The sequence below is a fragment of the Pseudomonas sp. Lz4W genome (genome assembly GCF_000346225.2).
Classification (GTDB): domain Bacteria; phylum Pseudomonadota; class Gammaproteobacteria; order Pseudomonadales; family Pseudomonadaceae; genus Aquipseudomonas; species Aquipseudomonas paraversuta.
Map to the genome: position 1 here is coordinate 3680686 of NZ_CP017432.1, position 57671 is coordinate 3738356.

Consider the following 57671-nt stretch of genomic DNA (forward strand, 5'->3'; position numbering starts at 1 on the left):
CATTCGCCGCGTACGCATTGCCCGTGAAGTGCTGGGCCCGGATCGCCAGTTGATGATCGACGCCAACCAGGTCTGGGAAGTCGATACCGCGATCGACTGGGTGCGTGAACTGTCGTTCGCCAACCCCTGGTTTATCGAGGAGCCCACCAGCCCGGACGACGTCGAAGGCCACCGCAAGATCCGCCTCGGTGTGGCCCCGGTCAAAGTGGCCACCGGCGAGATGTGCCAGAACCGCATCGTGTTCAAGCAACTGATCATGCGTGAAGCGATTGATGTGGTGCAGATCGATGCCTGCCGCCTGGGCGGGGTCAACGAAGTGCTGGCCGTGATGCTGATGGCCGCCAAGTACAACTTGCCGGTGTGCCCGCACGCCGGCGGGGTTGGCCTGTGCGAGTACGTGCAGCACCTGTCGATGATCGATTACCTGTGTCTGGCCGGCACCCATGAAGGTCGGGTGGTGGAGTTTGTCGATCACTTGCACGAGCACTTTGAAGACCCGTGCGTGATTCGCAACGCGGCCTATATGCCGCCACAGGCGCCGGGGTTCTCGATCCAGATGAAAGCCGCGTCCCGCGAACAGTACCGCTATCGGGGCTAAACCAACGGACGGAGCACAATAACAATGTCGTCCTCACCCTCACTACGGCTCGATGCACACCAGCACTTCTGGCGCTATGACGCCGCGGCCTATCCCTGGATCGGCCGTGACATGAGCGCTTTGCGCCGGGATTTCCAGCCCGCTGATCTGCGCCCGTTGCTGGACGCAGCCGGGTTCGACGGCTGCATTGCCGTGCAAGCCCGGGCCTGCGAAACAGAGACCGATCAGTTACTGGCACTGGCTGAACGCTACCCGTGGATTCACGCCGTGGTGGGCTGGGTCGACCTGTGCGCCGCCGACCTTGAACAGTCGCTGGAACGCTGGGCGCAAGCGCCGGCCTTGCGAGGCTTTCGTCATCAGTTGCAAGACGAACCCGCGCCGGCCGACTTCATGCAAAACCCGGCGTTTAACCGGGGGTTGAACACCTTGCAACGCCGGGGGCTGGTCTATGAAGTGCTGATCAAGGCTGCGGATTTACCCGCTGCAACCGCTTTGTGCCAACAGCACGACCAGCACGCCATGGTGCTCGATCACTTGGGCAAACCCGATGTACAGGCCAACGATTTACCAACCTGGGCCCGGCAACTCGCCCCCTTGGCCGCCCTGCCCCATGTCAGTTGCAAACTGTCGGGGTTGATCACCGAAGCCCATTGGCAACACTGGAACAGCGCACAACTGACGCCTTATCTGGACACCGCACTGCAGCTGTTCGGCCCCGAGCGCCTGATGTTTGGCTCGGACTGGCCGGTGTGCCTGCTGGCCAGCCAATACGCCGATACCTGCAGCCTGGTCGACAGCGCGCTGCAGGGTTTGAGTGCGCCGCAGCAAGCAGCGGTTTGGGGTGGCAATGCCTGCGCCATTTACGGGATTGAAGGAGTGAAGCAATGAATCTTTATCTGCAGGACAAGGTTTTTATCGTTACCGGCGGTGGCTCGGGCATTGGTGCAGCCATCTCTTTGGGCCTGGCTGACGAAGGTGCGATCCCGGTGATTTTCGGCCACAGCCCGCTGTCCGATGAACTGGCGCGGCAACTGGATCAGCGTGGCGCGCAAAGTCTGTTCATCCAGGTCGAATTGCGCGATGAAGACGCCTGCCGCGCCGCCGTCGCCAGCGTGTTGCAGCGTTTCGGGCGCATCGACGGGCTGGTCAATAACGCCGGGGTCAACGATAGCGTGGGGCTTGAAGCCGGGCGTTCGGCGTTCGTCGAATCCCTGGAAAAAAACCTGATCCACTACTACCTGATGACCCACCTGTGCGTTGACGCGCTGCGGGCCACCCGCGGTTCCATCGTCAATATCAGTTCCAAGACCGCCCTCACCGGGCAAGGCGGCACCAGCGGCTACACCGCGGCCAAAGGTGCGCAACTGTCGCTGACCCGGGAATGGGCCACCTCTTTACTGGCTGATGGCATACGGGTCAACGCCGTGATCCCGGCCGAAGTCATGACCCCGCTCTACGAGCGCTGGATCAGCAGCTTTGCCGACTCCGAGGCCAAGCTGGCGAGCATCGTCGAAAAGATCCCCTTCGGCCAACGCATGACCACCAGCGAAGAAATCGCCGACAGCGTGCTGTTTCTGTTGTCGCCACGCGCCTCCCACACCACTGGCCAATGGCTGGTGGTGGATGGCGGCTACACCCACCTCGACCGGGCGCTGACATGAACCGCCAATGCCTGGCCCTGGACCTGATCGACGACCCGGCGCTGATTGCCGAATACGAGCGCTTGCATCAACGGATCTGGCCACAGATCAGCGCCCACCTGCACCGCCATGGCGTACTGGACATGCAGATCTGGCGCCTGGGTACACGGCTGTTCATGGTCATGGACACCGGCCCGCAGTTCAGTAGCGACGCGTTTGCACAGGCCGCTGCCAGCGACCCCAACGTGCAGCAATGGGAAGCACTGATGTGGCGCTTTCAGCAACCTACGCCCTGGACACCACCGACAGAGAAATGGGCACCAATGACCCGAATCTTCAGCCTCACATAACCCTGTAGGAGCGAGCTTTCAAGATCAAAAGATCGCGAGGCAAGCTCGCTCCTACAGGTGATTCGGTGATTCATGCCGGCAGATACAACGCTCTAAAAACAACAGACAGAGAAGTAAGCACCAATGACCCGGATTTTCAGCCTCACATAACCCTGTAGGAGCGAGATTGCCTCGCGAGCTTTCAAGATCAAAAGATCGCGAGACAAGCTCGCTCCTACAGGTGATTCGGTGATTCATGCCGGCAGATACAACGCTCTAACAACAATAACAAGGAGATGCGCCATGTCATTCAAGCACTCGAACGTCGCAGCACCGCCCATTGTCCGTGGGGTTACGTCCTATCGCTGGGCACTGATTCTGGTGACCTGCCTGTTCTTTCTATGGGGCCTGTCCTATGGCCTGCTGGACGTGCTGAACAAGCACTTTCAGGAAACCCTGCACGTCAGCAAGGCGCAATCGGGCTTGCTGCAAAGCGCGTACTTCGGGGCGTATTTTCTGATCGCCCTGCCCGCCGGTTTGCTGATGGACAAGTACGGCTACAAGGCGGGTATCCTCCTCGGTCTGTGTCTCTACGCCACAGGCGCCCTGCTGTTCATGCCGGCCGCCGCCGCGCAGAGCTTTCAGTTCTTTTTGTTCGCCCTGTTTGTGATTGCCTGCGGCCTGGGCTGCCTGGAAACCGCCGCCAACCCCTATGCCACGGTATTGGGTTCACCTGCGGGCGCTGAGCGACGTTTGAATCTGGCGCAATCGTTCAATGGCCTGGGGCAGTTTTTCGGTCCATTGATTGGCGGTGCACTGTTCTTCAGCGGCGCCAACAGCGCCGACACCACGCAATCGCTGCAAATGACCTATCTGGTCATTGCCGCGATGGTGCTGCTGGTCGCTGTGCTGATTGCCCGTACCCCGCTGCCCGACTTGCGCGAGCAGGAAGCCGAGGTTCAGCAGCACAACCCCAAAACCCTGTGGCAGCACCGCGAGTTCGTCACCGGGGTCATCACCCAGTTCTTCTATGTCGGCGCGCAGGTCGGCGTCGGCGCGTTCTTCATCAACTACGTGACCGAACACTGGGCGCAGATGAGCAGCCAGCAAGCCGCGTATTTGCTGTCGGTGGCCATGCTCAGTTTTATGTTCGGCCGCTTCTTCAGCACCTGGCTGATGGGCCGGGTCAATGCCCAGCTTATGCTGCTGATTTACGCGCTGATCAACGTCGCACTCTGCATGGTTGTGGTGCTGGGGTTTGAAGGCGTCTCGGTGGTGGCACTGGTGGCGATGTTCTTCTTTATGTCGATCATGTTTCCGACCCTGTTCGCCATGGGCGTGAAGAATCTGGGCGCGCATACCAAGCGCGGCAGCTCGTTCATGATCATGGCCATTGTCGGCGGTGCGTTGCTGCCCTACGTGATGGGGCTGGTGGCCGACCACTCGTCCACCGCCGTGGCTTATCTGTTGCCGATGGGCTGTTTTGTGATCGTCGCAGCTTATGCCCGTGCGGCCCTGAAAAAAATCTGATTGCTGTACTCCATAAAAAAAACAAACGGAGCACTTCATGTCCAACCCCGTATTGCAACAAGCACTCAGCAAAATCCGCTGGCGCATCCTGCCCTTTGTCGCACTGATGTTTGCCATGGCAATCATCGACCGCTCCAACATCGGCTTTGCCAAACACGCCTTGCAGGCAGACACCGGCCTGAGCAACGCCGCGTTTGCGCTGGGCGCGGGTATTTTCTTCATCGGCTATGCGGTGTTTGAAGTACCCAGCAACCTGATGCTGCACAAGGTCGGCGCGCGTATCTGGCTGAGCCGGATCATGGTCACCTGGGGCCTGGTGTCGGCGGCGATGATGTTTGCCCACGACGAAACCAGCTTCTACATTCTGCGCTTTCTGCTGGGGGTGGCCGAAGCCGGCCTGTCGCCGGGGGTGGTGCTGTACCTGACCTACTGGTTCCCGCAGAACCAGCGCGGTTCGGCCTATGGCATTTACTACTTCGGGGTGCCGGTGTCGCTGATGGTGGGCGGCCCGGTGTCGGGCTGGCTGCTGGAGTCTGCGCAGTTCGGCCTCACCGGCTGGCAATGGATGTTTCTCACCGAAGGCCTCGCGGCCTCGGTCATCGGCGTGTTTGCGTTCTTTTACCTGACCGACAAACCCCGGGACGCCAAGTGGTTGAGCAACGATGAAAAGGCTGCCATCGAACACGAGCTGGACAAAGAGCAACAGCTCAAAGCCAACAAAGGCCCGTCTTCGTGGCGCGCCGCGCTGATCAACCCCAAGGTGCTGTACTTCACCCTGATCTACTTCACGATTCAGGTCAGCGTGTATGGCGTGCTGTTTTATCTACCGACCCGGATCGCCGAGCTGCTGGGCACCGGCATTGGCCTGAAGGTAGGCCTGCTGACGTCGATCCCGTGGATCGCCACAGTGATCATGCTGTATGCCGTGACCCGGCATGCCGACCGCAAAGGCCAGCAAACCCGCTTCGCGGCAATCATGCTGGCACTGGCAGCGGTGGGCATGGTCGGCTCGACCTTGAGCGGCAGCTTGCCACTGGTAATTCTGGCGTTCTGTGTCGCGGCAGCCGGATTCATCACGGTGCAACCGCTGTTCTGGACCTTGCCAACCCGTTTTCTGGGGGGTGCGGCAGCGGCCAGCGGGATTGCGGTGATCGGCGCCCTGGGCAACCTCGGCGGCTTCCTCGCGCCAACGGTCAAGACCTGGGCTGAGCAACACTTCAACAACCCCCATGCGGGCATGTACTTCCTGGCCGCTATGGCGTTGCTGGGAGCCTTGATGTTGATGCGCTCGGCAAGGGCGGGCAAGCAGGCCGACGGCGCGCAGACGGTGCAGTCACCGGGTTAAAAACCCACCCCCCCCTGCCCCCCCTGTAGGAGCGAGCTTGCTCGCGAGCCCTTGAAGAGCTCGCGAGCAAGCTCGCTCCTACAAGAAGCTCGTTCCGACAAGAAACTCGCGCCTGCAGAAGTTCGCTTTCAGGCCGCTGCCGGTGCGCCATCCGGCTTGAGTCGCGGTTCTACGGGTACACCCGGCTCTTTGAGCAGCGCGAAGTAGGCAAACGCTGAACACACCGCCACCACCGCGCTGATCACGAACGCCGTGGAAAAAGAGCCGCTCTGCTGCACGCTGAAGCCGGTCAGGATCGGCGCCACGGAGCCCGCCAGATAACCACCGAAATTCTGGATCGAGCCGAACGACGCCACCCGCTCCGAGGGCACGATGGTGTTGACGATCATCCACGCCGTGGCGCTGGAGATGTTAATGAAGAACATGGTCAGGCACAGCAGCACCACACAGGCCACAACGTTGGTGGTGAAGGCGACGATCAGGGTGAACAGCGCCCCGCCGAGCAAGCCAAGGATGACCATCAATTTGCGGCTGGCCAGCACCCGCATGCCGCGCGCCACCAGACGGTCGCAGCACTTGCCGGCCACGATGGTGCCCAGCGCGCCGAACAGATAGGCCAGGGATACCACCCACGCCGTGCGATACAGGTCCAGGCCGTGTTCGCGCTCAAAGTAACCGGGCAACCAGGTGAGGTTGAGCCAGATCATGTAGATCACGCCCATGAATCCGAGAAACGCACCCCAGGTGTTGCGGTCTCTGAACAGTGAGGTCCAGGCCACCTTCGGCGCCTTTTTCTGTTGCACCGCCACCGGCTCGGCGCGGCCCGTCTCAGCCATGTACTGGGCTTTGCTTTTGTAGAATTTGAACCAGCACACCGCCAGCAACAGCCCCATGACGCCGGTGAGGATGAACATCCCGCGCCAGCCCAGATGAACCATGAATACAGTCAGCAATGGTGGCGCCAGGCATGGCCCGATGCAGGTCGATGACCAGACCCAGCCGGTGGCCGTGCCACGTTCCTGGGTGTCGAACCATTCGGACAAGGCCTTGGCCGCCGAAGGAAACACCGGGGCTTCGCCAATCCCCAGTAATACCCTTAGCCCCACCAGATGCCCGTAGCTGCTGAACAGGCCGAATGCCGCCTGCGCCACCGACCACACCACCAGGGATCCACCCAGCGCCAGTTTGCTGCCGAGTTTGTCGATCAAGGCGCCAAGGGGTAACTGCGAGAAGGCGTAGGCCACGGAAAAGGCCGAGAGCATTACCCCCATCTGCATGGGGCTGATGGCCAGGTCGTGCTGGATGGTGGTGTTGGCAATGGACAAGGCGCTGCGGTCCAGGTAGTTGACCACGCCAATCAGGAACAGGAAAAAGATCGTCAGGTTTTTGTAGGTTTTTATTGTTTTCATGCACGCCTCTCGTGAGCGGTTGCGCTCCTGCCCGACAGGTGGAGCGTTGCTCACTGTAGTTGGCGTCCCGGTTACTGCCCAATCACATGATTCGATCGACTAATAACCTCGAGTTATCAAGGCGTCTGGGGGGGACCACGCAGAGCATCCGGGCCACTCAAAAGTGCATCGATAAAGGCTTTCGCGGACCATTGCGCTACTTCGTTGCGCCGGGTAATGACCCCGTAATCGGCCAGCACCAGCGGAAACGGCAGCGCCAGGCGGGTCAAGCGCCCGGCGCGGATTTCCGGCTCCACCATCGACTCTGCCAGCATCGCCACCGTCGGGGTGGTTTGCAGCAGTTGCATGGTCGTTTGCAGCGATACAGTTTCTACCGTGTTTTCCGGGGTCTGCATGCCCGCTTCGACAAAGGCCTGCTCCACCCGCATGCGCATCGGCGTGCCCGTGGGGTAAATCACCCACGGCCAACTGCCCAGATCAGCCAGCGGTACTTCGCTGGCCCCGGCCAGCGGGTGCTGGCTGCCCGTGACCAGGCACAGCGGCTCCGGCGCCAGGGCCTGAAAATCAAACAGTTCACGATGACGGTCGAGGGTAAAGCGGGCCACCACCACGTCCAGCTCCTTGTGTTCGAGCATGGCCAGCATGTTGGCGCTGGTGCCCTCGAGCACCTGCAAGGTGAGCAGCGGCCAGTCTTGTTTGACCCGCACAATGGCCGCCGGAACGGCCAAAGCCGTGGCGGCGTAGATGGTGCCGACTTTCAGCAGGCCATGGCCGCCCTGGCGCAAATGATTGATCTGACCGACAAACTGCCCGGTGTCATTCAATGCGATCTGGGCAAACCGGGCCACATGACTGCCCAGATCGGTCAGCGACATGCTGCGTGGCAAGCGCGCAAACACTTCAAAGTCCAGCTGGTGCTCGATCTCCCGCAACATCTTGCTCACCGCGGGCTGGCTGATGTTCATTTCATGGGCGGTGGCATGCATGTTTTGCGTGCGCGCCAGGGTGTCTATAAGCACCAAATGGCGATAGCGCAGCCAGTTGCACAGTTGATTAAATCCGACATCAGCCATCCGATAACCTCCGGTTATTGAGACTTAAGAATATCTCATTGGCGATTATCGAGAAGCAATATTAGGGTGAACCGGTCGCGCTAAATAAAAACAATGGAAACCGCCCATGAACCTTGCCAATAAACGCGTAGTGATCACCGCTGCGGCTCAGGGAATCGGACTGGCATCGGTGCTCGCATTCCGCGATGCAGGCGCCGAGGTCATTGCCACCGACCTGCACATTCAGGCACTGCAGGACATTCCCGGGATCCGCGTGCTGCAACTGGACGTGACGCAACCTGCGGCCATCGCTGCCGTCTGCCAGCAGGTCGGAGCGGTGGACGTGCTGTTCAACTGCGCCGGTTACGTTCATAGCGGCGCACTGCTGGACTGCGACGAACAGGCCTGGCAGTTCTCCTTCGATCTCAATGTCACGGCCATGTACCGCATGATCAGCGCCTTCCTGCCCGGCATGCTGGCCGCGGGCGGTGGCAGCATTATCAACATGGCCTCGGTGGCTTCCAGCGTAAAAGGCGTACCCAACCGCTTTGCTTACACCGCAAGCAAGGCCGCAGTTATCGGCCTGACCAAATCGGTGGCCGCGGACTACGTGCGCCAGGGTATCCGTTGCAATGCCATTTGCCCCGGCACGGTGGACTCGCCGTCCTTGCGCCAGCGCATTGCCCAACAGGCGCTGGAACAGGGCCGTACGCAAGCCGAGGTGTATCAGGCATTCGTCGACCGCCAACCCATGGGCCGCATCGGCACCGCCGAAGAAGTCGCCCGCCTGGCCTTGTATCTGGCCAGCGACGCCAGCGCCTACACCACCGGCACCACCCAGGTGATTGATGGCGGGATGAGTAACTGAAATGCATAAATCCTCTGCAGGAGCGAGCTTGCTCGCGAGCTCTGGCTTGAAAACGCTCGCGAACAAGCCCGCTCCTGCAGGCACCGTTTTTCTTATTGGATGAAGGAGTTTTTATGAAACTGCTGCGCTACGGCGAGAAAGGTCAGGAAAAACCGGGGCTGCTGGATGCCCAGGGCAAGATTCGAGATTTGTCGGCACACATCGCCGATGTAGCCGGCCAGGCACTGGATGCCGCAAGCCTGGCCGCCCTGGGCAAAATAGACCCTTGCAGCCTGCCGCTGGTCAGCGGTTCGCCACGCATTGGCGCCTGCGTCGGACAGGTCGGCAAGTTCATCTGCATCGGCCTCAACTATGCCGATCATGCCGCCGAGTCGGGCCTGGATGTGCCATCGGAACCGGTGGTGTTCAGTAAATGGACCAGCGCCATCTGCGGCCCCAACGACAACGTCGAGATCCCCCGCGACTCGACCAAGACCGACTGGGAAGTGGAGCTTGGCGTGGTGATCGGCAAAGGCGGACGCAATATCGATGAACACAATGCCATGGACCACGTGGCCGGGTTTTGTGTGATCAACGATGTCTCCGAACGCGAGTGGCAACTGGAACGTGGCGGCACCTGGGACAAGGGCAAGGGCTTTGACACTTTCGGCCCCCTCGGCCCGTGGCTGGTCACCCGCGACGAAATCAGCGACCCGCACCAGCTTGACCTGTGGCTTGAGGTCGACGGACAGCGCTACCAGAACGGCAATACCCGCACCATGGTGTTCCAGATCCCGGCCCTGATTGCTTACCTGAGCCGCTGCATGTCGCTGCAACCGGGGGATGTCATCTCCACCGGCACTCCGCCGGGCGTGGGCCTGGGAGTAAAACCGGCACCGGTGTATCTGCGTCCCGGGCAGGAAATACGCCTGGGCATCAGCGGTCTCGGCGAGCAACGCCAGCGCACGGTACAGGCTGACTGACCCACAGCAGGCCTTGAAAATAATCATAAGAAACAGGAGCAACACATGCGGATTCTGATCACTGGCGGTACCGGCTTCATCGGCAAACAACTGGCCCAACGCCTGCTCGAACTCAACAGCCTGACGCTTGAAGGCCAGGCCCCCCGTGCGATCGAGCGCATCGTGCTGTTCGACACCTTTGCCGGTGAAGACCTCCCCGTCGACCCGCGTATCGAACTGGTGACCGGCGATGTAGCCGACCCCGAAGTGATTGCCCGGGTCACCGACGGCGTGGACCTGGTGTGGCATTTGGCAGCGGTGGTCAGTTCGGCTGCCGAGGCCGACTTCGACCTGGGTATGCAGGTCAACCTGCACGGCCTGATGCTGTTACTCGAAACCCTGCGCAAACAGGGCAACGCCCCGCGTTTTGTGTATGCCAGCGGCTTCGCCGTTTTCGGTGGCGAGCTGCCGGAGGTGGTCGACGACAACACGGTACTCACCCCGCAATCGTCCTACGGCATGCAAAAAGCCGTGGGCGAACTGCTGGTGGCCGACTATGCCCGCAAGGGCTTTGTCGATGGCCGCGTGCTGCGCCTGCCGACGGTGGCAGTACGCCCCGGCAAACCGAACAAGGCGGCATCGACGTTCTTCAGTTCGATTATCCGCGAGCCGCTGGTGGGCCTGCCTGCGGTCTGCCCGGTACGCCCGGACACCCAGGTCTACCTGACCTCGCCACGGCGGATTATCGAGTCAATGCTGCTGGGCATGACCCTGTCGCCAGAGACCCTGGGCAATCAACGGATCATCCCGCTGCCGGGTGTGACCACCACCGTTCACGACATGGTCTCGGCGCTGCAACGGGTCGCGGGTGAGCAAGTGACCAAACTGATTCGCTGGGAACCGGACGCGACCATCCAGCGCATCGTCGAGAGCTGGCCGAGCAAGGTCGAGGCGCCCCGCGCCCGCGCCCTGGGCTTCACTGCCGACGCCGATTTCGACGCCATCGTGCGCGCGCATATTGAAGACACTGCCGTTTGAGACCTCGCCTATAACCTGTAGGAGCGAGCTTGCTCGCGATCTTTAGATCTTGAAGAGCTCGCGAGCAAGCTCGCTCCTACAGAACACTGCACAACAGGTTCACGTTACTCACAACAATAAAAAACTGAGGCCGTGCGATATGACCACTCCACTCACCGATGTCTCGGACATCGAACAACAGACGATCAAACGCGTTACGAAACGCATGATCCCCTTTCTGATCCTGCTGTTTGTGGTCGCCTTTCTGGACCGCAACAACGTCGGTTTCGCCGCCCTGCGGATGAACGAAGACATCGGTATCAGCCAGACCATTTATGGCCTGGGCGCCGGGATTTTCTTCCTCGGTTACTTCATGTTCGAAGTGCCGAGCAACATTCTGCTGCACCGCTACGGCGCCCGGGTCTGGATCGCCAGGATCATGGTGACCTGGGGCATCATCGCCGGGGCCATGGGCTTCCTGCAGACGCCGGTGCACTTCATCTCCCTGCGCGTATTGCTGGGTATTGCTGAAGCCGGGTTCTTCCCGGGGGTAATTTATCTGCTGTCGCTGTGGTTCCCGAGCCGTTACCGCGCCCGCATGATCGCCACTTTTTACCTGGGCGTACCCATCGCGCAAATCATTGGCGCCCCGTTGTCGGTGGGCCTGATGGAGCTGGGCGATGCCTGGGGCTTCGTCGGCTGGCGCCTGATGTACATCGTCGAGGCCGTACCCGCGGTGATTCTCGGTGTGGTCTGCTATTTCTACCTCACTGACCACCCGGCCGATGCCCACTGGCTGACCGACAAGCAGCGCAACTGGCTGATCAGCACCCTGGAACAGGAAGAACGCAACAAACCGCTGGTGGTGGGCCTGCAACCAACCAAAGGCCAGATGATCCTCAAGGCACTGAGCAGCCGTCAGGTCTGGCTGCTGGCGCTGGTGTATTTCGGCATCACCTCGGGCTCCAACGCGATGAACTTCTTTATGCCCACGGTGCTGGCATCGTTCCGCGGCTCGTTCGGGCTGGAGATCGGCCTGATGCAGAACGGTCTGATCACCGCCATTCCTTACGCCGTCGCCGCCGTCGCGATGATCTGGTGGAGCCGTCGTTCGGACCGTCTGCAAGAACGCCACTGGCATGCCGGCGGTGCCGCCATGCTGGCCGCCGTGTCCATCGCGGTCGCGCTGTGGCTCAACCAGCCGTGGATCATCGTCATCGGCTTCATCCTGTTGGCCATGGGTGTGTACAGCGCCATCAACGTGTTCTGGGCAGTGCCGGGGCAAGTGCTGACCGGGGTCGGAGCCGCCGCAGGGATTGGCCTGATCAACTCCATCGGTAACCTCAGCGGTTTTGTCGGCCCATATCTGACCGGCTACCTGTTCACCGTAACCGGCAGCTATACCCCGGGTTTCCTGGTGATCGCCGCACTGGTGGGCGCCGGTGGTCTGGGCATGGTGCTGATGCCGCGCAACAAGGTGTCGCAGATTGGCAGCGCCATCCCCGCAGCCGCAGGAGGTAAAGCATGAGTCTGGCGACCGTAGGGTTTATCGGCACCGGGATCATGGGCAAACCCATGGCCCGCAACCTGTTACAGGCCGGATATCCGGTACGGGCCTGGAACCGCTCGCCGGCCAAGGCCCAGGAACTGGCTGCCCATGGCGCCGAGGTACTGCCGACCCCGGCTCTGGCGGCCAAAGGCGCCCAGGTGCTGGTTTGCATGCTCAGCGATGGCCCGACCTGTGATGAGGTGCTGTTCGGCGAAGGCGGCGCTGCACGGGTTCTGGCCCCCGGGGCGCTGGTCATTGTGATGAGTTCAATTGCGGTGGACAGCGCCGTGGAGCAGGCCCGCCAGTGTGCTGCCCTGGGGCTGCACTACCTCGACGCGCCGGTGTCGGGCGGTGAGCGCGGGGCGCGTGAAGCCAGCCTGGCGATCATGGTCGGCGGTGAAGTGGCGGCCTTTGAACAGGGGCGCCAGGTGCTGGCGGCCATGGGCCGTCCGGTCCACGTAGGCCCGGCCGGAACCGGCGAATTGTCAAAACTGGTCAATCAGCTGATCGTCGCCAGCACCATCGCCACCGTCGCCGAAGGCCTGCTGCTGGCCGAACGCGGCGGTGCCGACCCGGTCAAGGTTCACGAAGCGCTGCTGGGAGGCTTTGTCGATTCGCCGATCTGGCGCCAGCACGGCCAGCGCATGCTCGACAACGACTTCACTCCCGGTGGCCCGGCCAAATGGCAACTCAAGGACACCCGCACTGCCCTCGCCCAGGCCCAAAAGCTGGGCCTGAGCCTGCCGGTGGGCAGCCTGGTGGATGGCCTGTTCCAGGCCATGATCGAAGCCGGTGACGGTGAACTCGACCACGCCGGGCTGATCCGCCAGTTACGCCGCCACAATCAATTGCCTGAATAATCTGCTGGAGCCTGTCATGACCGAATCAACCCCTCGCCGCCTGCGCAGTCAGCTGTGGTTCGACGATCCCAGCCATGCCGATCTCACTGCGCTGTACGTAGAGCGTTACATGAACCAGGGCCTGACCCGCGCCGAACTGCAATCGGGGCGGCCGATCATCGGGATCGCCCAGACCGGCAGCGACCTGACGCCCTGCAACCGGCATCACATCGAACTGGCCAAACGGGTCAAGGATGGCATCCGCGATGCGGGCGGCATTCCGATGGAGTTTCCGGTGCACCCGATTGCCGAGCAGTCACGCCGGCCGACTGCCGCTCTGGATCGCAACCTGGCGTATCTGGGCCTGGTGGAAGTGCTGCACGGTTACCCGCTGGATGGTGTGGTACTGACCACCGGCTGCGACAAGACCACCCCGGCCTGCCTGATGGCGGCGGCGACCACCGACCTGCCGTCCATCGTGCTGTCCGGCGGGCCGATGCTCGACGGCTGGCACAAAGGCCAGCGCATCGGTTCGGGCACTGTGCTCTGGCATGCGCGCAATCTGCTCAGCGCCGGAGAGATCGATTACGAAGGGTTTATGACCCTGACCACGGCGTCATCACCCTCGGTCGGCCACTGCAACACCATGGGCACCGCCCTGTCGATGAACGCCCTGGCCGAAGCCCTGGGCATGTCTTTGCCGGGCTGCGCGAGCATTCCGGCGCCTTATCGCGAGCGCGGGCAAATGGCCTATGCCACCGGCATGCGTATCGTCGATCTGGTGCGTGAAGATGTTCGCCCCTCGCACATCATGACCCACGCTGCATTCGAGAACGCCATTGCCGTGGCCTCGGCACTGGGGGCCTCCACCAACTGCCCGCCGCACCTGATTGCGATTGCCCGCCACAGCGGCATCGACCTGTCGCTGGAAGACTGGCAGCGGGTCGGCGAAGACGTACCTCTGCTGGTGAACTGCATGCCGGCCGGTGAATACCTGGGTGAAGGTTTCCACCGTGCGGGCGGCGTGCCGGCGGTGATGCATGAACTGGACAAGGTGGGTCGCCTGCACCGCGACTGCCGTTCGGTGAGTGGCCGCAGCATGGGCGAGATCGTGGCCGACGCCGTCACCGGCGACCGCGACGTGATCCGTTCGTACGAAGACCCGCTGATGCATCGCGCCGGTTTCATCGTGCTCAGCGGCAACTTCTTCGACAGCGCGATCATGAAAATGTCGGTGGTGGGCGAAGCCTTTCGCAGCACCTATCTCAGCGATCCGTTGCAACCCAACAGCTTCGAAGCCCGGGCCATTGTGTTCGAGGGGCCGGAGGACTATCAGGCGCGAATCAACGACCCGTCGCTGGACATCGACGAGCGCTGCATTCTGGTGATTCGCGGCTGCGGTACTGTAGGTTTCCCGGGCAGTGGCGAGGTGGTCAACATGGCCCCGCCTTCGGCGCTGATCAAGGCCGGCATCGATTCGTTGCCGTGCCTGGGTGACGGTCGCCAGAGCGGTACTTCGGCCAGCCCATCGATTCTCAACATGTCCCCGGAATCGGCGGTGGGCGGCGGCTTGTCGTTGCTGCGTACCGGCGACCGGCTGCGGGTCGACCTCAATGCCCGCAGCGTCAATTTGCTGGTGGACGAAGTTGAACTCGACGCCCGTCGCCAGGAACCGCTGCCGCCACTGGCGCCGTCGCAAACCCCGTGGCAGGAGCTCTATCGCCAACTGGTTGGCCAGTTGTCTACCGGCGGCTGCCTGGAGCCGGCCACCCTGTACTGGCGCGTGATCCCGGAAAACGGCCCGCCGCGCCACTCCCATTAAACAATGAACCCCCTGGAACCCTGAACCCTGTAGGAGCGAGCTTGCCTCGCGATCTTTTGATCTTTTGATCTTTTGATCTTTTGATCTTTTGATCTTTTGATCTTGTAAGCGCTCGCGAGCAAGCTCGCTCCTACAGAGGTGGAACGGGTTATGGGCTACACCATGAATTCAAGGAATGACCTTATGAACCCGCTGCAATTGAGCATTGAAAATTCCCTGCCTGAGGACTGGCAGCGCGCGACGCTGGTCGGGCGTGTGTGCTTGCCGGGTGTACGCGGCGGTCCGGCGGTGGTGGTGATTCGTGACGGTGAAGTCATTGACTGCAGCGCACAGTTCCCGACCCTGAGCCTGCTGCTGGATACACAGAATCCGTTACAGGCAGTACGTGAAATCAGCGGTCACTCCCTGGGGACGATCCAGGATCTGCTGGCCAACAGTGGCGAACAGCGCGACCCGGCCAGACCCTGCCTGCTGGCCCCCGCTGACCTGCAAGTGATCAAGGCCGCAGGGGTCACCTTTGCCGCCAGCATGATCGAACGGGTGATCGAGGAAAAAGCCGGGGGCGATGCCCTGAGGGCCGAGCAGGTACGCGCCCTGGTGCAAGAGGTGATCGGTGACAACCTGCGCGACCTGCGCCCCGGATCGCCCGAGGCCATGCGTCTGAAGCAGGTATTGATTGAACAAAATATGTGGTCGCAGTATCTGGAAGTCGGTATCGGGCCCGATGCCGAAATCTTCACCAAGGCACCGATTCTGGCCGCCGTGGGCAGCGGCAACGCAATCGGTGTCCACCCCGGGTCCAGCTGGAACAACCCGGAACCGGAAGTGGTGCTGGCCGTCGACAGCCGGGGGCAGATTCATGGTGCAACCCTGGGTAATGACGTCAACCTGCGTGACTTCGAAGGGCGCAGCGCATTGCTGCTGAGCAAGGCCAAGGACAACAACGCCTCTTGCGCACTCGGCCCGTTCATTCGCCTGTTTGACGAACATTTCAGCCTCGACGATGTACGCCGCTGCGAAGTGACCTTGCGCGTCGAAGGGCGGGACGGTTACGTGCTCAATGGCAAAAGCTCCATGGGCCAGATCAGCCGCGACCCGGCCGACCTGGCGCAACAGACCCTCAATGAAAATCACCAGTATCCGGATGGATTCGTGCTGTTCCTCGGCACCCTGTTCGCCCCGACCGACGACCGCGACCAGCCGGGCCAGGGCTTCACCCACAAGGAAGGCGACGTGGTGAGCATTGCCAGCGGCAAGCTGGGCGCCCTGCACAACCGCGTGACCAGCAGCGACCAGGCGCCGCAATGGTCATTCGGCGTGGCCGCGCTGATGAAAAATCTGGCGGGCCGGGGCTTGCTGGGGTAAAGGACGACTGTCGCCACCCCGAGCGCATGCACGCCATGCACTCGGGGCCGTCGCCATCACGGCCCGGGTGTTACCTGCCGCAACCCTTTTCGTGTAATATCCGGCGCTGGGTGCCACCGCAACAACGCGGCAGGGCAGGTTAATTTAGCGAAGGTCGGGCCGCCATCGCGGAGTCGCCGCACCTATGAGTCATGAACCCTCGCGTCTGGATAAAGCCGCAAACACCCGCAAGTCTGCTTCCTCCCTCGCGTTTATCACGCGCTTTTTCGCCGCTGAATCTGCGGGTGGCTTGATCCTGATGGCCTCTGCCCTGGCAGCCCTGCTGCTGGCAAACTCCCCCTGGGCTGCTGCCTACTTCTCCACCCTGCAAATCAAACTCGCCGGACTCTCCATCGAGCACTGGATCAATGATGGCCTGATGGCGATCTTCTTCCTGCTGGTGGGCCTTGAGATCAAGCGTGAAATGCTCGCAGGCCAGTTATCCAGCTGGAGCCAGCGCGCGCTTCCGGGGTTTGCCGCACTGGGCGGCATGCTGCTGCCGGCCCTGATCTATATCGCGGTCAACTGGGGCAACTCGCAAACTATCGGCGGCTGGGCCATCCCCGCGGCAACCGATATCGCGTTTGCGCTGGGGGTACTGTCACTGCTGGGCAAGCGGGTTCCCGTTTCGTTGAAGATCTTTCTGGCGGCGCTGGCGATTCTCGATGACCTGGGGGCGGTACTGATCATCGCCCTGTTCTACACCAGCGGACTGTCCATCAGCATGTTGCTGGCCTCCGTGGCTGTGGTTGCGGTGCTGGTGGTGCTCAATCGCTGCGGTGTACGCCGACTCGCCCCTTACCTGATAGCCGGCGCCCTGCTCTGGTTCTTCATGCTGCAATCGGGCATCCACGCGACACTGGCCGGGGTCATCCTTGCCCTGTGCATTCCGCTGGGTAACACGGAACACAAACACCAATCCCCTCTGCTCCACCTCGAAGAAAAGCTGCATCCGTGGGTCGCTTTCGCCGTGGTCCCCATATTTGGCTTTGCCAATGCCGGTGTATCCCTGGCCGGCATTTCCCCAGGTGACCTGCTGGACCCGGTACCGCTCGGGGTCACTCTGGGTCTGTTGCTGGGTAAACAACTGGGCGTCTTCGGCCTGGCCGCCCTGGCCATCCGCTTTGGCCTGGCAAAACTGCCCGAGGGTAGCAACTGGGTCCAGCTCTATGGCGTGGCACTGCTGTGCGGTATCGGCTTCACCATGAGCCTGTTCATTGGCGCCCTGGCATTCCCGGGGGCCCCGCATCTGGTGGATGAAGTGAAAGTCGGCGTGCTGATGGGCTCCATCCTGTGTGCCATCCTCGGCGTCGTGGTACTGATGAAGGCCGGCCGTCAAAAGGCATCTGCCTGACCCGTGCCGGGGTGCGTCCGATCACGGGCGCACCTGCGGGGTAACCCGCTCCCTCCCGCCAAAGCCCCGCCAGGTCTAACCTGAGCGGGGCTTTTTAGTGCGCGACTGGTTGAGCATTACGCTGCTGGTCCGGGGTTTTTGGCAGGTGCTTGCCATTATCCGGCTGACTACTAGACTCCCGCTCCTCGCGAACAGGCTGATGTTGGGCAGTAGCTTTCGCAAAAAACTGCAGGATCGCAGTTTTCAAATACTCAGGAGAGGATTGAACATGACTCGCAAAGAGCAATCACCTATAGCACTTAAAAACCAAGCTGCCGCACTCCATTTTCCGGATCAAACGATGGGTCACACCTTGAGTTCCCGGATGGCGCTACTGTGGCGGATATCGCAGGCGCAAGGGAGAGGACCAGGAAAGCGGTTGAACCGTTGTCGGCCAGCGCAGCTCTGCGACTGAAGCGCATCATTGATACGGGCTTACGTATCAATCATCGAGACCTGCGCGGTGTAACGAGCAATGTACGGAGCAGCATGGGATTTTCGAGATCATTTCCTGCCCGGGATATTGGGCAATGATCGATGCTGCTTCGCCTGAGTGATTGGCCACTGCTCGTAGCCAGCGACAACGTTCTTACTCCTTTCGGAGAGCCTCTGCATGAATACACTCGCCATAGTCGGCGCCGGTGCTGCTGGCGTCGCGACTTTTATTGCTGCGGTCAGAGCCCAAGTGGCACGAAGCATCTACATGATCGATCCGCAGCCAATTGGTCCGGGCGCAGCATTCTCAAATACGGACAACGATATTCTCTGTAATACCTCGGTCGACACCATGTCGGTGCTGCACGACATGCCGCTGGATTTTCTTGAGCACCTGCGGTGCGAGGGCTACGCCTTTACAGCAGAAAGTTTTGTCCCGCGGTTTCTGGTAGGCCGATATCTGGCCAGCCGGTTTCTGCAGTACTCAGCCATTGCCCGTGAGCAGGGAGTACGGGTTCAGTATGTTTGCAGCAGGTTCAAGGCATTGAAAGTTCACGGCCATCGCCATTACGAGCTTGAGTTCTGTGACGTGCAGATGAAGCCAGCCCCCTCACTGAGGGCGACCGACGTGGTGTTCTGTACGGGGTTTGGGCCGCCACACATACCGGCGGTTGCCCGGCCTTTTTTCAACCACTCGAGCTTCATCAAGAACCCCTATCCTGAAGCAAGCATGCTGGCCATGATTCCTGAGAATTCCCGGGTGCTCATCATGGGTAGCAAGCTCTCGGCCATCGACAGTGCAATCGTTCTGTGCCGCGACGGACATCAAGTGACCATGCTATCGCCGTCAGGAGAGTTCCCCTCTGTGCGCGCCCGCTTCATGCGCAGTCCAAAAACGGCATTCGACGTTGAGGCCATTGCAGCAGTAATGAAGCCGGAGCAACACGAAGCGCAGACCTGCAGCCCTGCCATGGGCTATAGATACCTGAACTATTTCTCCAGGGTGCTTCGCCAGAACCTGGGCAAGGACTGGAGCCTGCAGTTCTCCCGTGCATCAAGCGTTGTCGACAGGCTAAGGGAGGAGGTGGAAATTGCCGGCAGCGGTGCCAGTCACTGGCAGGAATACGTGGTTGATTTCATGCATGCCATCAACCGGCTGCACAGCAAGGGTGACCTCTATTTCGAGGGTTGCTTCCATCCCGCCTTCGAGCAGCTGCTTTACCGATACATATCCGCACTGGCACTCCCCAACGCACGCAAGCTGCTGAAGTACTTGGAGGACGGTGTTCTGTGTGTGCAGAGCGGCGAAGTAACCCGTATCGGCTACTCCCAGGGTCGCCCTCACCCATGGCGGGTGAATTGGGCCGCAGGCGACCACCGCTTTGACGCCATTGTCTCGGCTACTGGCTACCACCAGTCCAGATATGTCATGGGCGATGACGGCAAGATTGAGCTGGACATGCGCGGCGATCGCAGCCAAAGACAGCCGATTACTGTCTTGCCGACCATGGCAGGGGCCCATGAAAGCTTCGGTGAGCACGAGAGCATCTGGTTCCTGGGCGCACCGGCCAGACCCCGGCTGTGGCACCCGAATGCACTTGTGGTGGTCACCCCGATGGCAAACCGGATTATCGAGAGCATGCGCCGGCTGCCCCAGGTCGGGAGTGCTGCTTGAAGCCAAAAGAGACAGGTTTGCGCAAGTCGTCGAAGGATGGCCCATGAAGTGAAACCGATTCACCTGAAAAAGGGCCTGTACAGGCCCTTTTTTTGCTAGTCGCACACGACTTCGAGGGTGGCGGTACAACTGAGCCAAAGGCGCGATTACAGGTGGAAATGGCCCGCGGCCTCTGGCTGGTAAAGCACTTTCCTGATCTCGATCCGGCGGGTGCGATCAGAAATTCGCCAGTCGATGGCGTCCCCCTCCTGATAACCCAGAATGGCAGCGCCGATGTCGGAATAGACGGAATGCTTCCCTGCGTTGCTGTCCGCATCTTCAGGGTAAACCAGGGCCACTTCGATCTCTTCGTCGTCCAGCTGCAGCAAGGCCCTGGAGTTCATCGTGACGACATTGCACGCCACCTGCTGCGGCTTGACGACAATGGCTCGCTCAAGCTCATGCTCGAGTTCAACCACGGCCGGGCCTTGCTCGAGCACGATCAGACTCTCCAGCCTGGCCTTGTCGATTTCAGTGATGTAGATCCTGGTGGAGTCGCCAACGGCACCTTCGCGCAACAACTGGCGATAGCGCCCCGCCGTCATGGAAAATGACTTCAATGTCGGGGTTTCGCTCTCGAGCACAAAGCCGCTGCGCACAAAGGCTTTCAGCGAGCGCCCGTTGTCAGGGTGGATCTTGGCGATGAGCTTCTGGGCCCGCATGTCGAGGAAGGCCAGTTTCATGCCTTCGCGGATCGTGCGGGCGCCAAGGTTGCGGCCCCATTTGTCACTGTCCCCGATGACCAGGACAATCTCGCAATTGGGCCCGGTCTTGATTAGACGGACAAAGCCCACCGGGGCGTCATGCCGGTCATAGGCCATGAAGAATCGGCCGCCCTGGTTGAATAGATGGGTCAGGATCGGCGATTGAGTCCGATCGATAGCTTGCCCGATGGAGCGAGAGACATGACGCGAATCGCTCAGATAGCAGGTAACGCGCTCATCCTCCAACCAATCCATCAGCGTCAGCGCGTGCGCCCGAGTAATTTCAGGGCACAGAGAAACGAAAGGCTTGTTCATCTTCAACACACATATTTGTAAAAGGATGAAAGCCCTTCATGGCTATGGCCATGACGGTTCTTTCGGCAACCGGCTATCTTAAGACATAACGCGAGTAATGCCGAACAGGGTGGAGGACATTCGACACCGTTCAGCTCTGCCGGCGGGGGCCAAACTCAGGACTATCAGTAACAATCCCTTAACCACCGGCTACAAAAAAGCCCCGATCAGCAACATATGATCGGGGCTTTCTTTTGCCTGCAGCTGGCACCTTGCTGTCACCGTCGTTTGCACGGTAAGTCGAGAATAGCTGGAGGTCTTGAATTGTATGGTGTCCCAGGCGGGGTTCGAACCTGCAACCTTCCCCTTAGGAGGGGGATGCTCTATCCAATTGAGCTACTGAGACAAATCATGTGCACCGCACGCGGTGTGCGGTGCGATCAACGGCGTGCATGGTAACGGGCAAGGCTTTATTTGTCATGTCGTGCGTTGGCTTTTTAACTGTCACAAGCATCGCGTACAAGTCTCGCGCCCGCAGAGGTCCTGCCCTGCCCCGAATATGTTGCCGTTGCCCAGGCACGCCGGGGCGATCAATTGCAGGCGCCCCGCTGCTGATAAAGGGTCATGAGCACGGTCAAATAATCGTATACAAAATGTCACGTAACGGTGCACCAGAAATTCAAATACTGCTTTTTTGCATCAAAAAGTAACAACCCCGCAAATGGCCATCATCGCCAATCGGCCATGCTTTTATCCCTCGCCTGATCTTCCCGCCCGAAATCTTGAAAAATAAAATCCATATTTTTCAGTCAGATAAATAGCAACTTTGAAATCTTCCGCTGCTGTTAGCCACACGCAATTTTTCGCTGGCATGAATATCGCTTACACCCACACGCCACTTGTATACAAAACAGACAAAAACTAAGTACACGTTATTTCGTGGCCTGCGGCATCAAGCAGGCATACCGCGGACTTTCATAACCAGTGATTCTCGCTAGCCGTGACGAAGATTTGTCGAGCCCGTGCTCATGAACAGTCATCACGCTGCAGGTATCAGGAGCTTGCCAGAATGCGTTCAAGACTCTCCCCTACCATCGCTCTGGATTTACCTTCCCCGGTTTCAACCCCCGCCCTCGCTCCTGACAGCGTGTCGTCAACCCTGGCGCTCAGTCCGCGCTTGCACAACAGCGACCTTGCCCCCACCAAAACCGAAGGCCGGCGTTGGGGCAGGTACAGTATTTTTGCGTTGTGGACCAACGATGTGCACAACATTGCCAATTACTCATTCGCCATCGGCCTGTACGCACTGGGCCTGAACGGTTGGGAAATCTTGCTTTCCCTCGGAATCGGCGCGGCCCTGGTGTTCAATTTCATGAACCTGTCGGGCTATATGGGGCAGCGCACCGGGGTGCCTTTTCCGGTGATCAGCCGTATAAGTTTCGGCATTCATGGAGCGCAAATTCCGGCATTGATACGCGCAGTAATCGCTATCGCCTGGTTCGGGATTCAGACCTATCTGGCATCGGTGGTGCTGCGGGTGTTGCTGATCGCGGTTCATCCGGGGTTTGCCGAGTATGACCACAACTCGATTCTTGGTCTGTCGAGCCTGGGCTGGCTATGTTTTGTCGCCATCTGGTTCGTACAGCTGGCGATTCTTGCCTACGGCATGGAAATGGTCCGGCGCTATGAGGCGTTCGCCGGGCCGGTGATTCTGTTGACGGTGATCTGTCTTGCCGGCTGGATGTATTTTCAGGCCAACGGCACCATTGCCTGGTCAAGCCGCGAGCCGTTGAGCACCGGTGAAATGTGGCGCAACGTGTTTGCTGGTGGCGCGCTGTGGCTGGCGATCTACGGCACGATGATTCTTAATTTCAGCGATTTCTCCCGCTCTTCGCCCTGCTGCAAAACGATCAAGGTCGGGAATTTCTGGGGCTTGCCGGTGAACATTCTGGTATTTGCCGGTATCACTGTGCTGTTGTGCGGCGCGCAATTCCAGATCAATGGAAAAATCATTGAGAGCCCGACGCAAATCATCGCTTCGATTCCCAACACTTTATTTCTGGTGCTGGGCTGCCTGGCGTTTCTGATCGTTACAGTGGCCGTGAATATCATGGCCAACTTTGTCGCTCCGGCATTTGTACTGAGCAATCTGGCACCCAAATATCTGACCTTTCGCCGCGCCGGGTTGATCAGTGCAACCATTGCGGTGCTGATCCTGCCGTGGAATTTGTATAACAGCCCGCTGGTGATCGTTTACTTCCTGTCCGGTCTCGGCGCCCTGCTCGGCCCGCTGTATGGCGTGATCATGGTCGATTACTGGCTGGTACGAAAAGGTCAGGTCGATGTGCCGGCGCTGTACAGCGAAGACCCCAGCGGCACTTACTACTACTCCAATGGCGTCAATCTACGTGCGGTCGCAGCCTTCGTTCCTGCCGCACTGATCGCCATCGTGCTGGCCCTGGTCCCGGGCTTCCACACCGTTTCGCCGTTTTCCTGGCTGATTGGTGCAGGTATCGCGGCGATGCTCTATCTGATCATCGCCAAGCGCCAACCCTATTACGCCCAGGTCAGTGGCGAATCGATTGCCGTCGAGAATGCCAGCCATTGATCTGTCACGGTCTGCCTGGTGCAGACCGCCCCCCCTCACTTCAAGGAGAGCCCATGCGAATTCTCGTGGTTAATGTCAACACCACTGACAGCATCACCCAGGCCATTGCCCGCCAGGCGCAGTCGGTGGCAGCGCCCGGCACCGAGATCATCGGCCTGACCCCCGCTTTCGGCGCAGAGTCGGTGGAAGGCAATTTTGAGAGTTATCTGGCGGCCATCGCGGTAATGGACTGTGTCATGGCCTATGACCGGCCTTTCGATGCGGTCATCCAGGCCGGGTACGGCGAGCACGGCCGCGAGGGGTTGCAGGAACTGCTTGATGTGCCAGTGGTGGATATCACTGATGCGGCGGCGAGCACGGCGATGTTTTTGGGGCGGGCCTATTCGGTGGTCACCACCCTGGATCGCACCGTCCCGCTGATTGAGGACCGCCTGAAGCTGTCGGGGCTCTGGGATCGTTGTGCGTCGGTGCGGGCCAGTGGCATGGCGGTGCTGGAGCTTGAGGCGTCACCGCACAAGGCGTTGGAAGCCATTGTTCGCCAGGCCGAACTGGCAGTTATCGAAGACAAGGCCGAGGTTATTTGCCTGGGCTGCGGGGGGATGGCCGGGCTTGATGAACGCATTCGCCAGCTTACTGGAGTGCCGGTGATCGATGGCGTGACGGCTGCTGTAACCATTGCCGAATCACTGGTGCGCCTGGGGCTGTCTACGTCCAAGGTACGCACTTATGCAACGCCCCGGCCCAAGGCGATTGCCGGCTGGGCGGCACGGTTCTGCCGATAGCTACGGGCGGCTGACTTGCCCATGACTGCATCGCTGGCGGGGTGCTGCCGGCAGCTGTCGTGCAATTTGCACTACAGCAAAAAGCCATCATTGCAATCTGCAATCATCCGCCCTTTAAAAACCCACTCAAGATGCTGTTTTATAAGGGTTTTACCCTATAAAAAAGTTGGCACGAAGAGTGCTCTATCAATAGTAATCAGTCCATGCCCTCAGAGATGACCGCCATGAACAGCACTCTTTTACTGTTGAACGCCCTTGGGCTTGCCGTCCTGGTGGCTTTTCACTTTCAACCAGCCCCCACCGCCCCACAGACTGCCGAGCTGGTCACTTACAACAAACCGCTGACCCCCATGCCACAACTGGCTGTGATGACAGAGACCGATCAGGTTGCACCTCGATTGACGGCTGAACTCCCCGTGGCCAGCGCAAATATTCAAGACGAGCGCTGGTTTTTTTAAAGCAGCGCCTGAACAACCCGGCTAAGCCGTCGACTCGCAGTTACGCCGAGTGGGCAGCAGGGGCCACGCTCGCATCAATAAGCGCCAACAAACCTTGAACGCCCCGGGACAGCGTGGCCGAGTTATTCAGTACCGACACCTGCTCTGCCTGCAGCTCATCAGTGGTATCGAGAAACAATTGATTGCGCTGCAGACGGGCGCTGATTTCAGCCGGTGTCTCCCGGCCACGCGCCAGCAAACGCTGGTGCAGCACCCGGGTATCGACGCAAACCATGATCGCCAGCAGGTCCGGGTAACGTTCACGGGCGTTTTTGAGGTAGCCGCGGGAGCCGTTGACCAGTACATGGCGCCCGCTATCGAGCCAGTCGTCGATCTGAGCCGGAATCCCGTACTCAAGGCCATTGGCCTGCCAATGCATGGCAAACGCGCCCTCCTCCTTGAGAGACTGAAAGACTTCCCGGGAAACCCCCAGCGCATCCTCTCCCACAGCCTCGCAGGAGCGGGTAATCACTCGCCGGATAACCTCACAGCCGCGCTCGGGCAGATAAGGTCGTGCTGCATCAATCAGGCTGTCCTTGCCTGAGCCCGAAGGGCCCATCAAATAAATCAATTTGCCTGGCATGATTTGGATCTCCCGGAACCTGACTGCCCGTAAACCGAGCCACCCGCAGAATGCGCAAACACATAAGGGCCGGCTAGCGGCTTTCAAGCATTCGTCGTAAAAAACGTGCCAGCGCTGCTTTCGGATGAAGAACACGACTATCAGCTTCCCAAGCCAGTGCAGATTTCCGATAATCGTTACTGGCAAAAAGCCTCTATCCGGTTCAATATTTGTCACAGAATTGACGCCAGGGAAGTGGCGGACTTAAGGCATGATGCGTGCCTCTTAACAATTCAGGTTGAACATTTGGCCACAGGGACGGTCTTAAACCACATCCTGCGGCCAATTCCGAGAACCGCTCCCCTGAACTAACCGGTTAACTATAATGCGCCCATTGAAACAGGCAATTTACTCAAGCCGTACGGCCGACAAGTTTGTCGTACGCCTGCCAGACGGAATGCGCGAGCGCATTGCCGAAGTGGCTCGCGATCATCACCGCAGCATGAACTCTGAAATCATCGCCCGACTGGAGCAAAGCCTTATTCAGGAAGGCAATCTGGGTGAAGAACTCAGCATGCGCCTGGACAGCCCCGAGCTTTCCCTGCATGAGCGTGAACTGCTGCAACGCTTCCGCCAACTCTCCCATCGCCAGCAAAATGCGCTGGTGTCCCTGATTGCTCACGACGCCGAAGCAGCATCCAGCGCGTCCTGATTCAATACAGATACAAAAAAGCCAGCACTGCGCTGGCTTTTTTATGGGCGTTATTTACGCCTGGCTGATCTGGCGCGGGTCATAGCAAGAAGATCGTTGCCAGGCCCAGAAAGATAAAGAATCCGCCACTGTCTGTCATGGCCGTGATCATCACGCTTGCCCCCATCGCCGGATCACGCCCCAGTCGGGACAGCGTCATGGGGATCAATACTCCCATCAGCGCAGCCAGCAACAGGTTGAGGGTCATGGCAGCCGTCATCACCACCCCCAGCGACCAGCTGCCATACAGCAGGTAGGCGACAACACCTATCACGCCACCCCACACCAGGCCATTGATCAGGCCTACGGCCAGCTCTTTGCGCATCAGGCGCGAGGTGCTGCCGGTATTGACCTGGTCAAGGGCCATGGCGCGCACGATCATGGTGATGGTCTGGTTGCCGGAGTTGCCGCCAATCCCCGCCACGATGGGCATCAGTGCAGCCAGGGCGACCAGTTTTTCAATGGATCCTTCAAACAGCCCGATCACCCGCGACGCAATAAATGCAGTCACCAGGTTGACCGCCAGCCAGGCCCAGCGGTTACGCAGGGATTTCCAGACCGATGCAAAAATGTCTTCCTCTTCACGCAGACCGGCCATGTTGAGGACTTCGTTTTCACTTTCTTCCCGGATCAGGTCGACCATTTCATCGATGGTTAAACGGCCAATCAGCTTGCCGTTCTTGTCGACCACGGGCGCAGAGATCAAGTCATAACGCTCAAATGCCTGGGCCGCATCGTAGGCATCTTCGTCCGGATGGAAACTCACCGGGTCGCTGGCCATGACTTCAGCCACCTGCTTCTCCGGGTCGTTGACCAGCAAGCGCTTGATCGGCAGCACGCCTTTGAGCACGCCGTCGTAATCGACCACAAACAGTTTATCGGTGTGCCCTGGCAACTCTTTGAGGCGGCGCAGATAACGCAACACCACTTCAAGGCTGACATCCTCGCGGATGGTCACCATCTCGAAGTCCATCAGGGCGCCGACCTGATCCTCGTTATAGGACAGTGCGGAGCGAACGCGCTCACGCTGCTGCCCGTCCAGGGTTTCCATCAGCTCATGGATGACGTCTCGCGGCAGCTCAGGGGCCAGGTCAGCGAGTTCGTCGGCATCCATCTCCTTGGCCGCAGCCAGGAGCTCATGATCGTCCATGTCGGCGATCAGGGTTTCACGTACCGAATCCGAAACTTCCAGCAGGATGTCGCCGTCGCGATCAGCCTTGACCAGCTGCCAGACCGTCAGACGGTCGTTCAGGGGCAATGCTTCAAGGATGTAGGCAACGTCTGCAGAGTGCAGGTCTTCAAGCTTGCGCTGGAGCTCAACAAGGTTTTGCCGGTGGACCAGGTTTTCAACCCGGTCATGGTGCTGGCCTTCCTGACGATGGGTCAGGTCCTCGACCACACGCTGGCGATTAAGCAGCTCAATGACTTGAGCGAGGCGGCTTTGCAGGCTGTCTTGAGTTTTCTTTACTTCAACTTCGGTCATAGGCGAACTCCACTCCCAGCAGCAGGGCACGCCGGAAGGATCAATCAGTCAATTCATGATTGGAAAAACGGGATGCTGAGTTTCTACTGGGTAAGTCCATGGAGGTCTTCCACAAGCCCCGGCGGGGCTGACGGGCGCAATCATACACGGCTTAAAAATTAATGACGCGAAAAATCTCGGTGATAACAACTGCTTGCGCGATGCCTGTGGTCGCTGCCGCGGTACCAACCCCAAACCTCGATCGATCCATTATGGCAGGCGCCTGAGTTTTACGACTGCCGCGCTGCCGATCGCAGCCTGGTGCCTCGACAGTCACTACCGAGAATCCAAATCGCAGACAGCAAAAAGCCCGCACAATGTGCAGGCTTTTTGGTGTTTGGTGCACTCGACAGGATTCGAACCTGTGACCGCTCGGTTCGTAGCCGAGTACTCTATCCAGCTGAGCTACGAGTGCAAGTTGTGTTTGTTAGACCAGACCACCCTGGTTGAAGCAAAGTTAACTACCGAAGCAACTAACTCTTTAAATGGTGCACTCGACAGGATTCGAACCTGTGACCGCTCGGTTCGTAGCCGAGTACTCTATCCAGCTGAGCTACGAGTGCATTTGAAGCTGCGTATTATAGACCGTTGAATCTCTCTGCCAAGTACTTTTTTCAGTAATTTCAACAACTTACCGAAATGGCTAGATTCGAACGTGCTACTTGAATAAATGGCGGAGAAGGGGGGATTCGAACCCCCGACACCCTTTTGAGATGTACTCCCTTAGCAGGGGAGCGCCTTCGGCCACTCGGCCACCTCTCCGCAACACGGGGCGTATAATAACCAGCCTTTTCCCCGTATGCAACTAAAAACTTAAATAAAATTAGAGACTTGGTTCTTCATCCTTTTCTTTCTTGATCCGCAGGTAGATTTCCTCGCGGTGCACGGCCACTTCCTTGGGTGCATTCACACCAATCCGCACTTGGTTTCCTTTGACGCCGAGCACGGTCACAGTAATTTCGCCATCGCCTATGATCAGGCTTTCCGCACATCGGCGAGTCAGAATCAGCATACGTTTCTCCTCACGCTATTCATTTCAGGGACAACAGTCTGCAAAAAAAAAGGGCTTCGGCCTACTAGCTGAACAGCTATAGCCCGCCGCGCCTTAAGTATTGACCAACATGACGAAAACAGCAGAGTTCGTTCACATCTATCAAAAAACAAAGGGCGCGGATCAACCGCGCCCTCCGGGCAACGCTTTACTCACCCTGTCGGGCAGGAGCGTCCAGTTCAAAAGCGGTGTGCAACGAGCGCACAGCCAGCTCCAGGTACTTCTCTTCGATCACCACCGAGACTTTGATCTCCGAGGTCGAGATCATCAGGATGTTGATGTTCTCCTTGGCCAGCGACTCAAACATGCGGCTGGCAACGCCCGCATGGGAGCGCATGCCAACACCGACGATCGACACCTTGGCAATCTTGGTATCACCCACCACTTCACGGGCGCCAATTTCACGCGCCGTGTTTTCCAGCACCGTCTGCGCTGCAGTGAAGTCATTGCGATGCACGGTGAAGGTGAAGTCGGTGGTGTTATCGTGCGCCACGTTCTGCACGATCATGTCGACTTCAATGTTGGTCGCACTGATCGGGCCCAGAATCTTGAACGCCACGCCCGGAGTGTCAGGCACGCCACGGATAGTCAGCTTGGCTTCATCGCGGTTGAAAGCGATACCAGAAATGATCGGCTGTTCCATGGATTCCTCTTCATCAATAGTAATAAGGGTGCCAGGACCCTCTTTGAAGCTGTGCAATACGCGCAGCGGAACGTTGTACTTGCCTGCGAACTCGACCGCCCGGATCTGCAACACCTTGGAACCCAGGCTGGCCATTTCCAGCATTTCTTCGAAGGTGATTTTTTCCAGACGCTGAGCCTGCGCCACAACCCGCGGGTCAGTGGTGTAGACGCCATCGACATCGGTGTAGATCTGGCACTCATCCGCCTTCAAGGCTGCCGCCAGCGCCACACCGGTGGTGTCAGAGCCGCCACGGCCCAGGGTGGTGATGTTGCCGTGCTCATCCACGCCCTGGAAACCTGCCACCACAACCACGCGCCCGGCCTTGAGGTCGGCGCGAATCTTCTGATCGTCGATTTGCAGAATCCGGGCCTTGGTGTGCGCGCTGTCCGTAAGGATCCGCACCTGGCTGCCGGTATAGGACACCGCTGGCACGCCGCGCTTGTTCAGCGCCATTGCCAGCAGGCCTATTGTCACCTGCTCGCCCGTGGACAGGATCACATCCAGTTCACGGGGCAATGGCTGATCGCTGATTTGCCTGGCCAGTTCGATCAGGCGATTGGTTTCGCCGCTCATTGCAGACAGCACAATCACCAGGTCATTGCCGGCTTCACGGAACTTCTTAACTTTCTCGGCGACCTGTTCGATTCTCTCGACAGAGCCGACCGAGGTGCCTCCGAATTTTTGTACGATCAAAGCCATTTCAAAGCAGCCTCAGCCCATAAAGGGCGCCCATTTATCATTCAAACGACGCGCCGTAGACGACGGCGCGTGCTGGACCTCAGATACCTTGCTCGACAAATGGCACAGTCAGGGCCAGTGCGGCGTCCAGGGCTGCAGCATCAACACCGCCGCCTTGCGCCATGTCCGGACGACCACCGCCCTTCCCGCCCACTGCCGCAGCGGCCTGCTTCATCAAATCACCGGCTTTGAGTTGGCCAGTCAGGTCCTTGGTTACGCCTGCAACCAGAACGACCTTGTCTTCATGAACACTGCCGAGCAGGATCACTGCACGGCCGAGCTTGTTCTTCAGCTGATCTACCAGCGCCAGCAGCGCCTTGCCATCCTGACCGTCCAGGCGAGCGGTCAACACTTTCACGCCTTTCACATCCACTGCAGACGATGACAGATCATCACCGGCAGCACTTGCGGCCTTGGCCTGCAATTGTTCGAGTTGTTTTTCCAGCTGGCGGTTACGCTCCAGCACAGCCGACAGTTTGTCGACCAGGTTCTCACGCGAGCCCTTGATCAGGCTGGCGGCTTCCTTGAGCTGCTCTTCAGCGGCGTTCAGGTAAGCCAGTGCGGCAGCACCGGTGACCGCCTCGATACGACGAATACCGGAGGCTACACCACCTTCACTGGTAATTTTCATCAGACCGATATCACCGGTGCGATTGGCGTGGATACCGCCACACAGCTCGACCGAGAAATTACCGCCCATGCTCAGCACGCGCACGTTGTCGCCGTATTTCTCGCCAAACAACGCCATGGCGCCTTTTTGCTTGGCGGTGTCGATGTCGGTTTCTTCAGTCTCGACCGGGGTGTTCTTGCGAATCTCGGCATTGACGATATCTTCCAGCGCCTTGATCTGCTCGGGCTTGATCGACTCGAAGTGGCTGAAGTCGAAACGCATGCGCTGACTGTCAACCAACGACCCCTTCTGCTGAACGTGCTCGCCCAGTACCTGGCGCAGGGCCGCGTGCAGCAAGTGGGTAGCCGAGTGGTTCAGCGCCGTGGCATGACGGACTTCAGCATCGACCTGCGCTTCAACGGTTTCGCCGACCTTCAGGCCGCCCGCTGCAACCACACCGTGATGCAGGAACGCGCCGCCGGTTTTAGTGGTGTCGCGCACGTCAAAGCGAGCACCGCCCGCCTGCAGATAACCGCAGTCGCCGACCTGACCGCCAGATTCGGCGTAGAACGGGGTTTGATCGAGAACCACCACGCCCTCATCACCTTCATTCAGGCTGGCAACAGACTGGCCATCCTTATAGAGGGCAACTACCTTGGCCGGGCTGTGGGTGGCGCTGTAGCCGATGAACTCGGTGGGCACGTCGACCTTGACCAGGGTGTTGTAGTCCAGGCCGAACGAACTGGCCGAACGCGCACGCACACGCTGGGCTTCCATCTCGCGCTCGAAACCTTCTTCGTCCACGGTCAGGTTACGCTCGCGGGCGATATCGGCGGTCAGGTCCATCGGGAAACCGTAGGTGTCGTAGAGCTTGAACACTACATCGCCCGGCACCACGGTGCCTTTAAGGTCGGCCAGGTCCAGCTCAAGGATTTTCAGCCCTTGCTCCAGGGTCTTGGAGAACTGCTCTTCTTCGGCTTTGAGCACGCGCTCAATATTGGCCTGCTCGCGCACCAGTTCAGGGAAGCTCGCCCCCATCTCGGCAACCAGTGCCGCGACGATTTTGTAGAAGAAGTTGCCGGTGGCGCCCAGCTTGTTGCCGTGACGGCAGGCGCGACGAATGATGCGGCGCAGCACATAGCCACGGCCTTCATTGGACGGCAGCACGCCATCGGCGATCAGGAAGCTGCACGAACGAATGTGGTCAGCCACCACTTTCAGCGACGCCTGGCCGTCGTTGGCACAACCAATCGCTTGGGCTGCAGCTTGCAACAGGCTCTGGAACAGATCGATGTCGTAGTTGGAGTTGACGTGCTGCATCACCGCACTGATCCGCTCCAGGCCCATGCCGGTGTCTACCGACGGCGCAGGCAGCGGATGCAACACGCCATCGGCGGTGCGGTTGAACTGCATGAACACGTTGTTCCAGATTTCGATGTAACGGTCACCGTCTTCATCCGGCGAGCCCGGCGGGCCACCCCAGATTTCAGGGCCGTGGTCATAGAAAATTTCGGTGCACGGGCCACACGGGCCGGTATCACCCATGGTCCAGAAGTTGTCCGAAGCGTACGGAGCACCTTTGTTGTCGCCGATGCGGATCATGCGCTCGGCAGGCACGCCGACGTCTTTGGTCCAGATGTCATAGGCTTCGTCATCGCTGGCGTAGACCGTCACCCAGAGCTTGTCTTCAGGCAGCTTCAAGACACCGGTCAGGAAGGTCCAGGCAAAATTGATCGCGTCTTTCTTGAAATAGTCGCCAAAGCTGAAGTTGCCCAGCATTTCGAAAAAAGTGTGGTGACGGGCGGTGTAGCCGACGTTTTCCAGGTCACTGTTCTTGCCACCGGCACGCACGCACTTCTGGCTGCTGGTAGCACGGGTGTATGCCCGTTTTTCCTGACCCAGGAAACAGTCCTTGAACTGGTTCATCCCCGCGTTAGTGAACAGCAGGGTCGGATCGTTGTTCGGGACCAAGGAGCTGGACGGGACACGGGTGTGACCTTGCTCCTCGAAGAAGCGAAGGAAGGCTTCACGGATTTCTGCGCTTTTCATAGGTTCTTCCACGGAGGCTGCGGCCAGAGGCAAGTCAATCACGTCCATCGACAGTGCGACTCGCAAAGGGCCGCATTATATCGGCCCTTCGCCTTGGGTACAGCGTGTTTATACGATAGGCGCAGGCAATTGGACGGCCTGCACACTCATTGTTGGTTAAATTCAGTTAAAACCGAGATTACCTGCTCAATCTGCTGGCGACTGACATCCATGTGCGTGACCATTCGCAGACGCGGTGCGGCACTCAGTTTGATACCACGTTCACCGGCAAATATCTTGAGCGCTTGCGCCCGCTCACCCAGTTGCGCATAAACCATGTTGGTCTGGACCGGCTCAACTTCATAGCCGCCAGCACGCAAGCCATCGGCCAGCAGCCGGGCGTGCTCATGGTCATCGGCCAGGCGCTCAACCTGATGGTCCAGCGCGTAAAGCCCCGCAGCCGCCAGCTGACCGGCCTGGCGCATGCCGCCGCCGACCATTTTGCGCAAACGCCGGGCCTTGCCGATCAAGTCCACAGTACCGCACAGCACCGAGCCCACTGGCGCGCCCAACCCTTTGGACAGGCATACCGACACCGAATCGAAATGCCGGGTGATATCCGCCGCATCCACCCCCAGCCTGACGGCAGCGTTGTACAGCCGCGCACCATCGAGATGCAGGCCCAGCCCGTGCTCACGAGTAAGACGACTTGCCGCAGCCAGATACTCCAGTGGCAGGACTTTACCCTGCATGGTGTTTTCCAGCGCCAGCAAGCGGGTGCGGGCAAAGTGAAAGTCATCAGGCTTGATCGCTGCCGCGACCTGATCCAGGTCCAGCGAACCATCCGCCTGTACCTCCAGCGGCTGCGGCTGGATGGAGCCCAGTACCGCCGCACCGCCACCTTCATACTTGTAGGTGTGGGCCTGCTGCCCGACGATGTATTCATCGCCGCGCCCACAATGGGCCATCAGCGCCAGCAGGTTGCTCATGGTGCCCGTGGGCACGAACAGTGCCGCGGCAAAGCCCAGTCTTGAGGCCAGCTCCCACTCCAGCTTGTTCACCATGGGATCTTCGCCATACACATCGTCGCCCAGTGGCGCATTCGCCATGGCCTCGCGCATGCCGCGGCTGGGTTGGGTCACGGTGTCACTACGAAGATCGATAACAGTCATTGAACAAGCCTCGGCAATGGGGGGATCAGCACTTGATGCTAATCGGGGACCTCCCTTGCTAACAAGAGTACTGCGGGCAACCCCGCCATATTCAAGGCGTAACCTGACAATGGACAAATAAAACAATCTGCAAAATCGATGACTATTAGCAAAAAGCAGCAATGCATCTTTAAAACATATGTGATACAAAATGCCCGCCGCCAGAAAGGCTGGCGGCAACGTTCTCAGGGCGGGGTGCAACTCCCCACCGGCGGTAATTGCGCGCAATGCGCATAGCCCGCGAGCGCTTGGCAGGTCCTTCAGCTTTGGCTGATGACCGGCCAAGGTCAGCAGACCCGGTGTGATCCCGGGGCCGACGGTCATAGTCCGGATGAAGAGAGAACGGGATTGGCGCCAAAGGGCCGTCAACCCGGCGGGCTTGTACTGCTGCTTTATTGCCGCGTACAGCCCACCGGAGCGCACCCTTAAATCCCATTCGATTCATATGCCCTGTTTTTCACACAAACAGGAGTCAGAACATGCAACCCACCACAATTCACCACAACGAGCGTGTAGCGTTTATCCAGGCCAGCTGGCACAAAGAGATCGTCGACCAGAGCCGTAAAGGTTTCCTCGCCGAAATGCTGGTGCAGGGTTATCAGGAAAGCGACATCGATTTCTTTGAAGTCGGCGGTGCGTTTGAAATCCCGCTGCACGCCAAACTGCTGGCCAAGACTGGCCGCTATGCCGGTATCGTCGGCGCAGCCCTGGTTGTCGACGGCGGCATCTATCGCCACGACTTCGTCGCCCAGTCAGTGGTCAGCGGCCTGATGCAGGTTCAACTGGAAACCGAAGTTCCGGTGTTCTCGGTCAGCCTGACCCCGCATCACTTCCACGCAGGCGAAGAACACCAGAAGTTTTTCTTCGAGCACTTCGTGCACAAAGGCCAGGAAGCGGCAAAAACCTGCGTCGATACCCTGCAGAAAATTCGCGCTATCAAGCGTATGGATACCCAGCAAAAACGCGCGGTGTAATTCAGGTCAAGCGCGATGACTGTTGACGATGGCGCCGTGTCTACCCGATAAACACGGCGCCATCGAGCGCATCGCGAGACAAGCCCGCGCCTATAGCTAAACGAGCACCGCCGCCTTCGCCGGCTCGATAATCATCCCGGCCCGCAAACCATTCTTCACCTTTGGATTGGGGAAGATGATCCGCGCACCCTCCTCTTCGACGATCCAGTGCGTCCTGGGCGTGTCTTGCGCCAGCAAATAGCCCTTGGGCAATTCGCAGAAATTCTCGACATCCGCCGGCAAGTGCAGGACGAAGGCATCACTGTGCTTGATCACTTCGCGAGCCACGCTGAACAGCTGCAGACCTTCCAGCGAAGCATCAGCCAGGGGCGGTTCGGTGCCCTCGATGATCTGCTTCAAACGCAACTCAAGACGCTCGACGTTAACCCCGCCGTTCTGCCCGAAAGGTCGTGCCTTGCCCAGTTCCAGGGTAAAGGCTTCAGCGCCCAGCTGCTCGTAGGTGTAGGCACTGAAGACGATTGAAGGCTTGTTCTGCAGCAGGACCGCTTCCATACCGGCAGCACGCAGGCGGGCCAGCTCGTCACGGGAATGGACCCGACCTTCTTTGTAGGGATAGAGCGCGAACTGCTCGATCTTCGAACCGCGAATGGCGGTGTGCAGGTCGTAATGAAGGCGGGTACGTTCAGGAAGGCTGAAAAATGTTTCGGCCAGATGTTCAAGTTCGCACGCACGCAAGGCTTCTGGGCCGCTGCTGTTCTCGTGCCGACCGTTGAACAGCCGGTTCAGGTCCTCTTCGACAAACCGCGCTCCGGTGCGCATGGCACCAGGGTTGCCGAACAGGAACAGAATTCGGGTTCGGGGCTTGATGTCGCCCCGGGCAATGTCATTCAACAGGCGATCGAGCAACTCGATAGGCGCTGTTTCATTGCCGTGGATGCCTGCCGACAACAGCAGATCCATACCATCGTCGCGACCTTCAGGAGGGCGCACTTCAAGTGCCCCCTCGGCCAGCCAGCGCATCCGCACGCCGTCGACAGTCAGTTGAGTCTTCTCGGCCGGTTCACGTCCGGCCAGGGTCAGTTCAAGCAGTTTGCCGAGGGCGAGCATAGAGCATCCTTTATCAGTGGTTGCAGTCTGGGCCGTGAACGTGACCGTCTTCGTCGTCGCCCAGGTCAGCCGGTTCCATTTCCAGTTGCAGGCTTACAAGGTTAGTCGCCAATGGGCGCAGCAACAGGTTGGCGTATTCGGCATCGCCTTCCTCAACGTCCACACCGATCAGCAACTGGCCACGGCCGTCTTGCTGAATCCACAGTTCCTTGCCCTGCCACATGACAGCGACGCGGGTGCAGGAGGTTTCCAGCTGGGTGCCGTCGGTATCTTCAAGGATCAGCTTCAGGGTATCGGTCATTATTTAGCTCTCATTTGCGGGTGACGTTGCGTGCCCGGGGCGATAAAACCCCGGGCACGCACGTGTTCAATTGATCTGGAACGGGTAAACCGCGCCCAGTTTAAGGATTTGCGTCAGTTCATCCAGTGCCGTCCGGCATTCAAGCAACAATTGCGGGTCTGCCAGATCGCTTTCGCGCAAGGCATCGCGGTAGTGCTTGTTGACCCAACGGGTCAGCGTGTCGTACAGCGCAGGGGTCATGATAACCCCGGGATTGACCGCCGCCAGCTCAGTTTCATTAAGTGCGACCCGCAGCCGCAGGCACGCCGGGCCGCCACCGTTCTGCATGCTTTGCTTGAGGTCGAACACCTTGACCTCGCGAATCGGTCCGCCCGCCGCCGTCAGCCCTTGCAGGTACTGCCACACACGGGGGTTGCTGCGGCACTCTTCGGGCACGATCAACAGCATCGAGCCGTCAGCACGACTCAGCAACTGGCTGTTAAACAGATAAGAGCGCACTGCATCTTCCACTGCTACCTGATCACGGGGCACGCTGATCGACTGGAAGTTGCCACCACGTGCCGCCAGCTTGGCGTGCAGCTCGGCCAGCATCTGCTCGGTGTTGAGAAACGCATCCTGGTGATGGAACAACAACTCGCCATTACCGACAGCGATCACGTCGTTGTGAAACACCCCTTGATCGATCACTTCAGGGTTCTGCTGGGCAAACACTACCCCCTCTTCACTCAGGCCGTGCAGACGCGCCACGGCTTGCGAAGCTTCAAGGGTCTGGCGCGCCGGATATTTTTGCGGCGCCGGGTAGCGGCTGTCGAACGCACTGCGCCCGTATACAAAAAACTCTACCCCCGGCTGGCCATAATCCCGGCAAAACCGCGTGTGGTTGGCCGCACCTTCATCACCAAACTGAGCCACCGCCGGCAATGCCCCGTGGTGCGCAAAATGCTGCGGATCAGCAAACATCGCCCCCAGTACACGGCTGGTGGTCGGATGCTCGATGCTGCGGTGAAATTTGCAATTGAGGTTGGCAGCCGTAAAGTGCACGCGGCCGTCAGCCGTATCCGCGCCCGGGCTGACCGTGGCCGCGTTGGCCACCCACATGCTCGACGCCGAACAACTGGCGACCAGCAATGGCATTGCTTGCTTCGCGGCGCGCTGGATGACCTGCGCATCGCTGCCGCTAAAGCCCAGGCTGCGCAAAGCGCCGACATCCGGACGTTCCTGAGGCGCCAAAACCCCCTGGACAAAGCCCATGTCCATCAGCGCTTTCATTTTTTCCAGACCCTGCAGCGCGGCTTCCTTTGGATTGGAGGCCTGCTGACTGTTGCTCTGGGAGGCGACGTTGCCAAACGACAGACCGCCGTAGTTATGGGTCGGCCCCACTAAACCGTCAAAATTGACTTCAAAGGACTTCATCGGCGAGGCTCCGGCAAACGGTTGTAATTGGCATGAATCAAAATTCTGAGGCAAACAGGCCCTGATCCTGGAGCCGGCTTGCCAGCGATGCAGGCGACGCGGGGTATCGAACGGACCACGCTGCCTCAATCGCTGGCAAACCAGCTCCCACAGGAATCGGCGCTTTAGGACATTCGCACACCGGGGGTCAACGCCGCCGGCAACGCCAGGGTCGGCGTCTCCAGAGAAGCAACCGGGTACGCGCAATAGTCAGCGGCGTAATAGGCACTGGCGCGATGGTTGCCCGACGCCCCGATACCGCCAAACGGTGCGCTGCTGGCCGCGCCGGTCAGCTGCTTGTTCCAGTTAACGATCCCGGCCCGGCTTTGCAGCCAGAACTGCTGATAACGCGCTTCGGAGTCCGACAGCAGCCCTGCTGCCAGGCCAAACGCGGTGTTGTTGGCCTCGGCAATCGCTTCGTCGAAACCGCTGTAGCGAATCACTTGCAGCAACGGCCCGAACAGCTCTTCGTCGGATCGTTCACTGACTTCAGTGACGTCGATAATGCCCGGAGTCAGCAACGCGGCATTGCTCTGCGGCTGAGTCATCTCCAGCAGAGCCACAGCCCCAGAGCCCAGCAATACTTCCTGAGCATCCATGAGGGCGCGCGCGGCACCCAACGAAATCACCGAGCCCATGAACGGTGGCGGCTGCTGATCAAAAGCCCCCACTTCGATGCTCTGGCTGACTTCAACCAGGCGCGTCAACAGACTGTCGCCCCACGCCCCTTGCGGCACCAGCAAGCGCCGGGCGCATGTGCAACGCTGCCCGGCCGAGATAAAGGCCGACTGAATGATGGTGTAGACCGCAGCGTCCAGATCGGCCACCTGATCGACCACCAGCGGGTTGTTGCCGCCCATTTCCAGGGCCAGGATTTTGTCCGGGCGACCGGCGAACTGCTGATGCAGCGCGTTACCGGTACGGCTCGAGCCAGTGAAGAACAAGCCGTCGATGCCCGTATGGGCCGCCAGTGCGATACCGGTTTCGCGCGCGCCCTGCAGCAGGTTCAACACACCCGCCGGCAAGCCGGCTTCGATCCAGCACTTGACCGTCAGCTCGGCAACCCCGGGGGTCAGTTCGCTGGGTTTGAATACCACGCTGTTACCGGCCAGCAAAGCCGGGACGATATGCCCGTTGGGCAAATGGCCCGGAAAGTTATACGGACCAAACACCGCGACCACGCCGTGGGGCTTGTGGCGCAATACGGCAGTGGCATCGCCCAGCGGGCCGCTCTTCTCGCCCGTGCGCTCACGATAGCTTTGTACCGAGATTGCCACCTTGTTGATCATGCTGGTGACTTCGGTGGCCGACTCCCACAGGGGTTTGCCGGTTTCTTCGCCGATGCAGCGCGCCAGCTCATCGGCGTGGCCCTTGAGGCTGGCAGCGAACGCTTCGAGTACGCCCAGACGCTCCTCGAAAGAACGTGTGGCCCAGGCCGGAAAAGCCTGACGCGCCGCCTGCACGGCAGCATCGACCTGGGCCGCATTGGCCCCGTTACCCGTCCACAGCACTTGCTGGGTGACCGGATTCAGCGACTCAAAGGCTTCGCCCTGCCCGTTCTGCCAGGCGCCTGCGATATACAACGTGCTCATTATTTCGACTCCCGTGGGGTCACTGGCTGGGCGGACAATGCCACTGCGCGGACTTGATCGCCGGCAGTCAGTTGCAAACGTCTGGCGGTCAATTGATCAACCACCAGCGTGCCTGCAGCAAGACGTGCCGGTGCCGCGGTAATACGGCAGTCTTCGCGCTTGCGGTTGTGGATCAGGTAAGGCGTGGCATCGTCACCCGGGGTGCCGATGGCCAGCACCAGCGCTTCACTGTCGCGCACAGCACGGATCTTGCTGGTTTCGCACTCCACTGCCGGGCCGGCGTCGAAAATATCGACATAGCCCTGGTAGCTGAAGCCTTCGCTTTTGAGCATGTTCAGCGCCGGCTCGGTGTGAACATGCACTTTGCCGATCACGGCGCGAGCGTCTTCAGACAGGAAGCAGGTGTATACCGGGAACTTGGGCATCAACTCGGCAATAAAGGCCTTGTTGCCGACGCCGGTCAGGTAATCGGCCTGACTGAACTCCATTTTGAAGAAGTGCCGGCCCAGGCTTTCCCAGAACGGCGAGCGGCCCGCTTCGTCGGACATACCGCGCATTTCGGCAATGATCTTGTTGCCGAACAGCTCGGGAAACTCGGCGATAAACAGCATCCGCGCCTTGGCCAGCATGCGGCCGTTGAAGCCGGTGCGATAATCGGCGCTGAGGAACAGGGAGCACAATTCAGAGTTGCCGGTCAGATCGTTGGCCAGAAACAGGGTCGGGATTTCCCGATAGATATTCAGCTCCTGGGAGGCGCTGACCGTCAGGCCCACCCGGAAGTTGTACCAGGGCTCGCGCAGGCCTACCGCGCCGGCAATGGCAGAAATGCCGACCACCTTGCCTTCGTCGTTTTCCAGCACAAACAGGTAGTCCGCGTCGCCGCGCCCGGCTTCGCCACGGAAGGTTTTTTCAGCCCAGGTGACACGGTGCAGCAGGCGTTCTTCATTGGCCGGCAAGGTCGTCAGGCCGGTGCCAGTGCTGCGGGCCAACTCAATCAGGGCCGGTAAATCGCTATTGCGTACAGGACGAACGATCATGCTATCTCCTCAAACGGGGCTCGCTGACGAACCCCGCGAAACTCGCTAAACGCGTTAAACCGCCACCACTCGTACGCTGGCGCCTTCGCCAACACCGAGTGCTTCGGCCGCTTCCAGATCCAGCATCACCGGTTTGCCCGGCGCCCAGTCGAGTTCCAGCAGTACCGCGCGGTAATCCTGCAACTGGGCGTTGGCCACCAGATACTGGCGACCGCCGCCTTTGCCTGGCTCCCCGATCTTGACCGGTACCACGCGGCTTTGAGCAATCGAACGGATACCCGAAACCCGTGCATGCAGGGTCGGGCCACCGTCGAAAATATCGATGTAGTGATCGGTTTCGAAGCCTTCGCGCATCAGGATGTCGAAGGTAATCTGCGCCCGCGGATGCACTTGCCCCATGGCCTCCTGGGCGGTGTCGGGCAGCAAGGGCACATAAATCGGGTAGTGCGGCATCAGTTCGGCGAGGAAAGTACGGCTTTTAAGCCCGCACAGGCGCTCGGCGGCGGCGTAGTTCAGGTCGAAGAAGTTGCGGCCAATGGCGTCCCAGAACGGCGAGTCACCGTTTTCATCGCTGTAACCGACGATCTCGGTAACCACCGAATCGGCAAAGCGCTCCGGATGGTTGGCCACAAACAGCAGTCGCCCGCGGGAGTTGAGCTCGGACCAGGCCGAACCCACCAGTTCCGGCACTACATAGAAGCTGGTCAGCAGACTGTTGCCTGTGAGGTCATGGCACTGCGACAACACGTGAATCTTGTTGTGAATCTTCAGCTCGCGGGAGGCATGTACAAAGGTCTCGTTACGAAAGCTGTAGAACGGTTCCGAGTAACCGGCCGATGCCACGATTGCCGAACAGCCCACCAGTTTGCCGGTGGCGGTGTCTTCGAGAACGAAGAAATAACTCTCCTCGCCGTTGAAGCTGACTTCAGCGGCAAACGAGGTTTCAGAGGCTGCGATCTTGTCGCGCAGGCGCTCGATATCGTCCGGCAATGAAGTGACACCAATCGGGCTGTCCGCAGCCAGACGCTGTACTTCGCCCAGATCAGCCATTTGCGCGGGGCGCATCACCAGCATGGTGTCACTCCTTAATCCTTGAACAACACAGAAGAAAATACCGAACCTGCAACCCCTGCAGCAGCGAGCTTTATGGGATCGCGATGCATGGCTCGCGAGCAAGCTCGCTCCTGCAGGGGTTGCGGTTCAGCATATAAAAGGGTCAACGCCTGAAAAATCAGGCGTTGAAATCACGATCAGGCTTGCGTCAGCTTTTGCACGGCACGCTCGAAGCGGTTCAGACCTTCTTCGATATCGGCCTCTTCAACCACCAGACTCGGGGCGAAACGCACCACGTCAGGACCGGCCTGCAAAATCATCAGGTTTTCTTTCTCACAGGCGTTGAAGATGTCTTTGGCCTTGCCTTTCCAGGCATCGCTCAATACACAACCAATCAACAGGCCCATGCCACGTACTTGCGTGAACAGGCCGTATTGCTGGCCAATTTTCTCAAGGCGGGTCTTGAACTGCTCGTGCCTGGTTTTCACACCGTTCAACACTTCAGGGGTGTTGATCACGTCGATCACCGCGTTGCCCACGGCGCACGCCAGCGGGTTGCCGCCGTAGGTGGTGCCATGAGTGCCGACAACCAGGTGTTTGGCCAGTGCTTCAGTGGTCAACATGGCTGCGATCGGGAAACCGCCACCCAGGCTCTTGGCACTGGTGAGGATGTCCGGGGTCACGCCGTAATGCATATAGGCAAACAACTCGCCGGTGCGGCCCATGCCGGTTTGCACTTCGTCAAACACCAGCAATGCATTGTGTTGATCGCACAAAGCGCGCGCGCCTTGCAGGTAAGCCTGTTCGGCCGGGAGCACACCGCCTTCGCCCTGGATCGGCTCCAGCACTACCGCGCAGGTCTTGTCCGAAATGGCCGCTTTCAAAGCGTCGAGATCGTTGAACGGGACATGGGTGATGCCGGTGATTTTCGGACCGAAGCCGTCGGAGTACTTCGACTGGCCACCCACGTTCACGGTGAACAGTGTGCGTCCGTGAAAGCTGTTGAGGGCGGCGATGATTTCGTACTTCTCAGGGCCAAAACGGTCATGGGCCACACGACGGGCCAGCTTGAACGCGGCCTCGTTGGCTTCTGCGCCCGAGTTACAGAAGAACACCCGCTCAGCGAAGGTCGAGTCCACCAGCTTTTTGGCCAGGCGCAATGCCGGCTCGTTGGTGAACACGTTGGATACGTGCCACAGGGTGTTCGCCTGTTCAGTCAACGCGCCGACCAGTGCCGGATGTGCATGACCCAGAACGTTAACAGCGATGCCGCCTGCGAAGTCGATCAGTTCTCGACCTGCCTGATCCCAAACCCGGGAACCGGCACCGCGCACAGGAATGAAGGCGGCAGGTGCGTAGTTAGGAACCATGACCTGGTCGAAATCGGCGCGTTGCACCGGGGCTTGCTCAACGGACATCGGAGTCTCCTGAAGAGGAACGCCTGCCTGAACTGGCAAGCGATGGGGGGATTGTAAGGACACGCGGGGGGCAAGCCTTGTCGCCAAGCGACAACTTCTTACAGCGTCCTACCACGATTTTCCAAGGCTTGCGGCAATGCGACATATTCCGTCACAAAGGCGCAGTTTAAACGCTGGGCCGACTTTTCGGCAGCATCAACGCACTTTGATTGCTCATCCTGTTGCGGGGCGCACTCAGGCAAAACCAGGCCGCTGACTCTCAGCCGCGCTCGGCAGGCGCCGATGACAATTCGAACGGGCTGCTGCTGCGACGCTGATTGCGATCTTCACGAGGCGTTGCGCCAAAGAAGTTGCGATAGGCGCTGGAAAAATGCGGCCCCGATGAAAAGCCGCACGACAGGCCGATCTGAATGATCGACTTGCTGGTTTGCATCAGCATCTGACGCGCCTTGTTCAGACGCAACTCCAGATAGTACTGGCTCGGAACACGATTCAAGTATTGCTTGAATATCCGCTCCAGTTGCCGGCGAGACACGCAGACATGCTGGGCAATTTCGTCGGTGGTCAGCGGCTCTTCAATGTTGGCTTCCATCAGCAGCACGGCCTGGGTCAGCTTGGGATGGCTCGAACCCAGACGGTTTTGCAGAGGAATACGCTGGCGCTCGCCGCCTTCACGAATGCGCTCCACCACCAGTTCTTCGGAGACCGCGCCCGCCAGCTCGGCACCATGATCCCGGGCCAGCACTGCAAGCAGCAGATCCAGTACCGACAGGCCGCCGCAAGCACTCAGACGATCGCGGTCCCAGTCAAACAAGTGACTGGTGGCAATCACCTTAGGGAAGCGCTCGGCGAAATCATCCTGCCAGCGCCAGTGCACGGCAGCACGATAACCATCGAGCAAACCTATTTGCGCCAGCGGGTAAACCCCTGCCGACAGCCCGCCAATCACACAGCCCGCGCGCACCAATTGCTTGAGTGCGCTGCTCAGGGCCGGCGCGATGGTCGCCGGGGGTTCGTCAGCCAGCAAAAACAGTTTCTGGCAGCCTTCCAGCTTGCCCGTCCAGGGTTCACCGGGCAACTGCCAGGCGCCCTCTGCCGGCGGTTCGGCCTGTAAAAACAGCAACTCGTAAACGACTTCGGGGTGCACGCGCTGAGCAACACGCAACGCTTCCTCTGCCAGCGCCAGGGTCAAGGCTTTGGTGCTGGGCCAAATAAGGAAACCAATTCGATGGGCGGTCATAGCGTGCTATCCGGAACGAAAACAGAAGGAAAACCAAATGCGCCAACACTCAGCCTGGGCCAACTGCGCGAGACGCGGAGCATGACCTATTTTGGTGCACAGAGGCAGTCTTATAGCTGCAGTTATTTCAAGCTGCCCGACAGGAATTGCTGCAAACGCTCGCATTGCGGGTTTACCAGTACTTCACGCGGATCGCCGCTTTCTTCAACAATGCCTTTGTGCAAAAACACCAACTGGTTGGACACTTCACGGGCAAAGCCCATTTCGTGGGTCACCACAACCATGGTCCGGCCTTCGAGTGCCAGATCCTGCATCACTTTCAGCACATCACCCACCAGCTCCGGGTCGAGGGCTGAAGTCGGCTCGTCGAACAACATGACTTCAGGCTCCATCGCCAGCGCCCGGGCAATCGCCACACGCTGCTGTTCGCCACCGGACATATGCCCCGGGTAGGCGTCCTTGCGATGGGAAACACCCACTTTGTTCAGGTAATGCTCGGCCTTTTCCCGGGCCTCGGCCCTGGACATGCCCAGTACATGCACCGGTGCTTCCATGATGTTTTCCAGCGCAGTCATATGCGACCACAGATTGAAATGCTGGAACACCATCGACAGTCGCGAACGCATGCGCTGCAGTTGCTTGGGATCAGCGGCCTTGAGCGCGCCGTCCTTGTTGGCAATCAGCTTGAGTTCTTCGCCATTGAGCAGGATTTTGCCGGCATGGGGCTGCTCAAGCAGGTTGATGCACCGCAAAAAGGTACTTTTGCCAGAGCCACTGGAACCGATGATGCTGATCACATCACCTGCTTTGGCGGCCAGCGAAACGCCTTTGAGCACTTCGTGACTGCCATAGCGTTTATGCAGATCTTGGACTTCAAGTTTGTACATGTTGTCGGTTCTCACAAAAACAGTCAGTCGTTGAGCAAGCGCCCGTGACGCAGAGGCTCACGCCCCGCCACTTTAGCCAGCCAGAAACCGGGTTGGGCATAACGCAGTCGCTCAACGGCAAATAATACGCCGGCCGTACCCGCGCATACCGTACTGACCCGGTCAGATAAAGGATCAATCACTTCAAACAGCGGCTCGCCGGCTTCAACCCAGGCGCCCGCCGGACGTAAAAAGCTCACCACACCGGGGTGCGGTGCGTACAACAGTTCGGTGCCTTCGAACGGCATGCCTTCGCACGCCGGGTGCTGCGCGGCCGGCCAGTCCCCGGTAATCAAACCTTGCTCGGCCAGAAACGCCAGAATGGCTTCGGCATACGCCTGGGCCTCTGGACGTCCGGTATCGGACTGCCCGCCCAGCTCCAGGGTGGTAGCCATGCACGCCAGGGGAATCTGTGCATCGGCGAACTGGCGCTGCAAGCGCAACCACGGCAACGAACAGGCTTCATCGAACGAGCTGCCGCCGGAGTCTTCGGCCAATAATCCAACCCGCATGTTCAGATGCGCGGCCAGGGAGCGCCACTGCGGCCAATGCTGGGGCAAGGCGTACATGTGCAACGCCGCCTCCGCATCGCAATGCAGGTCGAGCACGATGTCCGCATTACAGGCATGGCTCAACAGTACCCGCTGCAGGCCCTGCAACTGGCTCGCAGCAGGTGGCAACTGCTCCAGCACATCAAGCATCGCCTGACGGATCAGACGGATATTGGCATGGGGATCATCCCCCAGACACCCTTGCAGCGCAGCTGCCACGGGGGCACTCAACTCAACGAAATCGCGGTTGAAGTTCTTGCCGCTGCCGGACTCGAAACGCCCCTGGTGGTTGCCTTGCAGCAACTGTCCCAACCCCAGCGGATTGGCCACAGGCACCAGTTCGATCACGCCGTTCAGGGCGCCCTGCAGTTCAAGCTCGGCCAGGCGCTTTTTCAGTTCCCAGGCGCAACGCATGCCCGGCAGCTCATCAGCATGCAGGCTGGCCTGAATGTAGGCCTTGCGCTCGCCGGTACCGAAACGGAACACCGTCAGCTGGCGCTCGGTTCCCAGGCTGCTCCATGGCAGTACATGATCGATACGTTCCATGGTCAGGCCTTGCGCGGGGCCATGTAGCCCAGCCAGCGGCGCTCGGCCAGTTTGAACAGGCGCACCAGAATGAACGTCAGGCACAGGTAAAACACACCGGCGGTGATATAGGCCTCGAACGGCAGGTAGTACTGCGCGTTGACCGTGCGTGCCGCACCTGTGATGTCGATCAGCGTCACGATGGAAGCCAGGCTGGTGGTCTGCAACATCATGATCACTTCGTTGCTGTATTGCGGCAGTGCCCGGCGCATGGCCGACGGCAGCAAAATACGGCGATACATTTTGTAGCGCGACATGCCCATGGCCTTTGCTGCCTCGATCTCGCCATTGGGTGTGGCCTTGAGGCTACCGGCAATGATTTCGGCGGTGTAGGCACTGGTGTTGATGGCAAACGCCAGACAGGCACAGAAGGTCGCACTGGACAGTAGCGGCCACAGGAAGCTGTCACGCACGGCCTCGAACTGAGCCAGACCGTAGTAGATCAAAAACAGCTGGACCAGCATCGGCGTACCGCGAATCACATAGGTGTACAGCCAGGCCGGAAAGTTGACCCAGGACTTCTTGGAGACCCGCATCAAACCCAGCGGCACAGCCACCAGCAAACCGAAAAACAGCGAGATGCCCAGCAGTTTAAGGGTTTCCAGCAGCCCATTCAGGTACAGCGGCATGCTGTCCCAAATGACGTTGTAGTCGAAGATCATAGATCAGCCGCCTTTACGCCTACCGAGTAGCGTTTCTCAAGTTGTCGCAGCGCCAACAGCGAAACACTGGTCAGCACCAGGTACATCGCCGCCACGGCCAGAAAGAAAGTAAAGGGTTCGCGGGTGGCATCCGCCGCCTGCTTGGCCTTGAACATCATGTCCTGCAAGCCGACCACTGAAATCAGGGCCGTCGCCTTGGTCAGTACCAGCCAGTTATTGGTGAACCCCGGAATCGCCAGGCGAATCATCTGCGGTACCAATACCCGGAAAAACACCTGAAAGCTGCTCATGCCATAAGCCATGCCCGCCTCGGCCTGACCTTTGGGGATCGCCATGAAGGCCCCGCGAAAGGTTTCGGACAGGTATGCACCAAAAATAAAGCCCAGGGTGCCGATACCCGCAGCCAGAGGGTTCAAGTCAATGTAATCGTCATGGCCCAGCATCGGCGCAACGTTGTTCAGCAAATTCTGACCGCCATAGAAAATCAGCAGGATCAACACCAGATCGGGTATCCCGCGGATAACCGTTGAATACAGATCGCCCAACCAGGCCAGCCAGCGCACCGGCGACAGGCGCAAGGAAACACCGATCAGACCTAGAACAATGGCCAGGGCCATGGACGACAAGGCGAGCTGAAGCGTCAGCCAAGCGCCATCGAGGATGACAGCCCCGTAGCCTTTCAACATGATTCAGGTCCTCGAAAATTAGGATGAAAAAATGGCGCAAACTTCAGAGATCCTGTTGCTTGCGCCATTTCGGACTTACCGCTGCGACGGTTTACTTGGCTTCTGGGCCGTAAATATCGAAGTCGAAGTATTTGTCCTGGATTTGCTTGTATTTACCGTTGTCACGAAGAGCCGTGATCGCGGTGTCGATCTTGTCTTTGAGCTCTTTGTCGCCCTTGCGTACCGCGATACCCACGCCGTCACCGAAGTATTTGACGTCGGTGAATTGCGGGCCTACGAAGGCATAGCCTTTGCCAGCCGGGGTTTTCAGGAAACCGTCATTGAGCAGGGTGGCGTCGGCCACGGTGCCATCAAGGCGACCGGCTTCGATGTCCAGGTAGATTTCGTTTTGCGAGCTGTAAGGCACGACAGTTGCGCCTTTGGGTGCAAAGACTTCCTTGGCGAAACGGTCGTGAATCGAACCGCGCTGCACGCCGATTTTCTTGCCCTTGAGCTCGTCAAGGCTGTCGCTGACCACAGCACCGTCCTTCATCACCAGACGCGCCGGAGTGAGGTAGTACTTGTTGGTGAAGTCGACAGACTTTTTGCGGTCTTCGGTAATCGACATCGAGGACAGGATGGCGTCGATCTTGCGCACTTTAAGCGCCGGAATCAGGCCGTCGAATTCTTGTTCGACCCACACACACTTGACCTGCATCTGCTCGCACAGAGCATTACCGATGTCATAGTCAAAACCTACGATGCTGCCATCCGGCGCCTTGGAGGCAAACGGAGGATAAGCGGCTTCAATACCGATTTTCAGCGGTTTTTGATCAGCGAAAGCCTGCAGGGACAGCACGGACAGTGCCAGGGCGCCAAGAAGCACGAGTTTCTTCATCTTAGGACTCCATCGGTAAAGGGCAATAAATGCAGAATGAGCGTTAGCCCAAGATGCGGAGGTTAAACCGGGAATGCGGCGCCACGTCCTACTGGCGATGCACTGATATCAGCACAACGACGACGAGCGAGTGATCGGCATTCTAACGACAGGCTTCAAGCCGTTATTTCTCCAATGCGACAACAAATTACAGATGCATCGAGAAATGCGACTCCAGTCATTGACAGCTCTTCGAATTCATGCAAGAGCAAAAGACATAGAACCTATGTGAGTTGCAAATAGCGGGCCTATTATTCGCAAAGCCTTCTATTCCGGCAAGTGTAGCGTTTCATCTTATTTTTCAGGGGAGTCAAAACAGCTCTAAAACGGTGCTTTTGGTGTCGCAAGGCCCCGTTTTTGTGCGCCTGGTTACACCTGCGGTAACACTGCCCGAGGCACCCCCAACTCCGCCAGCCGCCAAATAAAAACCCCGCCGGGCAATGCCGGGCGGGGTTCGGGAGCGCAAAGAAGGTTTATGCCTGCTTCATGCTCTTGTGGGTTTCGATCAAATGCTGCACCACACCCGGGTCGGCCAGGGTGGAAATATCCCCCAGACCGTCATATTCACCGGTGGCGATCTTGCGCAGGATACGGCGCATGATTTTGCCGGATCGGGTTTTCGGCAAGCCTGGCGCCCACTGGATGACATCCGGCGAGGCAATCGGACCTATCTCTTTACGCACCCAGTTTTTCAACTCCAGACGCAGCTCTTCACTTGGCGCTTCACCGCCATTGAGGGTGACGTAGACATAAATGCCCTGCCCCTTGATGTCGTGGGGCACGCCTACAACAGCCGCCTCGGCGACTTTCGGGTGAGCCACCATCGCGCTTTCGATCTCGGCGGTCCCCATGCGATGGCCAGAAACGTTAAGCACATCGTCCACCCGGCCGGTGATCCAGTAGTAACCGTCTTCGTCGCGACGGGCCCCGTCACCCGTGAAGTACATGCCGCGGAAGGTCTTGAAGTAGGTATCGACAAAACGGTCGTGATCGCCATACAGGGTGCGTGCCTGACCCGGCCACGAATCCAGGATCACCAGGTTGCCTTCCGCCGCACCTTCAATCAGGTTGCCCAGGTTGTCCACCAGCCCCGGCACCACACCGAAGAATGGACGCGCCGCAGAACCCGGCTTGAGCGCATGGGCTCCCGGCAGCGGGCTCATCATGCAAGCACCGGTTTCGGTCTGCCACCAGGTATCAACGATGGGGCAACGCTCTTTACCCACGGTTGTGTAGTACCAGTTCCAGGCTTCCGGGTTGATCGGCTCACCTACCGAACCCAGCAGACGCAGGCTTGAACCGTCAGCATCCTTAACCGCAGCCTGACCTTCGGCCATCATGGCGCGAATGGCCGTTGGCGCGGTGTAGAGGATGTTGACCTTGTGCTTGTCGACAATTTTCGACACCCGGGTGATGTCCGGATAGTTCGGCACGCCTTCGAACAGCAGTGTGGTCGCGCCATTGGCCAGGGGGCCGTAGACGATATAGGTGTGACCGGTTACCCAGCCGACGTCAGCCGTGCACCAGTAGACCTCGCCGGGACGATAGTCGAATACGCGTTCATGGGTCAGCGCGGCATACAGCAGATAACCGCCCGTGGTGTGTTGCACCCCTTTGGGCTTGCCGGTGGAGCCGGAGGTATAAAGGATGAACAACGCTTCTTCGGCGCCCATCTCTTTTGGCGCACAGTGGGTGGAAGCCACGGCCATCAAGTCGTGATACCAGATGTCTCGGTGCTTGTACCAGGCGATATCACCGCCGGTACGCTTGAACACGATGATTTTCTGCACGCTCGAGGTATCAGGGTTGGTCAGTGCCACATCGACATTGGCCTTGAGCGCCGTACGCTTGCCGCCGCGCACGCCCTCGTCGGCAGTAATCACCACCTTGGACTTGCAGTCGATGATGCGTCCTGCCAGCGCCTCGGGCGAGAAGCCACCGAACACCACCGAGTGAATGGCACCGATCCGGGTACAGGCCAGCATGGCGACCACAGCTTCGGGCACCATCGGCATATAGATAGTTACTACGTCGCCACGGTGAACGTCCTGACCGCGCAACGCATTGGCGAGCTTGCACACTTCTTCGTGCAGTTCGCGGTAGGTGATGTTGCGCTGCTCGGAAGGATCATCGCCCTCCCAGATAATCGCAACCTGATCGCCGCGTTCGGCAAGGTGGCGATCCAGGCAGTTGTAGGAAACGTTAAGCGTGCCGTCGGCGAACCATTTGATATCGACATGGTGGTCGTCGAAAGAAGTCTGCTTGACGGTGGTGAACGGCTTGATCCAGTCGAGACGCTGAGCCTGCTCGCGCCAGAAGCCATCGGGATTGACCACGGACTGCTGGTACATCGCCTTGTAGGTCGCCTCATCGGTCAGCGTATTGGCTGCTACTTCAGGGCGTACGGGATACAGGGAAGCGGCACTCATGTTTCATACCTCGATGTTTGTAGTTGTTGTTTTATGACCCTGTTTTAGCCGGGCCGGGGCATGAGATCCATTCGACGTTGGTAGTAAGAAATACCCGGAAAAACCCTGATTTCTCTGCCGAAGCCTCAAGCACAGTACTTACAGCGCTTTATCCTTTGATTCAGGAATTGCCAAAAACCAAATCCGGGTCTGTTTTCGACGATTGTTGCAGAATCTGTCAACAGTCTTTATCAAAACCCCCTCTTTATGCCTGTACCGCCCGGGCCTAAAATTGACCTCGCCAACCAAGGCACTGCGATTGATACAAGTTACAGCCCCCACGAAGGCATGTTTAATCGCTCTTAACTCATTAAGTTTTACACGCAGCCCCACAAGGGCTGTGTGATCCCACTCGACCAAAAACAGGTAATTACGAAATGAAAGCGTTGTTAGTTCTGGCCCTCAGCAGTGTGTGTTTAACCGCCCTGGCGGATGAAGCAACTATGCCTGCCGGACACCCGCAACCCGCCGTAGAACAGTACTCCTACTCTTCCGAGCTGGATATCGCCAAGGTCATCTCCATGAGCGAAATCCCCAGTGTTTGCGAAGTGGTGCCGGCCCAGATGGTCTACGAAGACTCGCAAGGCACCCAGCACATCCTTGAATACCGGGTAATGGGCAACGGCTGTTCCAACGGCTGATCCGCAACTTACAAATCCCCCGCTACTTAATTACATCCCTTGTTAACGCGATCCAACGCGGCACTTTATTGCAACTTACAGCGCTATTTATTGCGCATTGAAAAGTTGCCTGCCTGCGCCTCAATCGCCAGGAGTTAAACCCATGAAACGCGCATTAATATTGGCTTTAAGCATGTCTGTACTTGCAGGTAGCGCCTTTGCCGCTGACGGTTATGACCACACCCATTCAGCGACCTTTACTGAAGACGGCTATGACAACACCCGCTCGGCCAGCTTTGCTGAAGACGGTTACGACAGCACCCGCTCGGCCACTTTTGCCGAAGACGGCTACGATCGCACCAACGGCCATCGCCTGAGCTGACAGCGTATCGACTTGATGCCCGGTTTCGACCGGGCGTAGTCTGCCCCGCCACCGCCCCTCGCCCCATCAAAGCCACACCACATTCGTGGTCCCCGGTACACACCAGAAATACTTCCTCGCAAGCAAACCCTCGCCCAGCAACGGCCATGCTCAAGTCCAGGCCGGATTTAGGGCATTTCGTCGCATCGTACGAAAAAAAACTGGCTGAAATACCCTGTACAAAAGCCGTATACTGCCGCCATCCAAAGGGTGTTCCATACCCCTTGAGCGGGCTGTAAACCACGTAGCTCCGGCCTTCTGGGCCAGGGTGAGATGCTGAACAGACAGCATCCCCTCAGCGACAGCCGGGACAGCCCCCGAATATATTCATGTTTTTGCGTGCGTACATCGCTACTGCAGCAACATTTCTTAGATCCAAGTGGCCTATGGCCGTGTGACAACCAAACAATCAGTGTTACCACACGGGCACAGGCCCTCACGCAGGAGACGACACGTCATGCTGAGCTGGGACGAATTCGACAAAGAAGAGGAAGGTGAAGTCGCTGTCAAAGGCGCCAATGCCGGCCACGCAACCGAAGCCAACATGGACCGCCTTGACGCTGCTGGCGGCGTTGCGGCTCAGGAAGCCCGTGCAGTCACTGCTTCTGACTCCGCTGCAATCCAGCGCGCCAAGGCAGCCCTGGACAATCTCGACATCGCGGAAGGCCTGGCCGAGCTCGAAGGCGCCAGCGCCCGCGTTGCCGTCGATGAAAAGATGATGATCAACTGCCGCGCCGACCTTAACCAGCTCGTACCCTTCAAGTACGACTGGGCATGGCAGAAGTATCTGGACGGTTGCGCAAATCACTGGATGCCGCAAGAAGTCAACATGACCGCCGACATCGCCCTCTGGAAAAACCCGGAAGGCCTGACCGACGACGAACGCCGCATCGTGATGCGCAACCTGGGCTTCTTCTCCACCGCCGACTCCCTGGTTGCCAATAACCTGGTACTGGCCGTATACCGCCTGATCACCAACCCGGAATGCCGCCAGTACATCCTGCGCCAAGCGTTCGAAGAGGCGATCCACACCCACGCCTACCAGTACTGCATTGAATCCCTGGCCATGGATGAAGGCGAGATCTTCAACATGTACCACGAGATCCCGTCGGTCGCTAAAAAAGCTACCTGGGGCCTGAAGTACACCCGTTCGATCTCCGATCCGAAGTTCGAAACCGGCACCGTTGAAACCGACAAGGAACTGCTGCGCAACCTGATCGCTTACTACTGCGTTCTGGAAGGCATCTTCTTCTACTGCGGCTTCACCCAGATCCTGTCGATGGGTCGTCGCAACAAGATGACCGGCGTCGCCGAGCAGTTCCAGTACATCCTGCGCGACGAATCCATGCACCTTAACTTCGGCATCGATGTGATCAACCAGATCAAAATCGAAAACCCGCACCTGTGGGACGCTGAAATGAAGGAAGAGGCCTCGCAGATGATCCTGCAGGGTACTCAGCTGGAAATCGAATACGCACGTGACACCATGCCACGCGGTGTATTGGGCATGAACGCGGCCATGATGGAGGACTACCTCAAGTTCATCGCCAACCGCCGCCTGTCGCAAATCGGCCTGAAAGAAGAATACCCGGGCACCACTAACCCGTTCCCATGGATGAGCGAAATCATGGACTTGAAGAAAGAGAAAAACTTCTTCGAGACACGGGTTATCGAGTACCAGACTGGCGGCGCACTGAGCTGGGATTGATTCCGGTTTGGTCATACGCTGTTTAAAAGGGCTGCCGCGAGGCGGCCCTTTTTATTGGGCGCAATATTTGTCGTGCACGTATCGAAATTTTCGACTGTTACCTGTAATGCAAAACGCCTGAAACGAGGGCTTTTCGGGTGAGAGCTCCACCCCGGAACTGATCAGAAAAACGGGTTTGATTGCCTTTAAAAACAACTGTATAAAAACACAGTATATTTTCAAGCACTGACTCAGCCCCGGAGAATCGTCATGCCCAATCCAGCCATGCACAGTACGTTGGAACGCATCATCATCAATCAATTCACCCCGCTGCACTGCACCCAGGCGCGGCAAATGCTCGACTGGAGTTTCGAGCAACTGAGTCAGAAATCCAGGGTTTCAGTCCCCGCCATCCAGCGTTTTGAAGCCGGCGAGCCCATTCGCGATGTCACTCGACTGGCTCTGGCTTATAGCCTGGAAGCAGAAGGCCTGGTGTTCTTCCCGGGGTTCGCGCCAGGTCGCGGCGGCAACATCCGCGGCACAACCCCCGATCCGACAGGTCGTGAAGACTTCGCACTGCTTGAATAAGCTTATTTGCCATTCTTGCCCGGGGTGTCCTGCATGGTTTGTACTTCCAGCCACCATGCACGCCCGGGGTGAGGCTGCAACAGGTTGAACGCCTCCCCCATTGATGGCGTTGTGATCAGAATATTGCGTTGCTCCGCCAGCGCCACGATACGATCAAAAGGCTCATGCCAGGCATGAAAGGCCAGATCGAAGGTGCCGTTGTGGACAGGCAATAACCAGCGACCTTTCAGGTCGATATGGGCCTGCAAGGTCTGCTCGGGCTGCATGTGCACGTCAGGCCAGTCGACGTTATAGGCCCCCGTTTCCATCAGGGTCAGATCAAACGGCCCAAACTGTTCACCGATCAGTTTGAAACCGTCGAAATACCCGGAGTCACCACTGAAGAAAATCCGTACTTCGTCAATGATCATGACCCACGACACCCAGAGCGTCTGGTTGTGATCAAACAACCCGCGACCAGAAAAATGCTGGCACGGAGTAGCTATAAAACGAATGCCTGCCAGCTGTGTTTGCTGCCACCAATCCAGTTGCTGAACTTTACTGGCGGGGACTCCCCACTTGACCAGCAAGTCCCCCACACCCAGCGGGGCCAGAAAATGCCTGGTTTTGGCGGCCAGCTGCAACACCGTCTTTTGATCAAGATGATCGTAGTGATTGTGTGACAGGATCACTGCTTCCAGGGGCGGAAGCTCATCCAGGCTGATGGGTGGCGCATGAAAACGCTTGGGGCCCGCCCACTGGAACGGCGAGGCGCGCTCGGCATACACCGGGTCGGTCAGCCAGTATTTGCCTTTGAGTTTGAGCAAGAGGGTCGAATGCCCCAACCGGTAGACACTAAAATCCGGCGCCTCCTCCAATTGCCGGCGACTCAATGAGTTGACCGGAACCGCCCCTGCCGGGCGTGTATTCGCAGGTTTATGGAAGAACATCTTCCAGAAAATCCCCAGCGTCTTGCCCAGACTGGAAGGCGGCCGTGCCTGCTGGTTGCGAAATGCTCCTTGATGACGCTCTGCGGGTTTAAGCGCCTCTGAACTGGCTGAGTCGCGTGTCATTCTTTCAAACCTCAGTAATGAATGATTATCAGGCTTGCTTTTCGAGCCGTAGAGGGTCAAACGTAACTCAGCGCATTCGGACAGAGTCACACCGACCGGCCTGCCGATACCAACGGAGCCAGTATTGATGAGAACGGCCCCACACGCTGAGTTGTTATCCGGATGTTGCCAGCGTAAAAATCCACAACGCGCTACTCGCTGAATATCAAAGATCAGCAGTGCTGTCCCATGGCAAAGACGCACTCCACTATCCAGACATCTGCCGGATAACTATGGACAATCAAAAAGGCAAAGGTTTGTCGTTCGCCCGGCGAATTTATTTGCCGCGAAGCATTGGCCTGGCGATTGGCTGCTTCAGCGTGATGGCTGCCATCTACCCCCTCAACTTGCCGACCTGGGTATGGGGGCTGTTGCTGATCAACGGCTTTATCTGGCCACACCTGGCCTTTCAATTGTCTTGCCGTTCTATTTACCCGTATCGGGCCGAACGCCACAACATGCTGATTGACTCTTTGTTCGGAGGCTTCTGGGCCGCCAGCATGCAGTTCAATCCGCTGCCGACAGTGACCATCCTGTCGATGATGATCATGAACAACGTAGCGGTCGGCGGCCCCAAAATGCTGATCCGCGGGCTGCTGGCACAATTGGCCGGAGTCCTGCTGTCATGGCTGTTATTTGGCGCGGCCTTCAACCCGGACACCACGGCAATACAAATCTATGCCTGCTTGCCCATGTTGACGCTCTATCCGTTCGCCGTGGGCATGATCAGTTATCAACTGGCGACCAAACTGGCCGAGCACAAACGTACGCTGCGCGCCCTGAGCCGTACCGATAGCCTGACCGGCCTGCTCAACCATGGCTCATGGAAAGACTTGCTGCAAATCAGCTTCCAACACTGCAAGCAGACACATTCCACTGCCACCCTGGTGTTGATTGATATTGACCACTTCAAGCGCATCAATGACACCCACGGACATATCGTAGGCGACGGCGTGCTGCGCGAGTTGAGCAACGAACTCAAAGATAACCTGCGCGTAGAAGACCTGGCCGGGCGTTATGGCGGTGATGAATTCTGCGTCATTTTGCCTGATCGTTCACTGGCCCAAGCGCAGGAAATCATGGAGCGATTGAGCCAGTTGTTCAGTAATTACCGGCACTGCGATGAACCTGAGTTGCGCGCAAGCTTGAGCATCGGCCTGGCAGCTTTCCGGCCCGAATATCAGGATGCGTCGATGTGGCTGAATGAAGCCGACAAAGCGTTATATATCGCCAAGAATACCGGTCGTAACAAGATCAGCCTCGGAGCCGCAGACACGCTGATGGATATAGTCTTGAGCAAGCCATAAAGCACGCAAAACGAGAGCGAGAGCCCTGTGAATACAGATAAAAACGACACTGCGCACGCCCCTGAAAAAGTTGACCACCTACGTTTTCATCGAGCCCACGCCCATCTGGAACCTACTTTCGGCAGTGACAAGTTCGCCTTGAGAGCCGAAGCCTTTGCCCGCTTTTTTGGCACGCCCACCTTTCTTGGCGCCCAGACATTGATCGTGGTGATATGGGTGTGTTTGAACCTGTTTGGCGTGACGCATTTTGATATCTACCCGTTCATCCTGCTCAATCTGGCTTTCAGCCTGCAATCGGCTTACGCCGCCCCCTTGATTTTGTTGGCGCAAACCCGCCAGGCGGCACGGGACAAGGCCCAGGCAGATTCTGACGCCCAGCACCGTGAAGCACTGGCCGTGGCCAATACCGAGCGACAAGCCGCTGCAGCGCAAACCAATGAGAAAATCATGACGTTGCTGGAGCAAAACACCCGGCTGACCGAAATGACCAAGCAACTGACCGAGCGAATTGAAAGTCTGACCTCGGAAATGCACCAGCATCTGGTGCGCAAGGCGCCTTAACTGACACAGCGGCGTACCGCGGTAATTTCAGGCAAGTCCTGACGTTGCATGTACACACGCAAAGGCTCGGTGATGTTCAGGCGGTCGTCGATATTCTGCTCCAGTAACAACTGGATCAGCTCGCGCTTGAGTGTCATGGTGTCCTGCGCCGCGGGCTGCCAGACGAACTCGCAAGCAGGCGTGATGTTGTCGTCGGCGACATCCATCCCGAAAGAATCTTCACTGAAACGAACAATGTACTGTTGAGTCTTACGATTGAAACCGACAAAACCGTAAAGTAGATCGGCGGCCTGGCAGATTAGCTGCGAAGTGATGCGCATGGTAAACCTCACTGAAGAGCCAGGAAGGCTCTAGGGTCGATGATTTACACGCAAGATTGAACACTCATCCCTCTGCCGGGGACGCTGATGACATCAAGAGTACTGCACAAATTTTCTAATACCAAGGACCTCAACAATGCCTGTTACTTTTGCCAAAAGCACTCTACTGCTGAGCTTGCT

The 57671-nt window shown here is 58.7% G+C and carries 52 protein-coding genes, 4 tRNA genes and 1 riboswitch (2 of these 57 only partly in view); of the genes, 27 read left to right on the forward strand and 29 right to left on the reverse strand.

What is annotated here, in order from left to right:
• The 6 genes from B195_RS16810 to B195_RS16835 form a co-directional block, all read left to right on the forward strand.
• On the forward strand, positions 1-598 hold the final stretch of the coding sequence (locus B195_RS16810) for an L-fuconate dehydratase (RefSeq protein WP_003440967.1). The gene continues 680 nt to the left of window position 1, outside the view; the window shows 598 of its 1278 coding nt (coding positions 681-1278); its start codon lies beyond the left edge, outside the window; the stop codon is at positions 596-598.
• Positions 599-622: 24 nt separating this feature from the next.
• Entirely contained in the window at positions 623-1486 is an 864-nt protein-coding gene (locus B195_RS16815; protein ID WP_003440964.1) for an amidohydrolase, read from the forward strand.
• Positions 1483-2259, forward strand: coding sequence for an SDR family oxidoreductase (locus tag B195_RS16820; RefSeq protein ID WP_003440961.1), 777 nt, complete (start codon positions 1483-1485; stop codon positions 2257-2259). Before B195_RS16815 ends, B195_RS16820 begins: the two co-directional genes overlap by 4 nt.
• Complete coding sequence (locus tag B195_RS16825) at positions 2256-2588, forward strand: L-rhamnose mutarotase (RefSeq protein WP_003440958.1); 333 nt, start codon at positions 2256-2258, stop codon at positions 2586-2588. Before B195_RS16820 ends, B195_RS16825 begins: the two co-directional genes overlap by 4 nt.
• Positions 2589-2870: 282 nt before the next feature.
• Entirely contained in the window at positions 2871-4097 is a 1227-nt protein-coding gene (gene fucP, locus B195_RS16830; protein ID WP_003440956.1) for an L-fucose:H+ symporter permease, read from the forward strand.
• A gap of 37 nt (positions 4098-4134) precedes the next feature.
• Complete coding sequence (locus tag B195_RS16835) at positions 4135-5442, forward strand: MFS transporter (RefSeq protein WP_003440953.1); 1308 nt, start codon at positions 4135-4137, stop codon at positions 5440-5442.
• 128 nt (positions 5443-5570) lie between these two features.
• Here the strand turns inward: B195_RS16835 and B195_RS16840 are convergent, their stop codons facing one another.
• Entirely contained in the window at positions 5571-6851 is a 1281-nt protein-coding gene (locus B195_RS16840; protein WP_003440950.1) for an MFS transporter, read from the reverse strand.
• 116 nt (positions 6852-6967) lie between these two features.
• Positions 6968-7924 (reverse strand): LysR family transcriptional regulator, encoded by a 957-nt coding sequence (locus B195_RS16845; RefSeq protein WP_003440947.1) that lies wholly within the window; start codon positions 7922-7924, stop codon positions 6968-6970.
• A 106-nt stretch (positions 7925-8030) separates the two neighbouring features.
• Here B195_RS16845 and B195_RS16850 point away from each other — a divergent pair, with 106 nt between their 5' ends.
• The 9 genes from B195_RS16850 (at position 8031) to B195_RS16890 (ending at position 19846) form a co-directional block, all read left to right on the forward strand.
• Complete coding sequence (locus B195_RS16850; protein ID WP_003440944.1) at positions 8031-8771, forward strand: SDR family oxidoreductase; 741 nt, start codon at positions 8031-8033, stop codon at positions 8769-8771.
• Positions 8772-8884: 113 nt separating this feature from the next.
• A complete protein-coding gene (locus B195_RS16855; RefSeq protein WP_003440933.1) occupies positions 8885-9733 on the forward strand; it encodes an ureidoglycolate lyase in 849 nt (282 codons plus the stop codon).
• Between the two features lie 45 nt (positions 9734-9778).
• The gene (gene denD, locus B195_RS16860) at positions 9779-10750 is read left to right on the forward strand and encodes a D-erythronate dehydrogenase (protein WP_003440932.1); all 972 of its coding nucleotides are present in this window, start codon (positions 9779-9781) and stop codon (positions 10748-10750) included.
• Positions 10751-10889: 139 nt separating this feature from the next.
• The gene (locus B195_RS16865; protein WP_003440931.1) at positions 10890-12257 is read left to right on the forward strand and encodes an MFS transporter; all 1368 of its coding nucleotides are present in this window, start codon (positions 10890-10892) and stop codon (positions 12255-12257) included.
• On the forward strand, positions 12254-13138 hold the full coding sequence (locus tag B195_RS16870; RefSeq protein WP_003440930.1) for an NAD(P)-dependent oxidoreductase: 885 nt from the start codon (positions 12254-12256) through the stop codon (positions 13136-13138). Before B195_RS16865 ends, B195_RS16870 begins: the two co-directional genes overlap by 4 nt.
• 16 nt (positions 13139-13154) lie before the next feature.
• A complete protein-coding gene (locus B195_RS16875; RefSeq protein ID WP_003440929.1) occupies positions 13155-14939 on the forward strand; it encodes an IlvD/Edd family dehydratase in 1785 nt (594 codons plus the stop codon).
• A 183-nt stretch (positions 14940-15122) separates the two neighbouring features.
• Positions 15123-16304 carry a fumarylacetoacetate hydrolase family protein gene (locus tag B195_RS16880; RefSeq protein ID WP_003440926.1) on the forward strand — a complete coding sequence of 394 codons (1182 nt, stop codon included), beginning with the start codon at positions 15123-15125 and terminating at the stop codon, positions 16302-16304.
• Positions 16305-16488: 184 nt separating this feature from the next.
• Entirely contained in the window at positions 16489-17697 is a 1209-nt protein-coding gene (nhaA, locus tag B195_RS16885) for a Na+/H+ antiporter NhaA (RefSeq protein ID WP_003440923.1), read from the forward strand.
• A 652-nt stretch (positions 17698-18349) separates the two neighbouring features.
• The gene (locus tag B195_RS16890; RefSeq protein ID WP_003440921.1) at positions 18350-19846 is read left to right on the forward strand and encodes an FAD/NAD(P)-binding protein; all 1497 of its coding nucleotides are present in this window, start codon (positions 18350-18352) and stop codon (positions 19844-19846) included.
• A 146-nt stretch (positions 19847-19992) separates the two neighbouring features.
• Here B195_RS16890 and B195_RS16895 read toward each other — a convergent pair whose 3' ends face one another.
• Together B195_RS16895 and B195_RS16900 are read right to left on the reverse strand one after the other, a co-directional pair.
• On the reverse strand, positions 19993-20904 hold the full coding sequence (locus B195_RS16895) for a bifunctional GNAT family N-acetyltransferase/nucleoside diphosphate kinase regulator (RefSeq protein ID WP_003440918.1): 912 nt from the start codon (positions 20902-20904) through the stop codon (positions 19993-19995).
• A 308-nt stretch (positions 20905-21212) separates the two neighbouring features.
• Positions 21213-21289: transfer RNA gene (locus B195_RS16900), tRNA-Arg, on the reverse strand.
• Positions 21290-21952: 663 nt separating this feature from the next.
• Here B195_RS16900 and B195_RS16905 point away from each other — a divergent pair.
• From B195_RS16905 to B195_RS16915, 3 genes are all read left to right on the forward strand, one after another.
• A complete protein-coding gene (locus B195_RS16905) occupies positions 21953-23491 on the forward strand; it encodes an NCS1 family nucleobase:cation symporter-1 (protein ID WP_003440916.1) in 1539 nt (512 codons plus the stop codon).
• Between the two features lie 53 nt (positions 23492-23544).
• A complete protein-coding gene (locus B195_RS16910) occupies positions 23545-24273 on the forward strand; it encodes an aspartate/glutamate racemase family protein (protein WP_003440913.1) in 729 nt (242 codons plus the stop codon).
• 224 nt (positions 24274-24497) lie between these two features.
• Positions 24498-24731: a hypothetical protein gene (locus tag B195_RS16915; RefSeq protein WP_003440910.1), complete on the forward strand. Its 234-nt coding sequence runs from the start codon at positions 24498-24500 to the stop codon at positions 24729-24731.
• Positions 24732-24771: 40 nt separating this feature from the next.
• Here the strand turns inward: B195_RS16915 and phnN are convergent, their stop codons facing one another.
• Positions 24772-25353: a phosphonate metabolism protein/1,5-bisphosphokinase (PRPP-forming) PhnN gene (phnN, locus tag B195_RS16920; protein WP_003440906.1), complete on the reverse strand. Its 582-nt coding sequence runs from the start codon at positions 25351-25353 to the stop codon at positions 24772-24774.
• 364 nt (positions 25354-25717) lie between these two features.
• Here phnN and B195_RS16925 point away from each other — a divergent pair, with 364 nt between their 5' ends.
• The gene (locus tag B195_RS16925; protein WP_003440903.1) at positions 25718-26044 is read left to right on the forward strand and encodes an Arc family DNA-binding protein; all 327 of its coding nucleotides are present in this window, start codon (positions 25718-25720) and stop codon (positions 26042-26044) included.
• Positions 26045-26123: 79 nt separating this feature from the next.
• On the opposite strand, the gene mgtE is transcribed toward B195_RS16925, so the two are convergent.
• The 8 genes from mgtE to ltaE form a co-directional block, all read right to left on the reverse strand.
• On the reverse strand, positions 26124-27566 hold the full coding sequence (mgtE, locus tag B195_RS16930) for a magnesium transporter (RefSeq protein ID WP_003440900.1): 1443 nt from the start codon (positions 27564-27566) through the stop codon (positions 26124-26126).
• A 377-nt stretch (positions 27567-27943) separates the two neighbouring features.
• Positions 27944-28020: transfer RNA gene (locus tag B195_RS16935), tRNA-Arg, on the reverse strand.
• A gap of 71 nt (positions 28021-28091) precedes the next feature.
• Positions 28092-28168 (reverse strand) — tRNA-Arg (locus tag B195_RS16940).
• A 108-nt stretch (positions 28169-28276) separates the two neighbouring features.
• Positions 28277-28367: transfer RNA gene (locus B195_RS16945), tRNA-Ser, on the reverse strand.
• Positions 28368-28428: 61 nt separating this feature from the next.
• On the reverse strand, positions 28429-28617 hold the full coding sequence (gene csrA / locus B195_RS16950; protein WP_003175645.1) for a carbon storage regulator CsrA: 189 nt from the start codon (positions 28615-28617) through the stop codon (positions 28429-28431).
• Between the two features lie 187 nt (positions 28618-28804).
• The gene (locus B195_RS16955) at positions 28805-30040 is read right to left on the reverse strand and encodes an aspartate kinase (protein WP_003440896.1); all 1236 of its coding nucleotides are present in this window, start codon (positions 30038-30040) and stop codon (positions 28805-28807) included.
• 79 nt (positions 30041-30119) lie between these two features.
• Positions 30120-32738, reverse strand: coding sequence for an alanine--tRNA ligase (alaS, locus tag B195_RS16960; protein WP_003440892.1), 2619 nt, complete (start codon positions 32736-32738; stop codon positions 30120-30122).
• 146 nt (positions 32739-32884) lie between these two features.
• Positions 32885-33889: a low-specificity L-threonine aldolase gene (ltaE, locus tag B195_RS16965; protein ID WP_003440889.1), complete on the reverse strand. Its 1005-nt coding sequence runs from the start codon at positions 33887-33889 to the stop codon at positions 32885-32887.
• A 216-nt stretch (positions 33890-34105) separates the two neighbouring features.
• Positions 34106-34276: riboswitch (FMN riboswitch) on the forward strand.
• Positions 34277-34407: 131 nt separating this feature from the next.
• Here ltaE and B195_RS16970 point away from each other — a divergent pair.
• Complete coding sequence (locus tag B195_RS16970) at positions 34408-34902, forward strand: 6,7-dimethyl-8-ribityllumazine synthase (protein ID WP_003440886.1); 495 nt, start codon at positions 34408-34410, stop codon at positions 34900-34902.
• Between the two features lie 96 nt (positions 34903-34998).
• Here B195_RS16970 and astE read toward each other — a convergent pair whose 3' ends face one another.
• From astE to acs, 14 genes are all read right to left on the reverse strand, one after another.
• Positions 34999-36009 carry a succinylglutamate desuccinylase gene (gene astE / locus B195_RS16975; protein WP_003440883.1) on the reverse strand — a complete coding sequence of 337 codons (1011 nt, stop codon included), beginning with the start codon at positions 36007-36009 and terminating at the stop codon, positions 34999-35001.
• 13 nt (positions 36010-36022) lie between these two features.
• Positions 36023-36310, reverse strand: a complete 288-nt coding sequence (locus tag B195_RS16980) for a hypothetical protein (protein ID WP_003440880.1) — start codon at positions 36308-36310, stop codon at positions 36023-36025.
• A gap of 66 nt (positions 36311-36376) precedes the next feature.
• Entirely contained in the window at positions 36377-37723 is a 1347-nt protein-coding gene (astB, locus tag B195_RS16985) for an N-succinylarginine dihydrolase (protein WP_003440878.1), read from the reverse strand.
• 164 nt (positions 37724-37887) lie between these two features.
• Entirely contained in the window at positions 37888-39357 is a 1470-nt protein-coding gene (astD, locus tag B195_RS16990) for a succinylglutamate-semialdehyde dehydrogenase (protein WP_191985186.1), read from the reverse strand.
• Entirely contained in the window at positions 39354-40391 is a 1038-nt protein-coding gene (gene astA / locus B195_RS16995; RefSeq protein ID WP_003440872.1) for an arginine N-succinyltransferase, read from the reverse strand. Before astA ends, astD begins: the two co-directional genes overlap by 4 nt.
• A gap of 54 nt (positions 40392-40445) precedes the next feature.
• The gene (gene aruF / locus B195_RS17000; RefSeq protein ID WP_003440870.1) at positions 40446-41465 is read right to left on the reverse strand and encodes an arginine/ornithine succinyltransferase subunit alpha; all 1020 of its coding nucleotides are present in this window, start codon (positions 41463-41465) and stop codon (positions 40446-40448) included.
• Between the two features lie 176 nt (positions 41466-41641).
• A complete protein-coding gene (locus B195_RS17005; protein WP_003440867.1) occupies positions 41642-42862 on the reverse strand; it encodes an aspartate aminotransferase family protein in 1221 nt (406 codons plus the stop codon).
• A 259-nt stretch (positions 42863-43121) separates the two neighbouring features.
• Complete coding sequence (argR, locus tag B195_RS17015; RefSeq protein ID WP_003440864.1) at positions 43122-44102, reverse strand: transcriptional regulator ArgR; 981 nt, start codon at positions 44100-44102, stop codon at positions 43122-43124.
• 122 nt (positions 44103-44224) lie between these two features.
• Entirely contained in the window at positions 44225-44989 is a 765-nt protein-coding gene (locus B195_RS17020) for an ABC transporter ATP-binding protein (protein WP_003440860.1), read from the reverse strand.
• A 23-nt stretch (positions 44990-45012) separates the two neighbouring features.
• Positions 45013-46125, reverse strand: a complete 1113-nt coding sequence (locus B195_RS17025) for a succinylglutamate desuccinylase/aspartoacylase family protein (protein WP_003440858.1) — start codon at positions 46123-46125, stop codon at positions 45013-45015.
• A 2-nt stretch (positions 46126-46127) separates the two neighbouring features.
• Positions 46128-46826, reverse strand: coding sequence for an ABC transporter permease (locus B195_RS17030; protein ID WP_003440855.1), 699 nt, complete (start codon positions 46824-46826; stop codon positions 46128-46130).
• Positions 46823-47512 carry an ABC transporter permease gene (locus B195_RS17035; protein ID WP_003440853.1) on the reverse strand — a complete coding sequence of 230 codons (690 nt, stop codon included), beginning with the start codon at positions 47510-47512 and terminating at the stop codon, positions 46823-46825. The genes B195_RS17030 and B195_RS17035 overlap by 4 nt, the downstream gene beginning before the upstream one ends.
• A 91-nt stretch (positions 47513-47603) precedes the next feature.
• Entirely contained in the window at positions 47604-48389 is a 786-nt protein-coding gene (locus tag B195_RS17040; RefSeq protein ID WP_003440850.1) for an ABC transporter substrate-binding protein, read from the reverse strand.
• Between the two features lie 512 nt (positions 48390-48901).
• On the reverse strand, positions 48902-50857 hold the full coding sequence (gene acs, locus B195_RS17045; RefSeq protein WP_003440848.1) for an acetate--CoA ligase: 1956 nt from the start codon (positions 50855-50857) through the stop codon (positions 48902-48904).
• 416 nt (positions 50858-51273) lie between these two features.
• Between acs and B195_RS17050 the strand changes: the two genes are divergently transcribed.
• From B195_RS17050 to B195_RS17065, 4 genes are all read left to right on the forward strand, one after another.
• Positions 51274-51537 carry a DUF2790 domain-containing protein gene (locus B195_RS17050; protein ID WP_003440846.1) on the forward strand — a complete coding sequence of 88 codons (264 nt, stop codon included), beginning with the start codon at positions 51274-51276 and terminating at the stop codon, positions 51535-51537.
• Between the two features lie 142 nt (positions 51538-51679).
• Positions 51680-51898: a hypothetical protein gene (locus B195_RS17055; RefSeq protein ID WP_003440844.1), complete on the forward strand. Its 219-nt coding sequence runs from the start codon at positions 51680-51682 to the stop codon at positions 51896-51898.
• A gap of 496 nt (positions 51899-52394) precedes the next feature.
• On the forward strand, positions 52395-53645 hold the full coding sequence (locus tag B195_RS17060; RefSeq protein WP_003440841.1) for a ribonucleotide-diphosphate reductase subunit beta: 1251 nt from the start codon (positions 52395-52397) through the stop codon (positions 53643-53645).
• 249 nt (positions 53646-53894) lie between these two features.
• Positions 53895-54212, forward strand: coding sequence for a helix-turn-helix transcriptional regulator (locus B195_RS17065; RefSeq protein WP_003440839.1), 318 nt, complete (start codon positions 53895-53897; stop codon positions 54210-54212).
• Between the two features lie 2 nt (positions 54213-54214).
• Here the strand turns inward: B195_RS17065 and B195_RS17070 are convergent, their stop codons facing one another.
• Positions 54215-55264 carry an MBL fold metallo-hydrolase gene (locus B195_RS17070; RefSeq protein ID WP_003440836.1) on the reverse strand — a complete coding sequence of 350 codons (1050 nt, stop codon included), beginning with the start codon at positions 55262-55264 and terminating at the stop codon, positions 54215-54217.
• A 272-nt stretch (positions 55265-55536) separates the two neighbouring features.
• Between B195_RS17070 and B195_RS17075 the strand changes: the two genes are divergently transcribed.
• Both B195_RS17075 and B195_RS17080 read left to right on the forward strand, forming a co-directional pair.
• Entirely contained in the window at positions 55537-56610 is a 1074-nt protein-coding gene (locus B195_RS17075) for a diguanylate cyclase (RefSeq protein WP_003440819.1), read from the forward strand.
• A 27-nt stretch (positions 56611-56637) separates the two neighbouring features.
• A complete protein-coding gene (locus B195_RS17080; RefSeq protein ID WP_003440816.1) occupies positions 56638-57171 on the forward strand; it encodes a DUF1003 domain-containing protein in 534 nt (177 codons plus the stop codon).
• Here the strand turns inward: B195_RS17080 and B195_RS17085 are convergent.
• Complete coding sequence (locus B195_RS17085) at positions 57168-57491, reverse strand: DUF2025 family protein (RefSeq protein WP_003440813.1); 324 nt, start codon at positions 57489-57491, stop codon at positions 57168-57170. The genes B195_RS17080 and B195_RS17085 overlap by 4 nt on opposite strands.
• A gap of 136 nt (positions 57492-57627) precedes the next feature.
• Here B195_RS17085 and B195_RS17090 point away from each other — a divergent pair, with 136 nt between their 5' ends.
• Positions 57628-57671: the 5' portion of a glycerophosphodiester phosphodiesterase gene (locus B195_RS17090; protein WP_003440808.1), read on the forward strand. It continues 1090 nt past the right edge of the window; only the first 44 of its 1134 coding nucleotides appear in the window; it begins with the start codon at positions 57628-57630; the stop codon falls past the right edge of the window.

Excerpts from the sequence above, each read along its gene's own strand:
- astB (WP_003440878.1), bottom strand. The coding sequence starts at position 37,723 with ATGAAGTCCTTTGAAGTCAATTTTGACGGTTTAGTGGGGCCGACCCAT.
- B195_RS16880 (WP_003440926.1), top strand. The coding sequence starts at position 15,123 with ATGAACCCGCTGCAATTGAGCATTGAAAATTCCCTGCCTGAGGACTGG.
- B195_RS17035 (WP_003440853.1), bottom strand. The coding sequence starts at position 47,512 with ATGTTGAAAGGCTACGGGGCTGTCATCCTCGATGGCGCTTGGCTGACG.
- B195_RS17075 (WP_003440819.1), top strand. The coding sequence starts at position 55,537 with ATGGACAATCAAAAAGGCAAAGGTTTGTCGTTCGCCCGGCGAATTTAT.
- B195_RS17030 (WP_003440855.1), bottom strand. The coding sequence starts at position 46,826 with ATGATCTTCGACTACAACGTCATTTGGGACAGCATGCCGCTGTACCTG.
- B195_RS16925 (WP_003440903.1), top strand. The coding sequence starts at position 25,718 with ATGCGCCCATTGAAACAGGCAATTTACTCAAGCCGTACGGCCGACAAG.
- acs (WP_003440848.1), bottom strand. The coding sequence starts at position 50,857 with ATGAGTGCCGCTTCCCTGTATCCCGTACGCCCTGAAGTAGCAGCCAAT.
- B195_RS16895 (WP_003440918.1), bottom strand. The coding sequence starts at position 20,904 with ATGAACAAGCCTTTCGTTTCTCTGTGCCCTGAAATTACTCGGGCGCAC.
- B195_RS16840 (WP_003440950.1), bottom strand. The coding sequence starts at position 6,851 with ATGAAAACAATAAAAACCTACAAAAACCTGACGATCTTTTTCCTGTTC.
- B195_RS17050 (WP_003440846.1), top strand. The coding sequence starts at position 51,274 with ATGAAAGCGTTGTTAGTTCTGGCCCTCAGCAGTGTGTGTTTAACCGCC.
- B195_RS17055 (WP_003440844.1), top strand. The coding sequence starts at position 51,680 with ATGAAACGCGCATTAATATTGGCTTTAAGCATGTCTGTACTTGCAGGT.
- B195_RS17005 (WP_003440867.1), bottom strand. The coding sequence starts at position 42,862 with ATGTCCGTTGAGCAAGCCCCGGTGCAACGCGCCGATTTCGACCAGGTC.
- B195_RS16835 (WP_003440953.1), top strand. The coding sequence starts at position 4,135 with ATGTCCAACCCCGTATTGCAACAAGCACTCAGCAAAATCCGCTGGCGC.
- B195_RS16845 (WP_003440947.1), bottom strand. The coding sequence starts at position 7,924 with ATGGCTGATGTCGGATTTAATCAACTGTGCAACTGGCTGCGCTATCGC.
- B195_RS17060 (WP_003440841.1), top strand. The coding sequence starts at position 52,395 with ATGCTGAGCTGGGACGAATTCGACAAAGAAGAGGAAGGTGAAGTCGCT.
- B195_RS17085 (WP_003440813.1), bottom strand. The coding sequence starts at position 57,491 with ATGCGCATCACTTCGCAGCTAATCTGCCAGGCCGCCGATCTACTTTAC.
- B195_RS17070 (WP_003440836.1), bottom strand. The coding sequence starts at position 55,264 with ATGACACGCGACTCAGCCAGTTCAGAGGCGCTTAAACCCGCAGAGCGT.
- aruF (WP_003440870.1), bottom strand. The coding sequence starts at position 41,465 with ATGCTGGTGATGCGCCCCGCGCAAATGGCTGATCTGGGCGAAGTACAG.
- alaS (WP_003440892.1), bottom strand. The coding sequence starts at position 32,738 with ATGAAAAGCGCAGAAATCCGTGAAGCCTTCCTTCGCTTCTTCGAGGAG.
- B195_RS16850 (WP_003440944.1), top strand. The coding sequence starts at position 8,031 with ATGAACCTTGCCAATAAACGCGTAGTGATCACCGCTGCGGCTCAGGGA.
- B195_RS16875 (WP_003440929.1), top strand. The coding sequence starts at position 13,155 with ATGACCGAATCAACCCCTCGCCGCCTGCGCAGTCAGCTGTGGTTCGAC.
- B195_RS16970 (WP_003440886.1), top strand. The coding sequence starts at position 34,408 with ATGCAACCCACCACAATTCACCACAACGAGCGTGTAGCGTTTATCCAG.
- denD (WP_003440932.1), top strand. The coding sequence starts at position 9,779 with ATGCGGATTCTGATCACTGGCGGTACCGGCTTCATCGGCAAACAACTG.
- B195_RS16910 (WP_003440913.1), top strand. The coding sequence starts at position 23,545 with ATGCGAATTCTCGTGGTTAATGTCAACACCACTGACAGCATCACCCAG.
- nhaA (WP_003440923.1), top strand. The coding sequence starts at position 16,489 with ATGAGTCATGAACCCTCGCGTCTGGATAAAGCCGCAAACACCCGCAAG.
- B195_RS16955 (WP_003440896.1), bottom strand. The coding sequence starts at position 30,040 with ATGGCTTTGATCGTACAAAAATTCGGAGGCACCTCGGTCGGCTCTGTC.
- B195_RS17020 (WP_003440860.1), bottom strand. The coding sequence starts at position 44,989 with ATGTACAAACTTGAAGTCCAAGATCTGCATAAACGCTATGGCAGTCAC.
- B195_RS17065 (WP_003440839.1), top strand. The coding sequence starts at position 53,895 with ATGCCCAATCCAGCCATGCACAGTACGTTGGAACGCATCATCATCAAT.
- B195_RS16870 (WP_003440930.1), top strand. The coding sequence starts at position 12,254 with ATGAGTCTGGCGACCGTAGGGTTTATCGGCACCGGGATCATGGGCAAA.
- phnN (WP_003440906.1), bottom strand. The coding sequence starts at position 25,353 with ATGCCAGGCAAATTGATTTATTTGATGGGCCCTTCGGGCTCAGGCAAG.
- B195_RS17040 (WP_003440850.1), bottom strand. The coding sequence starts at position 48,389 with ATGAAGAAACTCGTGCTTCTTGGCGCCCTGGCACTGTCCGTGCTGTCC.
- B195_RS16820 (WP_003440961.1), top strand. The coding sequence starts at position 1,483 with ATGAATCTTTATCTGCAGGACAAGGTTTTTATCGTTACCGGCGGTGGC.
- B195_RS16890 (WP_003440921.1), top strand. The coding sequence starts at position 18,350 with ATGAATACACTCGCCATAGTCGGCGCCGGTGCTGCTGGCGTCGCGACT.
- csrA (WP_003175645.1), bottom strand. The coding sequence starts at position 28,617 with ATGCTGATTCTGACTCGCCGATGTGCGGAAAGCCTGATCATAGGCGAT.
- B195_RS16855 (WP_003440933.1), top strand. The coding sequence starts at position 8,885 with ATGAAACTGCTGCGCTACGGCGAGAAAGGTCAGGAAAAACCGGGGCTG.
- B195_RS16815 (WP_003440964.1), top strand. The coding sequence starts at position 623 with ATGTCGTCCTCACCCTCACTACGGCTCGATGCACACCAGCACTTCTGG.
- B195_RS17025 (WP_003440858.1), bottom strand. The coding sequence starts at position 46,125 with ATGGAACGTATCGATCATGTACTGCCATGGAGCAGCCTGGGAACCGAG.
- fucP (WP_003440956.1), top strand. The coding sequence starts at position 2,871 with ATGTCATTCAAGCACTCGAACGTCGCAGCACCGCCCATTGTCCGTGGG.
- B195_RS16915 (WP_003440910.1), top strand. The coding sequence starts at position 24,498 with ATGAACAGCACTCTTTTACTGTTGAACGCCCTTGGGCTTGCCGTCCTG.
- B195_RS16825 (WP_003440958.1), top strand. The coding sequence starts at position 2,256 with ATGAACCGCCAATGCCTGGCCCTGGACCTGATCGACGACCCGGCGCTG.
- B195_RS16905 (WP_003440916.1), top strand. The coding sequence starts at position 21,953 with ATGCGTTCAAGACTCTCCCCTACCATCGCTCTGGATTTACCTTCCCCG.
- mgtE (WP_003440900.1), bottom strand. The coding sequence starts at position 27,566 with ATGACCGAAGTTGAAGTAAAGAAAACTCAAGACAGCCTGCAAAGCCGC.
- astE (WP_003440883.1), bottom strand. The coding sequence starts at position 36,009 with ATGCTCGCCCTCGGCAAACTGCTTGAACTGACCCTGGCCGGACGTGAA.
- B195_RS16980 (WP_003440880.1), bottom strand. The coding sequence starts at position 36,310 with ATGACCGATACCCTGAAGCTGATCCTTGAAGATACCGACGGCACCCAG.
- ltaE (WP_003440889.1), bottom strand. The coding sequence starts at position 33,889 with ATGACTGTTATCGATCTTCGTAGTGACACCGTGACCCAACCCAGCCGC.
- B195_RS16865 (WP_003440931.1), top strand. The coding sequence starts at position 10,890 with ATGACCACTCCACTCACCGATGTCTCGGACATCGAACAACAGACGATC.
- argR (WP_003440864.1), bottom strand. The coding sequence starts at position 44,102 with ATGACCGCCCATCGAATTGGTTTCCTTATTTGGCCCAGCACCAAAGCC.
- astA (WP_003440872.1), bottom strand. The coding sequence starts at position 40,391 with ATGATCGTTCGTCCTGTACGCAATAGCGATTTACCGGCCCTGATTGAG.